Annotated in this window: 53 protein-coding genes and 5 pseudogenes (1 of these 58 only partly in view); 37 read left to right on the forward strand and 21 right to left on the reverse strand. The window is 62.4% G+C overall.

Annotation, left to right across the window (positions count from 1 at the left end; genetic code table 11):
• A pseudogene (locus AC2FNJ_RS05395) lies at window positions 1-85 on the forward strand (integrase); the annotation flags it as partial.
• A gap of 27 nt (window positions 86-112) precedes the next feature.
• Here AC2FNJ_RS05395 and AC2FNJ_RS05400 read toward each other — a convergent pair.
• Window positions 113-265: pseudogene (locus AC2FNJ_RS05400) on the reverse strand (BrxR family helix-turn-helix transcriptional regulator); the annotation flags it as partial.
• Window positions 266-422: 157 nt separating this feature from the next.
• Entirely contained in the window at window positions 423-626 is a 204-nt protein-coding gene (locus AC2FNJ_RS05405) for a helix-turn-helix transcriptional regulator (RefSeq protein WP_496763059.1), read from the reverse strand.
• Between the two features lie 235 nt (window positions 627-861).
• Here AC2FNJ_RS05405 and AC2FNJ_RS05410 point away from each other — a divergent pair, with 235 nt between their 5' ends.
• On the forward strand, window positions 862-1,116 hold the full coding sequence (locus tag AC2FNJ_RS05410; RefSeq protein ID WP_496763060.1) for an addiction module antitoxin: 255 nt from the start codon (window positions 862-864) through the stop codon (window positions 1,114-1,116).
• Between the two features lie 517 nt (window positions 1,117-1,633).
• Here the strand turns inward: AC2FNJ_RS05410 and AC2FNJ_RS05415 are convergent.
• Genes AC2FNJ_RS05415 through AC2FNJ_RS05425 form a run of 3 tightly spaced genes read right to left on the reverse strand, consistent with a single transcriptional unit; the run spans window position 1,634 to window position 5,027 of the window.
• The gene (locus tag AC2FNJ_RS05415; RefSeq protein ID WP_496763061.1) at window positions 1,634-2,551 is read right to left on the reverse strand and encodes a plasmid partitioning protein RepB C-terminal domain-containing protein; all 918 of its coding nucleotides are present in this window, start codon (window positions 2,549-2,551) and stop codon (window positions 1,634-1,636) included.
• Entirely contained in the window at window positions 2,548-3,456 is a 909-nt protein-coding gene (locus AC2FNJ_RS05420) for a plasmid partitioning protein RepB C-terminal domain-containing protein (protein WP_496763062.1), read from the reverse strand. Before AC2FNJ_RS05420 ends, AC2FNJ_RS05415 begins: the two co-directional genes overlap by 4 nt.
• Entirely contained in the window at window positions 3,456-5,027 is a 1,572-nt protein-coding gene (locus AC2FNJ_RS05425; RefSeq protein WP_496763063.1) for a recombinase family protein, read from the reverse strand. The genes AC2FNJ_RS05420 and AC2FNJ_RS05425 overlap by 1 nt, the downstream gene beginning before the upstream one ends.
• Before the next feature lie 246 nt (window positions 5,028-5,273).
• Here AC2FNJ_RS05425 and AC2FNJ_RS05430 point away from each other — a divergent pair, with 246 nt between their 5' ends.
• The 3 genes from AC2FNJ_RS05430 (at window position 5,274) to AC2FNJ_RS05440 (ending at window position 6,239) form a co-directional block, all read left to right on the forward strand.
• Window positions 5,274-5,585: an XRE family transcriptional regulator gene (locus AC2FNJ_RS05430; protein WP_496763064.1), complete on the forward strand. Its 312-nt coding sequence runs from the start codon at window positions 5,274-5,276 to the stop codon at window positions 5,583-5,585.
• A gap of 83 nt (window positions 5,586-5,668) precedes the next feature.
• Window positions 5,669-5,923, forward strand: coding sequence for a ribbon-helix-helix domain-containing protein (locus AC2FNJ_RS05435; protein ID WP_496763065.1), 255 nt, complete (start codon window positions 5,669-5,671; stop codon window positions 5,921-5,923).
• A 4-nt stretch (window positions 5,924-5,927) separates the two neighbouring features.
• On the forward strand, window positions 5,928-6,239 hold the full coding sequence (locus AC2FNJ_RS05440) for a type II toxin-antitoxin system RelE/ParE family toxin (protein WP_496763067.1): 312 nt from the start codon (window positions 5,928-5,930) through the stop codon (window positions 6,237-6,239).
• A 649-nt stretch (window positions 6,240-6,888) separates the two neighbouring features.
• On the opposite strand, the pseudogene AC2FNJ_RS05445 reads toward AC2FNJ_RS05440, so the two are convergent.
• Window positions 6,889-7,374 (reverse strand): annotated as a pseudogene (locus tag AC2FNJ_RS05445) (IS21 family transposase); the annotation flags it as partial.
• A gap of 145 nt (window positions 7,375-7,519) precedes the next feature.
• Between AC2FNJ_RS05445 and AC2FNJ_RS05450 the strand changes: the two are divergent.
• From AC2FNJ_RS05450 to AC2FNJ_RS05475, 6 genes and pseudogenes are all read left to right on the forward strand, one after another.
• Window positions 7,520-8,332, forward strand: coding sequence for a hypothetical protein (locus AC2FNJ_RS05450; RefSeq protein WP_496763068.1), 813 nt, complete (start codon window positions 7,520-7,522; stop codon window positions 8,330-8,332).
• Complete coding sequence (locus AC2FNJ_RS05455) at window positions 8,326-8,781, forward strand: toxin-activating lysine-acyltransferase (RefSeq protein WP_496763069.1); 456 nt, start codon at window positions 8,326-8,328, stop codon at window positions 8,779-8,781. Before AC2FNJ_RS05450 ends, AC2FNJ_RS05455 begins: the two co-directional genes overlap by 7 nt.
• A 91-nt stretch (window positions 8,782-8,872) precedes the next feature.
• Window positions 8,873-9,055 (forward strand): annotated as a pseudogene (locus tag AC2FNJ_RS05460) (cupin-like domain-containing protein); the annotation flags it as partial.
• A gap of 848 nt (window positions 9,056-9,903) precedes the next feature.
• Window positions 9,904-11,307, forward strand: a complete 1,404-nt coding sequence (locus tag AC2FNJ_RS05465; RefSeq protein ID WP_496763071.1) for a M16 family metallopeptidase — start codon at window positions 9,904-9,906, stop codon at window positions 11,305-11,307.
• The gene (locus AC2FNJ_RS05470) at window positions 11,304-12,665 is read left to right on the forward strand and encodes a M16 family metallopeptidase (RefSeq protein WP_496763072.1); all 1,362 of its coding nucleotides are present in this window, start codon (window positions 11,304-11,306) and stop codon (window positions 12,663-12,665) included. The genes AC2FNJ_RS05465 and AC2FNJ_RS05470 overlap by 4 nt, the downstream gene beginning before the upstream one ends.
• Window positions 12,662-13,018 carry a hypothetical protein gene (locus AC2FNJ_RS05475; RefSeq protein WP_496763073.1) on the forward strand — a complete coding sequence of 119 codons (357 nt, stop codon included), beginning with the start codon at window positions 12,662-12,664 and terminating at the stop codon, window positions 13,016-13,018. The genes AC2FNJ_RS05470 and AC2FNJ_RS05475 overlap by 4 nt, the downstream gene beginning before the upstream one ends.
• Here AC2FNJ_RS05475 and AC2FNJ_RS05480 read toward each other — a convergent pair.
• The 10 genes and pseudogenes from AC2FNJ_RS05480 to napF form a co-directional block, all read right to left on the reverse strand.
• Window positions 12,975-13,154 (reverse strand): annotated as a pseudogene (locus AC2FNJ_RS05480) (helix-turn-helix domain-containing protein); the annotation flags it as partial. The gene AC2FNJ_RS05475 and the pseudogene AC2FNJ_RS05480 overlap by 44 nt on opposite strands.
• A gap of 109 nt (window positions 13,155-13,263) precedes the next feature.
• The gene (locus tag AC2FNJ_RS05485; RefSeq protein WP_496763074.1) at window positions 13,264-13,512 is read right to left on the reverse strand and encodes a hypothetical protein; all 249 of its coding nucleotides are present in this window, start codon (window positions 13,510-13,512) and stop codon (window positions 13,264-13,266) included.
• 349 nt (window positions 13,513-13,861) lie between these two features.
• Window positions 13,862-14,119 (reverse strand): hypothetical protein, encoded by a 258-nt coding sequence (locus tag AC2FNJ_RS05490; protein WP_496763076.1) that lies wholly within the window; start codon window positions 14,117-14,119, stop codon window positions 13,862-13,864.
• 13 nt (window positions 14,120-14,132) lie between these two features.
• The gene (locus AC2FNJ_RS05495) at window positions 14,133-14,831 is read right to left on the reverse strand and encodes a NapC/NirT family cytochrome c (RefSeq protein WP_496763077.1); all 699 of its coding nucleotides are present in this window, start codon (window positions 14,829-14,831) and stop codon (window positions 14,133-14,135) included.
• A gap of 29 nt (window positions 14,832-14,860) precedes the next feature.
• Window positions 14,861-15,298, reverse strand: coding sequence for a nitrate reductase cytochrome c-type subunit (locus AC2FNJ_RS05500; protein WP_496763078.1), 438 nt, complete (start codon window positions 15,296-15,298; stop codon window positions 14,861-14,863).
• 12 nt (window positions 15,299-15,310) lie between these two features.
• Entirely contained in the window at window positions 15,311-16,225 is a 915-nt protein-coding gene (napH, locus tag AC2FNJ_RS05505) for a quinol dehydrogenase ferredoxin subunit NapH (protein ID WP_496763080.1), read from the reverse strand.
• Entirely contained in the window at window positions 16,222-17,040 is an 819-nt protein-coding gene (gene napG, locus AC2FNJ_RS05510; protein ID WP_496763081.1) for a ferredoxin-type protein NapG, read from the reverse strand. The genes napH and napG overlap by 4 nt, the downstream gene beginning before the upstream one ends.
• Before the next feature lie 28 nt (window positions 17,041-17,068).
• On the reverse strand, window positions 17,069-19,561 hold the full coding sequence (gene napA / locus AC2FNJ_RS05515) for a nitrate reductase catalytic subunit NapA (protein ID WP_496763083.1): 2,493 nt from the start codon (window positions 19,559-19,561) through the stop codon (window positions 17,069-17,071).
• Window positions 19,558-19,851 carry a chaperone NapD gene (locus AC2FNJ_RS05520; RefSeq protein WP_496763085.1) on the reverse strand — a complete coding sequence of 98 codons (294 nt, stop codon included), beginning with the start codon at window positions 19,849-19,851 and terminating at the stop codon, window positions 19,558-19,560. The genes napA and AC2FNJ_RS05520 overlap by 4 nt, the downstream gene beginning before the upstream one ends.
• On the reverse strand, window positions 19,848-20,363 hold the full coding sequence (gene napF, locus AC2FNJ_RS05525) for a ferredoxin-type protein NapF (protein WP_496763087.1): 516 nt from the start codon (window positions 20,361-20,363) through the stop codon (window positions 19,848-19,850). The genes AC2FNJ_RS05520 and napF overlap by 4 nt, the downstream gene beginning before the upstream one ends.
• 448 nt (window positions 20,364-20,811) lie before the next feature.
• On the opposite strand from napF, the gene AC2FNJ_RS05530 reads away from it, so the two are divergent.
• From AC2FNJ_RS05530 to AC2FNJ_RS05550, 5 genes are all read left to right on the forward strand, one after another.
• Window positions 20,812-22,884 (forward strand): hypothetical protein, encoded by a 2,073-nt coding sequence (locus AC2FNJ_RS05530; protein WP_496763089.1) that lies wholly within the window; start codon window positions 20,812-20,814, stop codon window positions 22,882-22,884.
• Window positions 22,885-22,967: 83 nt separating this feature from the next.
• A complete protein-coding gene (locus tag AC2FNJ_RS05535) occupies window positions 22,968-23,291 on the forward strand; it encodes a hypothetical protein (RefSeq protein WP_496763090.1) in 324 nt (107 codons plus the stop codon).
• A 5-nt stretch (window positions 23,292-23,296) separates the two neighbouring features.
• Window positions 23,297-24,373 (forward strand): hypothetical protein, encoded by a 1,077-nt coding sequence (locus AC2FNJ_RS05540; protein ID WP_496763092.1) that lies wholly within the window; start codon window positions 23,297-23,299, stop codon window positions 24,371-24,373.
• 1 nt (window position 24,374) lies between these two features.
• Entirely contained in the window at window positions 24,375-26,438 is a 2,064-nt protein-coding gene (locus tag AC2FNJ_RS05545; protein WP_496763093.1) for a glycosyltransferase, read from the forward strand.
• Complete coding sequence (locus tag AC2FNJ_RS05550) at window positions 26,438-26,866, forward strand: hypothetical protein (protein ID WP_496763094.1); 429 nt, start codon at window positions 26,438-26,440, stop codon at window positions 26,864-26,866. The genes AC2FNJ_RS05545 and AC2FNJ_RS05550 overlap by 1 nt, the downstream gene beginning before the upstream one ends.
• 50 nt (window positions 26,867-26,916) lie before the next feature.
• On the opposite strand, the gene AC2FNJ_RS05555 is transcribed toward AC2FNJ_RS05550, so the two are convergent.
• On the reverse strand, window positions 26,917-27,615 hold the full coding sequence (locus AC2FNJ_RS05555; RefSeq protein ID WP_496763096.1) for a TetR family transcriptional regulator C-terminal domain-containing protein: 699 nt from the start codon (window positions 27,613-27,615) through the stop codon (window positions 26,917-26,919).
• A gap of 128 nt (window positions 27,616-27,743) precedes the next feature.
• Between AC2FNJ_RS05555 and AC2FNJ_RS05560 the strand changes: the two genes are divergently transcribed.
• The 7 genes from AC2FNJ_RS05560 to AC2FNJ_RS05590 all read left to right on the forward strand — a co-directional run bounded on the left by AC2FNJ_RS05560 (window position 27,744) and on the right by AC2FNJ_RS05590 (window position 36,587).
• Window positions 27,744-28,607 (forward strand): ABC transporter permease, encoded by an 864-nt coding sequence (locus AC2FNJ_RS05560; protein WP_496763097.1) that lies wholly within the window; start codon window positions 27,744-27,746, stop codon window positions 28,605-28,607.
• Window positions 28,604-29,398: an ABC transporter permease gene (locus AC2FNJ_RS05565; protein ID WP_496763098.1), complete on the forward strand. Its 795-nt coding sequence runs from the start codon at window positions 28,604-28,606 to the stop codon at window positions 29,396-29,398. The genes AC2FNJ_RS05560 and AC2FNJ_RS05565 overlap by 4 nt, the downstream gene beginning before the upstream one ends.
• Window positions 29,399-29,417: 19 nt before the next feature.
• The gene (locus AC2FNJ_RS05570) at window positions 29,418-30,518 is read left to right on the forward strand and encodes an ABC transporter ATP-binding protein (protein WP_496763217.1); all 1,101 of its coding nucleotides are present in this window, start codon (window positions 29,418-29,420) and stop codon (window positions 30,516-30,518) included.
• A 16-nt stretch (window positions 30,519-30,534) separates the two neighbouring features.
• Window positions 30,535-31,593, forward strand: coding sequence for an extracellular solute-binding protein (locus AC2FNJ_RS05575; protein WP_496763100.1), 1,059 nt, complete (start codon window positions 30,535-30,537; stop codon window positions 31,591-31,593).
• Window positions 31,594-31,678: 85 nt separating this feature from the next.
• Complete coding sequence (locus AC2FNJ_RS05580) at window positions 31,679-33,745, forward strand: oxidoreductase (RefSeq protein ID WP_496763101.1); 2,067 nt, start codon at window positions 31,679-31,681, stop codon at window positions 33,743-33,745.
• An 8-nt stretch (window positions 33,746-33,753) separates the two neighbouring features.
• The gene (locus AC2FNJ_RS05585) at window positions 33,754-34,962 is read left to right on the forward strand and encodes an aromatic ring-hydroxylating oxygenase subunit alpha (protein WP_496763102.1); all 1,209 of its coding nucleotides are present in this window, start codon (window positions 33,754-33,756) and stop codon (window positions 34,960-34,962) included.
• Window positions 34,963-35,018: 56 nt separating this feature from the next.
• Complete coding sequence (locus AC2FNJ_RS05590; RefSeq protein ID WP_496763103.1) at window positions 35,019-36,587, forward strand: trimethylamine methyltransferase family protein; 1,569 nt, start codon at window positions 35,019-35,021, stop codon at window positions 36,585-36,587.
• 18 nt (window positions 36,588-36,605) lie between these two features.
• On the opposite strand, the gene AC2FNJ_RS05595 is transcribed toward AC2FNJ_RS05590, so the two are convergent.
• The gene (locus AC2FNJ_RS05595; RefSeq protein ID WP_496763105.1) at window positions 36,606-38,000 is read right to left on the reverse strand and encodes an aminotransferase; all 1,395 of its coding nucleotides are present in this window, start codon (window positions 37,998-38,000) and stop codon (window positions 36,606-36,608) included.
• Window positions 38,001-38,136: 136 nt separating this feature from the next.
• Between AC2FNJ_RS05595 and AC2FNJ_RS05600 the strand changes: the two genes are divergently transcribed.
• A complete protein-coding gene (locus tag AC2FNJ_RS05600; RefSeq protein ID WP_496763106.1) occupies window positions 38,137-38,784 on the forward strand; it encodes a TetR family transcriptional regulator C-terminal domain-containing protein in 648 nt (215 codons plus the stop codon).
• Between the two features lie 66 nt (window positions 38,785-38,850).
• Here the strand turns inward: AC2FNJ_RS05600 and AC2FNJ_RS05605 are convergent, their stop codons facing one another.
• A complete protein-coding gene (locus AC2FNJ_RS05605; protein WP_496763108.1) occupies window positions 38,851-40,326 on the reverse strand; it encodes an NAD-dependent succinate-semialdehyde dehydrogenase in 1,476 nt (491 codons plus the stop codon).
• A gap of 264 nt (window positions 40,327-40,590) precedes the next feature.
• Between AC2FNJ_RS05605 and AC2FNJ_RS05610 the strand changes: the two genes are divergently transcribed.
• The 8 genes from AC2FNJ_RS05610 to AC2FNJ_RS05645 all read left to right on the forward strand — a co-directional run bounded on the left by AC2FNJ_RS05610 (window position 40,591) and on the right by AC2FNJ_RS05645 (window position 48,789).
• Window positions 40,591-41,799, forward strand: coding sequence for a M24 family metallopeptidase (locus AC2FNJ_RS05610; protein ID WP_496763109.1), 1,209 nt, complete (start codon window positions 40,591-40,593; stop codon window positions 41,797-41,799).
• Between the two features lie 245 nt (window positions 41,800-42,044).
• The gene (locus AC2FNJ_RS05615) at window positions 42,045-43,124 is read left to right on the forward strand and encodes a hypothetical protein (protein ID WP_496763111.1); all 1,080 of its coding nucleotides are present in this window, start codon (window positions 42,045-42,047) and stop codon (window positions 43,122-43,124) included.
• A 2-nt stretch (window positions 43,125-43,126) separates the two neighbouring features.
• Window positions 43,127-44,245, forward strand: a complete 1,119-nt coding sequence (locus AC2FNJ_RS05620; protein WP_496763112.1) for a hypothetical protein — start codon at window positions 43,127-43,129, stop codon at window positions 44,243-44,245.
• A gap of 21 nt (window positions 44,246-44,266) precedes the next feature.
• Window positions 44,267-46,195, forward strand: a complete 1,929-nt coding sequence (locus AC2FNJ_RS05625) for an AAA family ATPase (RefSeq protein ID WP_496763114.1) — start codon at window positions 44,267-44,269, stop codon at window positions 46,193-46,195.
• A gap of 1 nt (window position 46,196) precedes the next feature.
• Window positions 46,197-46,532, forward strand: a complete 336-nt coding sequence (locus tag AC2FNJ_RS05630) for a hypothetical protein (RefSeq protein WP_496763115.1) — start codon at window positions 46,197-46,199, stop codon at window positions 46,530-46,532.
• Window positions 46,529-47,866, forward strand: coding sequence for a DUF6638 family protein (locus AC2FNJ_RS05635; protein WP_496763117.1), 1,338 nt, complete (start codon window positions 46,529-46,531; stop codon window positions 47,864-47,866). The genes AC2FNJ_RS05630 and AC2FNJ_RS05635 overlap by 4 nt, the downstream gene beginning before the upstream one ends.
• Window position 47,867: 1 nt before the next feature.
• Entirely contained in the window at window positions 47,868-48,134 is a 267-nt protein-coding gene (locus AC2FNJ_RS05640; RefSeq protein WP_496763118.1) for a hypothetical protein, read from the forward strand.
• 10 nt (window positions 48,135-48,144) lie between these two features.
• Window positions 48,145-48,789, forward strand: a complete 645-nt coding sequence (locus AC2FNJ_RS05645; protein ID WP_496763119.1) for a DUF1523 family protein — start codon at window positions 48,145-48,147, stop codon at window positions 48,787-48,789.
• A 20-nt stretch (window positions 48,790-48,809) separates the two neighbouring features.
• Here AC2FNJ_RS05645 and AC2FNJ_RS05650 read toward each other — a convergent pair whose 3' ends face one another.
• On the reverse strand, window positions 48,810-50,387 hold the full coding sequence (locus AC2FNJ_RS05650; protein WP_496763121.1) for a DUF5928 domain-containing protein: 1,578 nt from the start codon (window positions 50,385-50,387) through the stop codon (window positions 48,810-48,812).
• 144 nt (window positions 50,388-50,531) lie between these two features.
• Here AC2FNJ_RS05650 and AC2FNJ_RS05655 point away from each other — a divergent pair, with 144 nt between their 5' ends.
• Window positions 50,532-51,350 (forward strand): sulfotransferase family protein, encoded by an 819-nt coding sequence (locus tag AC2FNJ_RS05655; protein WP_496763218.1) that lies wholly within the window; start codon window positions 50,532-50,534, stop codon window positions 51,348-51,350.
• A 102-nt stretch (window positions 51,351-51,452) separates the two neighbouring features.
• On the opposite strand, the gene ilvD is transcribed toward AC2FNJ_RS05655, so the two are convergent.
• The gene (gene ilvD, locus AC2FNJ_RS05660) at window positions 51,453-53,282 is read right to left on the reverse strand and encodes a dihydroxy-acid dehydratase (protein WP_496763122.1); all 1,830 of its coding nucleotides are present in this window, start codon (window positions 53,280-53,282) and stop codon (window positions 51,453-51,455) included.
• 179 nt (window positions 53,283-53,461) lie between these two features.
• On the opposite strand from ilvD, the gene AC2FNJ_RS05665 reads away from it, so the two are divergent.
• The 4 genes from AC2FNJ_RS05665 to AC2FNJ_RS05680 all read left to right on the forward strand — a co-directional run.
• On the forward strand, window positions 53,462-53,725 hold the full coding sequence (locus AC2FNJ_RS05665) for a CBU_0592 family membrane protein (protein WP_496763123.1): 264 nt from the start codon (window positions 53,462-53,464) through the stop codon (window positions 53,723-53,725).
• Window positions 53,726-53,801: 76 nt separating this feature from the next.
• Window positions 53,802-54,278 (forward strand): SsrA-binding protein SmpB, encoded by a 477-nt coding sequence (smpB, locus tag AC2FNJ_RS05670; protein WP_496763124.1) that lies wholly within the window; start codon window positions 53,802-53,804, stop codon window positions 54,276-54,278.
• A gap of 365 nt (window positions 54,279-54,643) precedes the next feature.
• A complete protein-coding gene (locus AC2FNJ_RS05675) occupies window positions 54,644-55,756 on the forward strand; it encodes a FecR family protein (protein ID WP_496763126.1) in 1,113 nt (370 codons plus the stop codon).
• A 27-nt stretch (window positions 55,757-55,783) separates the two neighbouring features.
• Window positions 55,784-55,839: the 5' end (the start) of a CHASE2 domain-containing protein gene (locus AC2FNJ_RS05680; protein ID WP_496763128.1), read on the forward strand. It continues 2,176 nt past the right edge of the window; 56 of the gene's 2,232 nt are visible here — the first part of the coding sequence; it begins with the start codon at window positions 55,784-55,786; its stop codon lies beyond the right edge, outside the window.

A 55,839-nucleotide genomic window follows, 5' to 3' on the forward strand; every position in this document is an offset into this window, starting at 1 on the left:
CCTTGGGTGGAAGACGCCGGCGGAGGTCTTCCGCGAGAAGATGATGGAAGAGATGGGCCAACGCCCCTACCCTCAGAAGGAATAGGAGTCGCAGTTCAAGTATCGCTCACAAGCGGTTCAGGTCGGTGGACGCCTGGTTCACCGAAACCCCGAACTGGTCCATCAGGTCGCTGCGGTTCACATGTCCCTCCCAGAACAGGCGGAACTCTATGAACTCGAGGCGCTGCTCGACGCCCCAGCGAAGTTCCGACCTGTCGTTGTCCATCACGCTCTCCCGGTTCGGGCGATGCGCACGATAACTATGCGCGCCCATTTACTGGGCCTGAGCCGAGGCTAGCCGAGCCGGGAAGGTGGCGCAATCGAAAAGCGTCGCAAATCAGAGCCTTGGAGCGACGCCGCACGTCGGGAGGACGAGGTCTGCGTCACCGGGCCGGGAGGCTCTGATCGAACGTGGCGTTCAATACGTCGCGTTCGAAGGCCTCGATATCGGCGATACGATAGACGACTCGGCCTCCGATCTTCATGTATGCAGGGCCCTCGCCAGCCCAGCGCCAGCGTTCCAAGGTTCGGTGCGAAATGGTCCAGCGTTCCGCCAGTTCTTTCTGGTTCAAGCAGGTCGGTTTCATCATCGTCTCCTTTCTCGCAACTCACAGCGGTTGCAGAGAGACGAAGGCGTGAAAGAAAAAGAGAGGCAAGTCAGTGTCTTGAGGCGCCCTGCGCATATAACACAAGATTGGTGAGGGCTGGCAAAGCCACACGGCGCTCAGGGACGGGCTCGTGGCAAACTCGTCGGTCTCGCGCCGCGCTTGCTCCGGGAGCGATTTTTGTCATCCTGAGCATGGATCAGTAGGGGAGAGTGCCATGCCTCGCGAAATCACGGTTGCCGTTCGCGTCAGCGACGATCTCAGCGAATTCGTTATGAGCATGGTTGGCCCAGATGGGGCCTACGATAACGCCAGCGAGTACATCCACGACCTTATCCGCCGCGACATGGAACGGGCCAGCCGTCAAGCCTCGGAGGGCTTGGGGGCCGAGCTCAAACGCGTCTTCGCTGCGCCGGAGGAGAGTTACACGCGGTTGACGGCAGCCGAAGTGATCGAGCGGAACCAGACCTGATGCGTTGGTGATCTGTACCACTTCGACGTAGACGTGCGAACTGGCAAGTGTAAGACAAGATCTCACTGAATTCGATTTCGCCGGGGCGCGAACGCAGGGCGACTCTGAGCGGAGTTTTTGCGTATCGCCTTCCCTCCGATTTCGCGGGACTACGATAGGATTCACAGCAATAACCGATGACTACGATTCCCTTTAGAATCATGCGTTTGAAAGTCTCGGCCGGACACTTTGCTCCTGCTTTGTATTTGCTTTGATCGTGTTCTGTTCAGCCGCAACCGAGTAGTAGCGAGAAGACATGGCGGGTGGGCGTGCCGAAGTTGCCCGGCCTCCGGCACGCCCCGTTGGAACGCAGCCACGAACGCGGCTGCGCGGCCGGCGAAAACTCAAGCCGGCCTGGTGGGCCCCGAGCGGGTTCGCCGCCATCTCCACCGCCGCGCTCGATCCGGCCCACAGTCCGGCGTCTCCCGCGGTCCCCGCGCTTATCGGGGCCGGGTCCCCATCAACTCTGCCGCGCCGGCTATTCCGCCTCGGCCGGCATGACGGAGTCCATCTCGGCAATCGTCTGAAACTCGGACAGGAATTCGGGGCGCGTCTGCATGAGGTAGCGAACGACCCTGGCGTTGCCGAGCAGCTTGCTGACGTAGGCCTTGATGACGGTCAGATGCAGGTGATCCTGGCCGTAGGTGTCCTGAATCGAGGCGATGCCCTCCTGCAGGCGGGCGAGTTCCTGCTCCATGCGCGCCATCGCCTCCGGCGTGATGCCTTTGACCTTCTTCGGCTTGGACGACTCGACCAGCTGGGCCTGCGGCGTCCCCGCGATGATCGCGTTCACGTAGGCGACGGAATAGTTGTTCGCGTTGACCAGCAGTTCGGCCGCCTCGATTTGGCGCATGGTCGTCATCTTGCGCAGCGCGTCGAACACCGCGCCGGTCGCGGGCTTGTCTTTCAGGATCCCAACCGCTTCCTCGCAGATGCCGTCCAGAAGGCGCACCTTGCGCCGGATGCTGCTCATGTTGAGATCGAGCGCGAGCGCGATCTTCTCCTCGGGCACGCCGCGCTCGATCGCCTTTCGGATCATCTTGTGTTCCTGGATCGGCGCAAGGCGGCTGACCTGGCGGTTGTAGGTGAAGGCCTCATCGTCGGTGGAGACCAGACACTCCACTTCCTGTTCGCCGGCATCCTTCAGCGCCTCGATCCGAAGATGGCCGTCGAGCAGCAACCAGGTGGCGGACTTGTCAGGGTTCCGAACCACGACGGGCGGCTCGACGATCCCGATCTGGGCGATGGAAGCCACGATCTGCCGATACTTCCGGCTGGATTTTGCGGACTTCCCGAGGGCGCGGAGCGGCAGGATCGCATCGATTGGGAGCGTGACGCAGTCGTCCTCGAACCCGAGCGTGACGCTCTTCGGGGTGTCGCGTGCTTCGCGCTTCATGCCGGAGCCCCGTCGGTCACGGGCCGCGCAAGGTCGGCGGGCATTGTCTCGAGCCCCTCGGCCCTGAGCAGGGTCATGAAATGCTCGTCCGCGCAGAGCTTCCGGAACGCCTCGCGCACGAACATCAGCCGACTCTGGGTTAGCTCGGCCTTTTTGATAAGCAGCTTCTGGCGCGTCGCCTCCTGCTGATACGCCCGCACAAGGCCCTCGCTCGTGAGCGCCCGTTTCGGAGGCTTGCGTCCGAGTTGGTTGCTGTGGATCTGCGGGCCGCGCAGTTCGCGTTGCTGGATCAGGCGGCGCACGAGCGCCAACTTCCGGCCGCGCAGCTTGTTCTGGGTGTAGGCGTCCATGAGCGCCTTCTGCGCGCCCTTAGCATCGGTCTTGGAAATCTGGATGGCGAGGTTCAGCGGAAGAGTTCCGGTTTCCACGGCCGAGACCAGGCGCTCCTCGCCTTTCTCCAGCAGTCCGGCGATCATGTTCACGTACTCGTAGGACACCCCGATCTTTTCGCCGATCTGGCGGTCGTTGTAGCCGCGTTGGCGAAGCGAGCCGATCTCGCGCATCAGATCGATCGGGTTGTGCTGCCGCCTGGCGCAGTTCTCCACGAGGCTCATGACGAGGCAATCGCTCTCGTCGGCTTCGATTACGATGGCCGGGATATTGTCCTGCTTGAGTTCGATGAAGGCCTCGAGGCGGCCCTGACCGCAGACGAGGTCATACTCCTGAGGATCAGTCGCGGCGCGGGGTGCCACGGTGATCGGGCGCTTCAGGCCGATGCGTGCGATGTTTTCCACCATCGCCTCGAAGGTGCGACGGTTGCGGACGCGGGGGTTGAGGATCCTGATCCGGTCACAAGGGATGAGGGTCACCTGTTTCTGGCTGGTCAGCTCCGTGTCGTCGGGCATCACGCCACCTCCGCGATCCTCGCCCGCGAGGCGAGCGCGTAGAAGAAATCGAGCGTGTCGAACCGGTACGCATCGAGCGCGAGCCCGTTCTGCTCGGCGAATTTCAGTTTCCCTAAGGTCATGTCGATGCTGGGCAGCACGTAGTAGTCGCGCGGCGCCTCGTTCACCTCGTCCATGCGCACGGCGATGGTGATGTCCGGTACAAGGCCAGTGTCGAGGCGGATGCGCCAGCGCACCGACCCGGCTGCCGTGGCGCTGCATCGGGCCAGCACGATGGACACGGTGAACTCGTCGTTGACGCGAACCAGATCGGTGTCGGGGTCTTGCACGGCCGACCCGCCGTGCCGTGTGACCCCGGCGATGATTTCGGCCACGACCTGCGGATGCGCCTGCCGCAGCGCCCGGTTCACCTCGATGTAGCTGTAGTCGCGGTCCGGCTCGTAGCCGATCAGCTGGTAGGCGCGCAGCAGGCTGCCGAAGCGGCTGCGATAGGCGCTGGAGGACGGCAGGTCATCCTCCTCGTCGATGATCAGGCCCGACAGCACGCCTTGCCGCTTGAGGATCGCGCGCAAGGCATCGAGCAGTTCCTCGTCGGAGAAATGGCGGCTGCGGGCGTCGACGATTTCTCGAGCCCGCAGGAAAAGGGCCTTATCGACGATAGCCGGGAATGCGCCCTCCGCCCGGATCCACATATCCCGAGGGTTCACGACACGGCGCTGCTTCAGCTTGAACGACACCTTGTTGAAGACGTTGTTCCCAATGTACTTCTCGTTGGTCAGCACCTGATGGACGGTCGCCCGGGTCCACGGCCGGTCGAGATCGGTCCGGTGACCTTCGGCGTTCAGCACCTCCGCGATCTCGCGCTCGGGACGCCCCTCGTTCACGAACATCTCGTACATGCGCTGAACGACCCGCTGCTCCTCCTCGGGGCCGGGGACCAGGATCACGCGGTCGGTCTGGAGGCTCTTCTGCTCGCCGCGAGACAGCTCGCCCTTGGGGTTGCCGTGCTCGTCGATCAGCACGCGCCGCAGCCCGTATCCGGCGGCGCCGCCCTGACGATAACCGAGCTCCACGAGGCGGCACTGCCCGGCGAAGACCTTTACCGACAGCTCGCGGCTGTACTCGCCGGCCATCACGCGCTTCACGGTCTTCAGGAGGTTCGAGCCGATGCTGCCGTCGTTCTCGAACTGCTCGCCGCAGTAATGGACCCGGATGCCGGCGCGGGAGCAGACGTGCTCATGATAGGCGCCCTCGTCGGCGTCCTGAAATCGACCCCAGCGGCTGACGTCATAGACGAGAATGGCCTTGAAGTCGGCCTGGCCGGATTGAACCTCGGCCATCAGGCTCTGCAACGCCTCCCGGCCATCGAGCCGCAAGCCGGATCGCCCGGAGTCCTCGAACGTCCGCAGGATCGTGAGGCCACGGGCTTCGGCATACTTGCGAATGACGTCCAGCTGGTTCTCGGTCGAGTACTTCTGGTGGTCTGTCGACATCCGAACGTAGGCGACAGCGGGTACGTCTTGTTCGGCCGCCGTGCTACCCGTTCCGGTGTTGACGCTTTGACCTGCCATTCACCGTGCCCCTGTTCACTGCGCAAAGCCCCGGCAAGCCCGTTGCGGGTGCCGAGCTGTGCCTCGGCGGGTGGCGAGGCACAGCGGCCCTCTCATGCGTCCATGCGCCGGCGTTTCGGTTCTGCCGTTCATTTTCCTCACCTTCGGAAGTGCGGATGCCCGCCGCAGCTTTCCGGACCGGCCCGTCACGGGCACAGACGGATTCTGCGGTTTTCATGTCTCTCCAAACATTTAGCGGAGAAACACATGAAGATGCGGGTGAAGATGGGCACAGTTGTGCCGAAGATGGGCACATTTGTGCACCCAGAGGAGGTTCCGGCCGACTACCGCGCCGCCGTGGCCATGGCATTGCACGCGGAGCTCGGATCGACCCACCGGGCGATCAAGTACGCCATGAGGTGGACGGGGGCCAGCGAGCGGACGGTGAAATACTGGTTCGCGGGCGAGCGTGGGCCGAACGGCGAGCACCTGGTTTCGCTCGCGCGGCATTCGGACGTTGTGCTGGTTCTGCTGCTGACGATGGCAGATCGCCTGGTTTTCGAGGATGGAGAAGGGTAGGCAGAACCGCCGCCTGGCGAGCGGGCCCTTGTTTCGTGTTCAATATTGGTTATCTTAAACACACGCGATCAAGGGAGAGCGCCATGTCTCGGACCACCACCATGACCGTGCGCGTCAGCGGCGCGCTCAGCGAGTTCGTCGCGACCAATGTTGGCGAGGACGGCGACTACGAGAACGTCAGCGAGTACATCCGAGATCTGATCCGCCGCGACAAGGAGCGCGTCGAGCGGGAAGCCTTCGACCGGCTGAAGGCCGAGTTGAACCGCGCGTTCGCGGCCCCCGAGGAGAGCTACAAGCCGCTGACCGCCGCCGAGGTGATCGCCCGGAACCGGACCTGAGCGCATGGCGATCCGGGTCCAGGAGGCGGCGTCCGTCCGGCTCGACGAGATCTACCGATACACCCGTGAGACGTGGGGCGAGGCGCAGGCCGAAACCTACATCACCGGCTTGTTCGCCGCATTCGAGCAGATTGAAACGCGCGGTGTGCATTCGCGGGCCGTGCCGGCCGAATTCGGAGTGGAGGGGTATTTCTTCCAGTACGAGCGGCATTTTGTGTATTGGAGGCACCTCTCGAACGGCGATATCGGCATTGTCACGATCCTCCACGAGCGGATGCACCAGATTGATCGTTTCAAGGAGGACTTCTTCGGATAACGTTTCTCGCAGACCAGTCTCCAAGGCCTTGAACCGGCAACGGCGGACAAAATGCTCTTGGTTTGTATCCGTTTTGATCATGCTTTGTTTTTCCAGCAGCGTAAGCAAGCGCAGGCACGGGTGTTGAACAGAACCTCCTTGGATTCGCCGATTTCAGAATAGATCCCGGTCGCTACTTCCAGCAGAGTTTTCAGGCGTTCCGTCCCCTCCGCCACTTGCCCTCGCGAAAGCGTTCTCCCGATCCGGCTCTGGCCGGATTTTTCCGTTGTATTCGAAGGTTATGCGGGAGGGGCTGAGCACCTGTCCCAGTGCCAAGAGGCCAGCAATCGGTCTCTCCGGGCCGATATTCTCCGGACCTAATGACTGCGCCGATTTGGTGATCAGGTTGCAAGCGGCTGATTTCGAATGATTTTTTCAGATTCGTAGCTGAACACTTCGATGCCGGTGGCGTTCGTAAGAACGGACCGAAATCCAACGAGGCAATGACTGGAAAAGCGCTCTAGACTAGACCTCGGTCGCCTCTTGGCCTGTTGCGCCGCCTGCTTGTCTCTCCTTCTGCCATTCGTCAGCATCGAGCTCTCTTACCCGGTTGAGGAACGCTCTGTGCAAATCGTTCACCTTGGCGGCCAACCACTCGTGCTGCCGCGGCCATCCGGCTGTGGCACAGGCGGACATGGGCAACCTTCACGGTCGTGGTCACGCCATCGAGGATCACGATCTCATGGCTCCAGTCGAACTGGTAGGCTTCGCCCGGATCGAAGCTCAGCGGGACATAGGCACTGGCCGTGGCCTCCCGCGTCGCCTTCGACCAACTGGCCGCATATCGGCGCACGGCGTCATAGCTGCCGTCATAGCCGCGGTTGCGCAGCTCCTCGTAGACCCGGATCAGTGTCAGGCGTTCCCGCTTCGGCCGTCGGGCATTCTCGGCCAGCATGTCGTCCAGTTCGGGCCGCCAGGGATCAATCTTCGGACGCGGCTGCGTCGTGCGGTCATAGGTGAACTCGGTCGCGCCAGTTCTGATGACTTTCCGCACCGTGTTCCGCGACAACCGCAACTCGCGGCAGATCTGCTTGATCGACTTGCCCTCGACGAAATGCGCTCGCCTGATCTTCGCGATCGTCTCCACAACCAACATCCCCTGACTGCTCCCTCATGCTTTTGAGGAAGCTTCTGATCAGAATTATCTGGGGGGTCACTTTTGGACGCCGATCACCCCAAGATGGGGGGTCAGTTTTGCATGCCGTTCCACACCCGGGAAAGGGCAGTCGCCGCGCATTGCGATGGCTTGGCAGGGCACGGTCGATGATGTGGTTTGCCTTGCCCATGAGGCGGCCCATGCACTTCAGATCCTCCTGTCCGGGCACGAAACCATGCCGCCTGTCGCTCGTGAAACCTGTGCGTTTCTGGGTGAGCTTGCCGTAATCGGTCATGCGCGTGACCGATTCCCCGATCTTTTTGATCCCCTTTGTGCCGTCTGGAAAAGGGAGAACGAGTCTTATCTCGGCGGTGATCTCGAAGCGCTCTCCGACGCGGCCGCGAACCCTTCGACGCCGTACCATTATCACCAGAACTACCCGCTCGCGCGACTGGCCGCGGTCGAGATGTTCCGCCGCGGTCCCGGCCCTTGGTGGCACAAGCTCTTTTCGGCAGGGCCGGACGCGATGCGGTGCCTGCCGATCAAGGCCTTGGCAAGCCGCAATTGCGACCTGGCCAATCATCTCCCGCCACTACCCGAACCCGATGCCGACAGGCCTGCCATCGAGGCCTATCGCAGCCTCGGGGCCATGGCCCTTCTCGATATCGAACATTGGCACGACGAATCCGAAAAGCGGATTGCAGACTACTGTACAGCGCTACTCTACCACATGCGGGAACGAACGGCCTTCGTCGCGCTCGACGCGGATCGCAGGCCTATCGGATACGCCACTTGGGAACATTCGCCGGGCGCGAATTCCATCACCCTGACACGGCAGGTCGCGCCTTTCGGTGACCAACTTCTATTGCAGAAGACCGTCGAGCGGCGTCTCGGCCAAGATGTCGTGGCGATGGCCCACCACGCCTGCGGTGCAAGGCAGGAGCGGCAGGCGTGGTGACCATAGACCATTACGCCAGTGTCGGCTACGCGCTCGAGTTGCTGGCACAATCCGAGTACCACAAGCAGTTCAAGCTGGGCGACTATTTCCGGGTCGAGATACTGCCGGCACTATGGTTCGGGCAAGCGCGCGTCTATCTCACGAAAGAAGGATTCCCCACGGCGATGGTCACATGGGCGTGGCTGTCGAAGGCAGTCGAGCGCGACGTGCATGCCACCGGCAGGGCCTTGCGCTACGACGAATGGAATTGTGGCGCCCGGCTCTTTTTGAACGACTGGGTTACGCCTTACGGCAGCACTCGCGAGGTCCTGCGCGACATGATGCATAACGTGTTCCCGAACGAAACGGTGGCGACCAGCCTGCGTCGCAACGCCGATGGTTCGGTGCGACGGATCAACCGCTGGACCCGAAATGCGGCCCGGAGCCGTCCGAGGGAGGCGGTGGCATGAACCTTGACTTTTTGCTCGCTCCCTTGCTTCCCAGGAAGCTGCCAAAGCTGGCTTCGTTGATTTTTCAAAGGGGGAAGGCCCGCAACAACGACCATCGCTGCTGGTTTCGCCCCGAGGCCCCGGCTTCGGCATCTACCCGAAGGCACGCGCGGCCAAGGCATTCCCGGTTGTCCTGGCTCCCGGCGGGTTGTCGGTTCAGCCGACGGGTTGGTCTCACCACATCCAAGCCTTGGATAGCCAGACAATTTCGGTGAGCCATTTCTGGCGCCATTGAGCGCCGATGCAGGTTTCGCCCTGGCCACCGAGCTTGGGCGAAAGTGGGTGAGGAAAGGGTTCAGCTTCCCTCACCCGATTGAGCCGCCGGGCAGGAAAACCCGGCAGACAGCTACGCGGCAAGGGTAGCATGCCCGCGCTGCACAAGGAAGGAAGACAGGAAGATGTCTGAAGATCTTGAGAACGCGGTAACCGATCTCTACAGCAACGTCAGCTTCGGTGGCGGTGGCGGAGGGGGCGGTGGCGATGGAGCTGGCTACGGAGCGTGCGTTGCCGCGGCGACGCAAGCAGGCTCGGAAATCGGGAGCCGAGGTGGGGCCAGAGGTCGCGTCGGCGGGGCTGCGGTAGGAGCAGCAGTGGGTGTTGTCGGATGCGGCGCTGTAGGCCGGGCGTTCGACGGTCCGTCCTATGCCGAGATGAGCAATGCCAGAGGCCGCGGTTACGTTGATCGCTCAGCAGAGCCGTTTTCCGGCCCACGGTAACTGACGAGATACATCCAAGAGACTTGGCGGGGCCATCTGCCCCGCCATCCACAGGAGAAGAAATGAAAATCGTTCCGTACCTGATAGATTTTGCAATACTACTGATCGGCTTTCAGGTTCTTTCATGGCTACTTCGGTCAGGGACAGAGCTTTGGTCGGCAAGAAACATCTCATTCGTCCTTTTTGCCATGGGCTACTTTTTCCTGAAGGAAAAGATTCTCAGGAAGTAACTGGCTGGAGCAGGAATGGGTCCTGACCTCAACGCGCGGCGTATCGGTCTGGTCGCAATGGACGATCTCTGTACTCCTACGATCCTTCGCGAAGACAGGGTCGAGGAGATGCTGTATTTGCCGAAGGGTCTCATTCAATGTGGACTGTCAGGAATTGGCTGTCGTTTGAGAGAATTGGCCTAAGTCTTGCAAAAGTCTACAATTTTATTGGTGTTGAATTGAGATTTAGCGCATTCGTCCGCAAGTTCGCCGCGGTTCTTTTCGTATTGGCCTGCGCCTTCGCTCTTGTCGGCAACGTCATCCCGTTACGTGATGAAACGACTTCAGCGATTACTCCCTGGCTCGTGGATGCGCCAACACCAGAGCGTGTGGAAATTCATGTCGTCTTTCCTCAGGGCGACCGCGCCAACCCGCTCAGCTTTCACTACCTTGAACACCTGGTTTGGCTGAACGCCGTGGGTACGGGTGAGCGCACCGCGGCCCGCCATTCCAACGCCTGGACGAAACGCATATCGCTTGGCTACTGGCTGTCTGGCCAGTCGGAGGATTTGGCCGAAATTCTGGATACGCTCTCCGGCGTCTTCAACCCCATCACCCTCTCGGGCGACTTCGCCAGGGAGGAGCGGGACATCGTTCTGCGCGAATACGAGATGCGCGTGGCGGGCAATCCGGACGTCCAGGCCGGTGTCAAGATGGATGCGTTCCTTTACCAAGGCAATCGCGATGCGCTGTCGCCGCTGGGCACGCCTAAGAAGATTGAGAGGCTGGACTATGATAGCGCCCGCGCGCTGCACGATGAAACACACCGGCCCGAGCTTGCCCGTTTGGTCGTCATCGGTGACGTGACCTCGCGGCAGGTCCGGCGTGCGATGCGCGCGGCGGGGTGGCCCGAGTCGGAAGGCGATCGATCCGAGTTCGCACCCCCGCCTTTCAATCTCGCCGCGCCCGCCTCGACCACATTTCATTTCCCGGACCTCGATGCCACCCCGCGCCTGATCTGGCGGCGGGTGGTGACGCTGGCCGAACCCGTGCAATTCGACCTGCTCGAAGCGCAGGTGGCCCTCTTGAGGGATATTCTGGATACCAACCTGCCGGGCGGGCTGGCCGGGCCGTTGCGCTTTGACGCCAGCATCGCTCGCAGTTTCGACGTACAGATTTGGCCCATCGACGAGGACAACGTCGAGATCAGCTTTGCCGCCGAGCCGGATCGCGGCGTGTCGCTGGACGAGTTGCGCAGGGCCTTCGAGACCTCGCTTGCCGGGGTAGCAGCAACGGGAGTTCCCGATACAACATATTCGCGCGTCCTCAAGCGTTTCGAGGGTTTCTGGCCCGATTGGTCGGACGCCGATGAAACCGCGCGCTGGACGGCAAGCTATGTTTTGCGCCGGGTATCTGCCCTGCGCGATCCGCTGTCTCAAGACGCGCTTGTGCATCTGCGAGACCAACTGTCGCGCGAAATCAACAACACAATTCTTCGTCAACTCGCGGGCGAGGGCCGCACGGCCGTCGCCATGATCGGACCAGAGGAGCATTTCGAATGACACGCATGCTGATTGCCCTGTCTCTTGCCTTGGCGCTGGCGGCCTGCAACCCGGGAACCACCGCCAGCCGAGAGACCAGCCCCGGCGGGATTGAATACACCCTGCTGCATCTGCCGGAGAACAACTACGTTTCGATCCAGGCAGCCTGGCCCAGTGACTGGGGCTATCGCGCCGGTGTCAACCAAGCCGCGCCTTATGTGGGGGCGCAACTGATCCTCGCTGGCGGGGCCGACGACTATCCGGCCGGTGAAGTCGTGGAAACCTTCGCCGATCTGGAGGCGCAGGGGCAGCTTTTCATCGCGGCGGTCGATCACGTGATCGGCGAACTCACGGCGAAAAAGGAGAACATCGCCCAAGTCGTTGAGATCGCGGGCGCTCACCTGCGCGCTCCGACTCTGGAAGAGGCCTGGTTCACGCGTATCCGCGATCAGATCGACCAGCGCATGACCGAGGCGCGATCGCAGCCCGCGCATGTGAGTTTTGATGCCGTCCGCTGGGCTATTTTTGGGGATCAGCCCTTGCGCAATGCTCTGTCGCTCGATCAGCCCGGACTATTCACGCGGCTGACGCGCGATGACGTGGTCGCCTGGCACCGCGAGACATTCACACGTGCGCCCGACGCAGTCGTCGTCTCCGGCGACCTGACGGCGGAGAAGGCCGGCGAGCTTGTCGATGGCTTGTTCGACGGACTGCCTGAGGCGAACGGGACGATCAACCGTGACGCGCAAGCCGATTTCGCGCCCAGGCGCATCCTGCTGCACATGCCCGATGCCAACGTGGCGTTCCTTGCCTTCATCGGCCCGCTTCCACCGACCAGCAAGGGTCAGGAGATGGAAGATCTGCTGCTCTTTGATGCGCTCGGTGGCGGGGAAAACAGCATGCTGTTCGACGCCGTCCGCACGAAGCTTCGGGCAAGTTATGGGTTCGGAGCATCCTTCGCCAACTATACACGTGACTTGCGCATCCTCTTCATGCTGGGCGAGGTCGAGGCCGCCAGACTTGTCGATGTCGAGCGGGTGGTACGCAACGCCTATGCCGAATTCCGCGACAAGGGACCCGAGGACAGGCTTGAGGACCGCACGGCCGACCTGCGCTCCCGTTTTGCGGAGATGTCGAACTATGCGGTCGACATTGCGCGTTCGGAACTGCAAAGCGCACTCGATGGCTTCGCGCCCGGCCGCGCGCTCACGATCGCGGACGAACTCGACACGGTCAACGGTAACAGCCTGCGCAAGCGGCTTTCCACAGCCTTTCCCGTGGCAGACGGTTTGATTGCCATCGCGGTGTCGCCTGACGCGGATGCGTTGCCTGGTGCCTGCGTCATCGCAGCGCCCGAGCAGGCCGTCGATTGCCGATGAAAATACGAAAGGCCGAAGGCGCGGGCGAGATACCGCTCTCCTGGTTCGGGCGAACTCTCTGGAAGTTCACGCCGCTATATGTGGAACTGGTTTTCCTGGCGATCTGCCTGCGTTTACTCGGGCTGGTCGAGCCTTTTATCTTTCAGGTCATCATTGACCGCATCCTGCCATTCCAGCGCGAGGCGTCGCTGGTCGTCGTGGTGGCGATTTTCGCGGCTGTCAGCCTTTTTCAACTCGGGTTCAGTGTGTTGTCCCAGCTTCTGGGGATGCTGACGGCGAACAGTGTCACGCGTGAGTTCGGCGCGCGCAGGGATCAATCTTCGGATGCGGCTGCGTCGTGCGGTCATAGGTGAACTCGGTCGCGCCAGTTCTGATGACTTTCCGCACCGTGTTCCGCGACAACCGCAACTCGCGGCAGATCTGCTTGATCGACTTGCCCTCGACGAAATGCGCTCGCCTGATCTTCGCGATCGTCTCCACAACCAACATCCCCTGACTGCTCCCTCATGCTTTTGAGGAAGCTTCTGATCACAATCGTCAGGGGGGTCACTTTTGGACGCCGATCACCCCAAGATAGGGGTCAGTTTTGCATGCCGTTTCACACCCGCGCCATTCTTGGCCTCAAGGGTGAGGACAGGGTTGCCTTCTGATGACTGCCGAGCAGCCCAAAAACCCGCTGACCGTGACATTCACCTGTTCGGGTCAGGCGACCGGAAAGATGCGCAACGACCTTTAGGTCGTGGACATCGAGCAGGTAAGCTTGGATATCCCGGGCCGCCAGCCCGGCCGCAAAATGCCCCATGATCTTTTTTAGCCATCCGTCGATCCGGGTCTGGCCCTTCTTCACCAGCTCGGTCTCGATGCTGCTGTCGCAGTCGCGGGGCTCCGCCGCCTTACTTTCCGTGTTTCACGGCAACAGCCCGCTCCGGTGAAAGATCGAGGAAGCGCTATTGAGAGTTCTTCTGTCGATGGCGCTGATGATCTCTGGCGTTCCGGTCGCCTGGGCGCGATCCTCCCCCACTGAAAAAGTCTCTTGCTTGGGAAGGCACACATGGGCGTATGTCACGATCTGGCGCGACTGCCCGCCGGAACAGCCTGTTGAAGGGTCGCCACCCGGTGCGGGCCGCATGTCCCGTGGGCATGCGGCAAGGCGCGGACGGTTGCGTAATCCCGGTGCGACCGCACCGGGATTGCGCTCAGGCCGTCGCGCCCTTCAGGCGTATCGCGGTTCCCAGGCTGCCAGCGCAGACGCCGACGATGACCGCGATGACCAGTTCCAGGGTCTCGACACGGGCGAATTGCCACCCGGCGAAAACCAGCGTTTCCAGGATGCCGACGAGTCCGCCCAACAGGGCGCCCAGCCACAATTGGCGGGTCATCATGCCCAGCGCCAGGCCCAGAATTCCCGGCAGGCTGAGCACATTGCCGCCGATGGTCCCAAGTATTTCAAGCATGTCGTGCCCCTTCTCAATCCGTCGATCTGGTCAGGTAGGACCGGATCTGATCGCTGTCTGCCGCTGCCTGCTGATGCGCACCGTCGGAGTCTGCGTTCAGTTCGGCGGTGACGTTCTGGTATTCTTCGAGATAGCCGGGCGGCAGGCGGTGGGCGATGCCCTGATGGCAGTCGATACAGGTCATGCCGTTGTCGATGGCGCGCTGGTGCTCGGATGCGGCGCGGGCTTCCTGGATCGTGAAATCCATGTAGTCGAAATTGTGACAGTTCCGGCATTCGCGGCTGTCCGACGCCTTCATCTTCTTCCACACGGCCGAGGCCATGCTCAGGCGATGCTCTTCGTATTTCTCCGGCGTGCTGATGGTGCCGGCCAGCTCATAGTAGACATCCTTGACGGCCATGATCTTGGCCTTGATCTTGTGGTTCCATTCGTGGGGCACGTGGCAATCCGAACAGATGGCACGCACACCCGAGTGGTTGTTGTAATGGATCGTCTCGCGATACTCGCCGAGGTTGGTTTCCATCGTGTGGCACGAGACGCAGAACTCTTCGGTATTGGTCATTTCCAGCGTCCAGTGAAACCCGCCCCAGAACAGGATGCCGGCCAGGAACCCCGCAAGGATCAGGAACCCTGAGCTGAATGCAACGGCCGGTGACCAGATCCCGTTCCAGAGCCGCCGGATCCAGCCGCGTTTTTCGGGGGAGTCTGCCATGTCGGTGCTCCTTTCAATCTTGCGTTGAATCAGTTGCCAGAGGATGGCTGAAAGACGTTTTCGACCAGCGGCGGCGCGTCGGCCTGCGGCACGTGACACTGATTGCAGAAGTACCGGGTGCCCGCGATCTGATCCAGCTCGTTGCCGTCGCGGTCCAGATAGTGGGTCATCGACAGGGTCGGCGCGTTGCGTTCGCCCGCCTTGGTCCAGTCGTGGCAGGACAGGCACTGGTTGGTGCGCACGTCGATCTGGTACTGCTCGATCGAATGCGGGATCAACGGCGGCTGCTGGCGATAGTTGCGCTGCATGCGCCCCTCGACCGTCTTGTGGATCTGATCGAGCGGGATGGGTTCGTCCACCTCGGCTCCCCGCAAGGTTTCCACCTGGGCTGACTGCGCCAGAGCGAACCCACTCAGGAGCAAAACAGGGATAAGGGCAATTCCGCCTGTCACGATTGATTTGTTCATTTTGGCACTCCCTTAGATAGGTCTGGCGGCGCGCGGCTCGGGCGCGACTGGATCGGAGGGTTGGGCGACGCGGTCGTCGAACCGGTGAGTAAAGGCAAAGACATCGACCGCGCAGACATCGATGCAACGGCCGCAATTCGTGCAGTCGGGCGACAGGATCAGAGGCGTGGTTCCCGGCTTGCCTTTCAGCGCGGGCGAAATCACCTGGTTCTCCGGGCAGACCGCGTAGCAATCCATGCAATCGTCGCAGGCGGCGCGGTTCCGGGCACTGACCCGCAGCAGGCTTTTCGAACCGACCAGCCCGTAGAAGGCGCCGACCGGACACAGGTGGCCGCACCAGCCGTGCCGCGCGACGAACAGGTCAAAGACGAAGATGGCCGCGATCATCGCCCAGACAAAGCCCATGCCAAAGACCAGACCGCGGTGGAGCATGGTGATCGGGTTGATCAGTTCCCAGGCAATCACGCCCGTCAGCCCCGAGACGACCAGGACCGTCGCCAGGATCCACAGGCGCGTGCCGCGTTTGGGCTGCCAGCCCTTGGGCAGGTCCAGCCGGCGATGCAGCCAGTTGGCTGCATCCGTCACCGGATTGATCGGGCATACCCACGAGCAGTAGACCCGCCCGCCGATCAGCGCATAGGCGATCAGCACGATCAGCCCGCCGATCAGCGCGGTCAGTTCGGGCCAATGCCCCGCGACGACGCTCTGCAACAGGATGAACGGATCGGTCAGGGGCAGCACGCCGAGTGTCAGCGACCCGGCCAACGTGCCTTCGACGATCCAGATCCCGAACCATGGACCCAGCAAGAAAAGGGCCAGAAAGAACAGCTGACTTGCGCGACGCAGCAGAAGAAAGCGATGCGCGCCGATCCAGCCTTTGACGTCGCGGGCCTCCTGGCCGACGGGCTTGAGGGTGCGGGCACTCATTGTCCCACCTCCGGCAGATCGTATCCCGGCGCGAACCCGCCGGGCGTGGCCAGATTGTCGGTGCCGGGTCCGGGCAGACGGTCCGGCAGGTCGATGATCCCTTCGACCACCGGCGCGCCCTTTGCGGCCTTCTCTTCCCAGCCCTTTCGGTAATGCTCGGCCGAACTGCCGCGCGCCAGGCGGGCGGGCAACACCTTGATCGCGGCTTCCGGCAGGACACAGCTTTTTTCGCACATGCCGCACCCGGTGCAGCGGTCCGCATGCACGGTCGGGATGAACATCGCGTGATGGCCCGACCGGGTGTTGTGCGCGGTTTCCAGCGTGATCGCCTCGTCGATCACGGGGCAGACGCGATAGCAGACATCACACCGCAGCCCCAGGAAATTCAGGCAGTTTTCCTGATCGACCAGAACCGCGACCCCCATCCTGGCGTCGTCGATGTTGTCCAGCCCGGGGTCCAGCGCCCCGGTCGGGCAGGCGGCGACGCACGGGATGTCGTCGCACATCTCGCAGGGGATGTCGCGGGCCGTGAAATAGGGCGTGCCGGTGGCCGCCGCGTCGGACCCGAGTTCCGCCAGCTTCAAGGTATCGTAGGGACAGTCCCGCACGCACAGCCCGCAGCGGATGCAGGCCGCCAGAAACTCCTTTTCGGGCAATGCGCCGGGCGGGCGCAACGCCTCGGCCGGGAGGGCGCGGGCGTCGCGGGCCAGCCAGGCCAGGGCCGACCCGGCAAGCACGCAGCCGCCCGCCGCCCGTGCCGAATCCTGCAGGAACCGGCGCCGTTGCGGCGAAAGGGGTTTGTCGGCAAGGGACATGCGGTACTACCTTTGCGATCCTTGCCGGTTACGCGCGCTCGACCTTGCAGGCGCATTTCTTGAAGTCGGTCTCTTTCGACAGCGGGCAGGTCGCGTCCAGCGTCAGCTTGTTGGTCAGCTGGTGTTCATCGAACCACGGCATGAAGACCAGACCGCGCGGAACCTTGTTCCGTCCGCGGGTCTCGACCCGGCTGGTGACCTCGCCGCGGCGGGTGGACAGGATGATCTCCTGCCCGCGCCGCAGACCGCGATCCTTGGCGTCCTGCGGGTGCATGTAGACGACCGCCGAAGGATAGGCACGGTGCAGTTCCGGCACCCGCCGGGTCATCGACCCCGAATGCCAGTGTTCCAGCACACGGCCGGTGGACAGCCACAGATCGTATTCCTCGTCCGGAGCTTCCGCGGGCGGCTCGTAGGGCGCAAAGATGATGTTGGCCTTGCCGTCCGGCTTGCCATAGAACTTCACGCCAGCGCCTTCCGGCACGTAGGGGTCATAGCCTTCCCGGAAGCGATACAGGGTCTCCTTGCCGTCCACGACGGGCCAACGCAATCCGCGCGACTGGTGGTAGACTTCGAACGGGGCCAGATCATGGGCATGGCCGCGGCCGAACTGGGCATATTCCTCGAACAGGCCCTTCTGCACGTAATAGCCGAAATGCTCGGATTCGTCGTTGTCGAAGCCTTCCGCCGTCTCGGACAGCGGGAACTTGTCGACGGTGCCGTTGGCAAAGAGCACGTCATACAGGGTCTTGCCGCGATGCTCGGGCATCTTGGCCAGCAGCTCTTCGCCCCAGGCCTCCTCGACGGTGAAGCGCTTCGAGAACTCCATCACCTGCCACAGGTCAGACTTGGCTTCACCCGGCGCTTTCACCTGCTGACGCCAGAACTGGGTGCGGCGCTCGGCGTTGCCATAAGCGCCTTCCTTCTCCACCCACATGGCGGTGGGCAGGATCAGGTCGGCGGACACCGCCGTCACCGTCGGATAGGGATCGGACACCGTGATGAAGTTGTCGGGGTTGCGATAGCCGGGATAGCCTTCTTCGTTGATGTTGGGCGCAGCCTGCATGTTGTTGGTGCACTGTACCCAATAGGCGTTCAACTCCCCATCCTTAAGCTTGCGGTGCTGCAACACGGCGTGGAAACCGGGCTTGGGCGGAATGGTGCCTTCGGGAACGTTCCAGGCCGTTTCGCAGATCTTCCGATGCTCGTCATTGGCCACCACCATGTCAGCCGGCAGGCGGTGGGCGAAGGTGCCGACCTCGCGCGCCGTGCCGCAGGCCGAAGGCTGGCCGGTCAGCGAGAAGGGCGAGTTGCCCGGTTCCGAAATCTTTCCGACCAGCAGATGCACGTTGTACATCAGCGAGTTCACCCAGGATCCGCGGGTGTGCTGGTTGAATCCCATGGTCCAAAGGCTCATCACCTTCCGGTTCGGGTCGGCATATTGCTTGGCCAGCTTTTCGAGCTTGTCGGCGGGAACGCCCGACAGTTCGGACGTGTATTCCAGCGTGTAGGGGGCGACCGACTCGGCGTATTCCTCGAAGCTGATGGTCTCCAGCTTGCCCGAATTCGGGTTCGCGGCTTCCTGCTGCAGCGGATTGTCTTCGCGCAGACCGTAGCCGATATCGGTTTCGGTCTTGGTGATATTGACGTGGTTCTTCACGAACTCTTCGTTCACGGCGCCGGTCTGGATGATGTAGTTGGCGATGTAGTTCAGAATGGCCAGGTCGGTCTGCGGCTCGAAGATGATGCCGTTGTCGGCCAGTTCGAACGAACGGTGTTCGAAGGTCGAAAGCACATGCACCTCGCAGCCCGGTTTGGTCAGACGGGTGTCGGTCAGGCGCGACCACAGGATCGGGTGCATCTCGGCCATGTTCGAGCCCCAGAGCACGAAGGTGTCCGCATGCTCCAGGTCGTCGTAACAGCCCATCGGTTCGTCGATGCCGAAGGTGCGGATGAAGCCCACCACGGCCGAGGCCATGCAGTGCCGCGCGTTGGGGTCGATGTTGTTGGACCGGAACCCGGCCTTCATCAGCTTGGACGCGGCATAGCCTTCCCAGACCGTCCACTGGCCGGACCCGAACATGCCGACGCTGGTCGGCCCCTTCTTGGCCAGCGCCTCTTTCCACTTCTGGGCCATGACATCGAAGGCTTCGTCCCAACTCACCGGCTCGAACTCGCCATTCTTGTCGTAGACGCCGTTCGACTTGCGCAAGAGCGGCGTGGTCAGGCGGTCCTTGCCATACATGATCTTGGACAGGAAATAGCCCTTGATGCAGTTCAGGCCCCGGTTCACCGGCGCGTCCGGGTCGCCCTGGGTGGCGACCACGCGGCCGTCCTTGGTGCCCACCAGAACCGAACAGCCCGTGCCGCAGAACCGGCAGGCGGCCTTGTCCCAGCGGATGTCCGGACCGGCCACCTGCGCATTGGCCTGACCGCCAGCCAGCGGTATGCCCGCGGCCGAAGCGGTTGCGGCAGCCGCAGTTGCCTTGAGGAAAGTACGGCGGGATTCAGAAACAGTCATTGTACGGGCCTCCTGCTGGTCGGTTGGCTGGGAGAATCGGGCCGCGGGCGCGTCTCCGCGAGATCTTCGAAATGGTGATAGGTCAGGGACAGCGAAATCACGCCGGGGATCTGATGCAGATCCATGATGGTCTCGGACGCCAGACGGTCGTCGGTGTCCTCGACGACGACGACAAATCGGCCATCCTCGGCCTCGGCGTGTACCTCGACGCCCCGGGTTTCGGTCATGGCCTTCCGCGCCGAGTCGGCACGGTCGGGCGCGACGTGAACAAGGCAGCCGCAGATGTTCATGCAAGGGCCTCCTGTCGAGGCTTGGCGTGGCGCTCGAACGCGACGGCGTTGACCGGGCACGAGGCCGCACAGGCTCCGCAGCCAATGCAGCTGTCCACGTCCAGCTCGGGTTTCGCGCGGCCGCCAAGCTGCAGCTTGAAGCGAATCGCGCCCTGGTCGCAGGCGTCCTGGCAGGTTCGGCAGCTGGTGCCGGTCATAGACAGGCAGGACTCCGGCTTGACCGACGCGCGCCAGGGCCAGTCCGGCACACGCTCGACCAGCAAAGCATCCGTTTCGCAGGTTTCGGCGCAGATGCCGCAGAAGGTGCAGGCCCCGGCATTCAGATGGACGATGGGAAGGCTGTCCGCATCCAGTGCAAGGATCCCCTCGGGGCAGGCCTGAACACAATCCCCGCACCCGGTGCACAGGTCGGAGAAACCGGTCTCGGCAAAACCCGGCGGCCGCACCGCATCCACGGTCCGGCGCAGCATCCGGGCGCGGAGAAACGCGCGTCTTGTGGTGTGCTGGTTCATTCCCTTGCGACTCGATCTTCAGATGTCACGATCACCGTTTTCCGGGTTCCTAGCAGCTTTTTTGCGACCGGAATTTGATCGAGATCATTCCGGGTCACGTCCATCCCCTTGCAACAAGCCGCCAAAGGCACCACCGCCAGACCCGGGCCGCGGAAATCGCGGCCGGACGCCGGCGCGTACCGACGTTTGGGGTTTCGATGCCGCCTGGCCGCCGCAATCGCAGGTTTCGACGGTCGGCCGGGGCGCCATCCATCGGTGGCATGGTGAAATTGGCCCGGACGGTGCTTTGCAAGCGAAATCGCCCGCCGAGCCGACGCTCCCGGCTCTTTGCTTGTTTTGGCACCGTTTGCTTCGTATAATCGTGGGGTACGAGCGAGCGGAGCCGTACCAGAGTTGCCTGCGGTTCCAGCTAGTCAGTGTGTACCCAGCGGCCCAACGGGGGAAGGGCATGAGCAAGGCGACAAGCGCAGATACCCCGTCCGGTTCGGACGATGTTGACAGTGCGGAAGCACTGGACATCTATGATTTTTTTCGTTCCGACGATTGGCAGAAAAAACTGGAGAAGGCCCGCGAACAGCGTGCGCGGATTCTGTCCGAGCGCGCGGAATCGACTGATACGGACGCGGAGCCAACGGCAAGCGCGCCTCCGCCGGACCCTGCTGCCGAGGACGAGCCGAATATCGGCGGCAAAAGCTGGCAGGAACAGTTGGAATGGGCGCGCCGGCAACGAAAGAAGGTTCTGGCCGCGCGCGGTGCTGACACCGCCGGTCAAGACGGTGCGCAGGCCGGTGGGCCGGGTTTTCGTAAAGAAATGAGAGATTTGCCGCGCGAGTTGCGTGGCTTGCAAAAAGTGCATGGCCGTGATTCCGACGCGGTGGGGAAAGACGGCGATGCGGGGACTGACCGGCAACCGGAACCGGCCGTCAGTCTTTCCCTGGCCATGGAGCATAGTGTCGCCTGGGGCGATCCCACGCCGAATCGCGCGACGGACACTCCGGCAAGCCGGGACACGCCGGACCGGCCCGATACGGTTGCCGGAGATGACCCTGCGCTCCGGCCGGCCGTTCCCCCCGTGCCTGAACCGTTCGTGCACCGGACGGTTCCAAAGGAAGGCTGGTTCAAAAAGAACGTCCGAGCGGTGGCCATTGGGTTTGCGGCCGGACTGGCCATCTCGGCGCCGATGGTCCTGGTGCTGAATTGGAGCGACTGGCGCAGCCCGGAGGTCGCTCAGCCCCCGACGCCGACGGCGGATGCGGCAGTTGCAGATGCGCCTCTGCCGAACCGGCAGACCCTCGTCGCAATGCAAGCGCCGGAGTTGAGTACGGTTGTCCCGCGGCTGAATCCTCCCGATGATGACGCAGTGACTGTGGCGCGTAGCTTGGCGGTCGAGAAATTCGACCCGCCGCCGTTGTGGCGTTGGCCGGAGACGCTGCAGACGGTTGCCCACGAGCGGCCGGAGCCGAGCCTGTTGGCGTCCAAGGCCACGGTGTTGCCGACGCCCGTGGCACAGACTCCCGCGCCCGAGACTCCGCACCTGCCCCGTGTTGCGATTGCCCAGGTCCAGCTGTTCGCGCCGCAATTGGAGCCTCGGACGGCTTGGTCCGACACGGCGGGTGTAACCGTAGGGAATTGGGACCGGCCGAGCGGTTCCGAGCGCCCGGCGATGGCCGCATCCCGCGCGCCGTCGGATAGCGCGGCCAAGGACTTGGCTGCCGCGATTGATCGCTCGGAACCTCCGGCCGTTGCCGATACCGCTGCCTTGCCCCCGCCGGCGGTTTCGACGGACTTGGCGGCGCTGATAGCCGGGCAGGATCTTTCCTATTCGGCCCGACCCGGTATCGAATCCCCATCGGTTTCAGTTTGGGCCGGGTCCGCGCCCGATTCCGACCGTCCGGTTCCGGTCAAGGTCGCCGTGCTGTCCGACACCCACGGCAGCGAGGTTGCCTTTACCGTTGGACAAGCATGGACCAGGCCGGCTCCGGTGGTGCCGGAAGCAAGCCCGGAAACGGGCGATGCGATCCTGTCCGCGGTCATCCCGCCGAACCGGCCCGGCAACGAGGGTTTGCAGCCGTCGGATAAACCCGAACCCGCCAGAGCCGTGGCAGAGCCCGACGGCGGCGAAACGGCAAGGTTCCGGCTGTTCGCGCCCGGCAGCCTGTCGGACGCGGCCGTCAATGCCGTCGCGGCGGAACTCGTCCAGACCGGGCACGACTTGGCGGACAGCGCGCGCGTCGGGTTCGGGATAAGCCGGTCCAACGTCCGTTATTATCACCAACAAGACGCAGAGCAGGCGGCGGCCCTGGCCCGAGACGCCAATGCCGATCTGCGCGATTTCACGGGATCCGGCAACAAGACCCCGCCGGGGATCGTGGAATTGTGGCTGGCCGGCGAGAGTTCCAGTTCCGGCGTGGCGGTGTCCAAACCGAAGCCGGTCAAACGCCGGGCAAGCGCACCGCCCAGGGATGTCGCCAAGGAACTCCGCAACCAGGTCATTCAGAAGTTGAGGAGTGCGAGCAATTAGAGACGATTTCCAGCCGCAGATCCGTGATCGCCCGCAACCGGGCGTGATTTGCGGCGCCCACACAAAACGATTGCGTCAAGACCATGCCTGACAAGAGACTCGTTGCCGTCGTGACGGCCATGCTTTTACTGACAACCTCCCACGGAGCCCGTTCGGAAGTGACGCTTGAACAGTTGCTGACGATTGATCGCCTTTTGAACGAAAACGACACCAAGGCGCTTTGGACCTATATCGAGCAGAACCCGGAACTGATGACGGGCGATGACGAACTGGCGCGGGAGTTGCGGAACTTCCACGACACCGCCTCGTTCGGCCGGTTGCGCTTCGACTACCTGCCGCTGTCCACGCGCGAGGCGCTTGACGGTGATACCGGCGAACTCGGGTTCACCGGCGCGGTTCTCTATTGAAGCCGATGGCGTTTGACAGGATCTCGACAGGCATCGACGGTCCCAGGCTGGCATATGTCATCGAACCGAGATTTCCCGGAGGCACCTCCGCCGCCGTCGCGGCCGAGCTTCGAGTGGCCGCCGAACATGCATCGATCGTGGTGCATGCGCGGAGGTCCAGAATGTTCGGCGACGGCCAGCATGTCGCCCCTGTGTTGCGCAGCGTCCTCGATACGTTCGGCATTCCGTTGATCTGGGATGCGCCCGAAATCGCTGCGGATGTGGTCGTCTTCCACAACCCAGCGTTTCTCAAGTTTCAGCACGAATTCAACGCAAGGATCGTGGCGCGGTCCCTGATCGTCGTGACCCACGAGAACTTTCTGCGTCCTGGAGGTGGAGAAGGGTTCGACGTGGCGGCGTGTCTCGGCCAGATCGGCGGTTCGACGCTGGCGCTCAGAAAGATCCTGGCGCCGATCTCGCCGCACAACCGCGCGACGGTGAGGGACTGGCTGGCGGCTTCGCCATTTGCACGGTATTGGGATGTCCTTGGGGATGACTGGTTCAACATATGCGAAACGGATGTCGAGGTCTCGCATCGCGAACCGCGGGACCGGCGCGGGCGGCTTTCGCGACCGGGTTTTGAAAAGTTTCCACCGCTGACCGATCTGGATGCCTGTTTCCCGGAACACGCTGAATACAATGCGATTCTCGGCGCGGATTCACTGTTGGAAGCCGGGGTCATGCGGGCGCATTGGCAGATGCTCCCCTTCGGGTCCATGGATGTGGATGTCTTTTTGGATTCGATCGATTTCTTCGTGTATTTCACGGCGCCAACCTGGCGCGAGAGTTTCGGGCGTGTCATTGCCGAGGCGCTTGCGGCCGGCAAGGTGGTTCTGACGGACCCCGATACCGGACAGGCGTTCGGCGATGCCGTCATCCCCTGCCGCCCGCAGGACGTGGATGCAATCGTGGCCGAGTGCGTCACCCAACCCGGCCGGTACCACGACCAGGTTTCCAGGATCGAACCGGTGCTGGCGCAGTATTCCGCCGCGAATTTCGCGCGGATGCTGACCGGAACGCTGGCTGGCGAAGTCGGGGTTTGACATGATCTTTGTCGAAGCCGGCACGCGGAACATCCGATCCTTCGACGCCCAGCTGATGTTCGCGGCGCAATTGTCGGCGCGTGGCTTCTCGGTCGGCATCGATGCCGACTATCTCCCCGAGGATGCCGGCCGCGGCAGAACCTACGAGGCGTCGCGCTTTCTCGTGGATCGGGAAGACATGGCGATCAGCGCGATCATCGTGCTGGGCGCTGAGGATATCGACGACATCCTGCTGGGCTCGCTGCGGGACAAGCAGCCCGGCCCGGAGGTGGCAGTGATCGCCGTCGGCCGGTTCCCCGATCACCAAAGCCATGTCGGCGCGCGGGCAAGGCTGGCCTATGCCCTGGGACGGGAAGCTGAAGTCATCGACCTGTCGGACACGCAATCCAATCCGGTTCTGCCAAACGCCATCGGCCCGCTTTTGGCCGAAATCCGAACCGGTGCAAGGTCGAGGTCCGACCGGCCCCGGCTTACGATCGTACTCGGTTCGATGGAATTGGACGATCCGGCCCTGTTGCCGTGTCTTTCCCAGATGAGCCACAACGGCGCATATCGCCTCAAGATCATCGTGAGCGGTACCCAGAACGACGAGATCAAGTCATCGTCCTTCTACGACCTGCCTACTTTTCAGTATACCGACCTGTCGCCGCTGACGCTGGCGGCGGAAACGGACATCCTTGCGGTATTCGGGCAGGGCGTGGCAGGCGAACGCGTGGCGGCGATGGCCGTGGTCCTGATGGCCGCCGGCGGTGTCGTGATCGACTGCACCGAGGACGAGGCGATAGTTTCGTCCAAAGCTCCCAGCCTGCTCGGCCCCAAATCCGTGCTGGCGCTGGACGGCTATCTGACGGGCAGGATTCTCGGCAACATGGCGCAGATCGGGGAGCAGGTGCTCAAGTCGCCGCGGTTGCGGACCGTGGATATTGCCCGGTTCGAGTCCATCGCCAAGCTTGCGCCGCCCACCTCCGGTTCGGATCCGACACCGCCGCGCATCGTGTTCATGCCGACCAACGGCGTAGGTCTGGGACACGCGCAGCGCTGCGGCATCGTAGCCCAAGCCATGCAAGAGCGGGTCAAGCCGGTCTTCGCCGTGTTCCCGAGCTGCGTGCCGCTGGTCCGGCGCCGCGGGTTCGACTGCGTTCCGCTGGTTCCGCGCGCCGACGCGCAGGAGCACCCGAATGCAAACGACATCCTGTCCTATCGCCGCCTCAGCGGACTGCTGCGGGACGGTGAAAAACTGGTCTTCGACGGCGGATACGTCTTCGACTCCATCCTGCGCGTGATCCTGGAAAAGCAGTTGAAATCGATCTGGATTCGGCGGGGGCTGATGCCGGGCGGGCGCGAGAACCGCGCCGCGCTGGCCCGCGAAACCGTCTTTGACCGCGTCATCGTACCGACTGAGGCCTTTTCGGAACTCAACGAACCCTACAGCTATGGCGAACACGTCCACTATGTCGGCCCGATCCTTCAGCAGACGGTTCAATCCGCGAACGACCCAGCCGAGCTCCGATCGCGTCTGGCCGAGCGGTTCGGAACGGAGTTCCGGCACCTGGTGGTGAGCATGTTGGGCGGCGGCGTCGCATCGGACAGGACGGCCCAGTTGAAGACGATTGCGGGCAAGCTGGCCGAGCGTCCGGATTGCCTGCACCTGATCGTCACCTGGCCGGGCAGCACCATCGATCCGTCGCTGTTCACCTGGAAAAACACCCGCGTCGTGCACACGTTCGAGGCGCTGTCACTGTGCCTTGCCGCAGATCTGGTCGTTTCGGCGGCAGGGTACAATTCGGTCCACGAGATCCTCTATCACAAGATCCCGGCGATCCTGATCCCGCAATTCGCGCCCTACCTCGATGATCAGACCCGCCGCGCAAGGGCTCTGTTCGAGCGCGGGCTTTGCGCCATGGTCGCGGATACCGAGTTGATGGCGCTTGACCGCCTGCTTGACGAGTGTCTCGACAACGGCGCGACGGAGCCAATTCGGGCGGCCCTGTCCCAAATCGACCTGCCCGACACCGGCGCCGAGGCCGCCGCGCGCCTGATTGCGGAAGACTGGGAGCGACGCTGATGCAGAACGTTTGGATGGATGTCCTGGGCAGGATTTCGCAACAAAGACCCGTCAACCTGGATCAAGACATCCTGGCCATGCCCGGGTCGGGTCAAGAGGGCAAGCTGTTGATGCCCATGGCGACACCGCCTTCGGGCGCATTGTGGCGCCGCGTGATGGAAGACTGGACGTGCATCGGCATCAGGATCTTCGAAGTTCCGCAAGCGCCGGCCACCGTCGCGCGAAAACTGGCCGCGGCCGCCATCGAACGGAACGTATTCCCGATCATCCTGAGCCGGGTCGATCTGAGCGGGTTCGAGCAATTCGGCTTTCGCGTCGAACGGATTCCGGAAGACGGCACCGCCGCCAAGGCTGCCGAGGCGGAATTGCGAAAATTCTGGGATCTCGCCATCATCATCGACGGCGCGGATGTCGGGTTGTTGAAATAGGCCGATCCTGGGCTGCCTGGCGCCATTGTTGTTTTCGGAACGCCGTAATCCTACCGGTTCGTCAATGCGCCGCGTGCGTTGAAATGGGTCGGGAACATCGCAGCGAGAAAGCGGAATACGATCCGCATGGCCTCATTCCGGTCGAAGCTGTCCGGGTGAAGCAGGTAGTCGGTCCACATCCCTTCCAGCATCGCCAGCAATCCGTGTGTGGCGTCGCGGGCCACCAAAGCGGGATCTTCGACCCTCGCTTCCCCGGCGATCCTGAGGAACGCGTTGTGGATCATGTTCCTCAGCTTTGCATCGCGCGTATTCGAAAAGGCCGCAACCGCGGCGCGATTGCGGGCTTCGCCGCGGAACGCGTACCAGATCGAGACGTTCTTTCGGTTGAGTACCGACTCACCTAGGTCGGCGCGCACGATCATCTCGATGCGTTCCTGACCGGATTGACCAGCCGTGTTCAGAAGCGCATAAATCTCCTTGTAATACTGGTCCGACGAGAAACGGGCGGCCTCATCCACCAAGTTTTCCTTGCCCCCGAAATGCAGGTGAATCATCCCGCGGGACAGACCCGCGCGCTGAACGATCTCGCTGACGGACGTTTCCGAGATACCCTTCTCCGCAACCGAATCCAGCACCGCCTTTATCAAGGCCAGCCGGTTTTGCTCACGGATCTGCTGGCGCCGCCCGCCGGGTGGCCTTGGGGAATCGGGTGTCAATTCAGCATCTTGAGCTGTTCTGTCCGGTGGCATCAGCTGCGCTTGTCCATCTGTCATCCAAAATAAGTGTTGACACAGCTTGCCGGATAATTCCAGATTTAAATGGACGATTGTCCATTTTTTGGTCGACGCGTTATCGTCGCGACAGTTGGGCCCAGACCATGGCAGGCATGATCAGAAGTGAGGCAGGCAAGGGCATCGCGTTGAGCGCGCCGGCGACGCTGTATGTCGGCCTTCTGGTCGCAGTGCCTCTGTGCATCCTGGTCGCCTACAGCTTCTGGACGCAAACCTATGTCGAGGTCAGCCGCAAACTGACGTTGGCCAACTACATCGAAGCCTTCACCGATCCGCTGGTGCGCCATCTGATGATCAGATCGGTGGCCATCGCCGGGGCCGTCACCCTGGCGACTGTCGTGTTGGCCTATCCGATCGCCTACTTTATCGCCTTCCGTGCGCAGAAAAAGACGCTCTGGCTGCTGTTGATCACCATCCCGTTCTGGAGCAGCTACCTGCTGCGGGTGTTCAGCTGGAAACTCATCCTGGGCTTCAATGGCGTGATGAACTCGGCCCTCCTGTCGCTCGGGCTGATCGACGAACCGCTCACGTTCCTGCTCTACAACGAGTTTGCCGTGGTCCTGACCCTGGCGCATGCCTGGGCGCCGTTCGCCATCCTGCCCATTTACGTTTCTCTGCAAAAGATCGATCGCAGCCTGCTCGAAGCCGCAACCGACCTGGGGTGCAACAGGCTCGAACGCTTTCTTCGCGTGACCCTGCCGCTGACCGTGCCGGGGATCATCGCGGCCTGTCTGATCATCTTCATCCCGACCGTCGGAGATTACGTCACGCCCGCCCTGGTGGGCGGGTCCGAAGGCAAGATGGTGGCCAACCTGATCCAGGTCCAGTTCGGCGCCGCCAACAACTGGCCCTTCGGGGCGACGCTGTCCTTGCTGGCGATGGCGTCGGTGGGCTGCGTGGCGCTTCTGTTCGTGTGGGTCGCAACGACGCTGGGGCGGAGGATCAGATGACCCGAACACCGCGCCTGCCCTGGTTGATGATCTACGCGATCCTGTATCTGGTCTTTCTCTATCTGCCGGTTCTGCTGCTGCCCCTGTTCTCGTTCAACGACGGAACAATCGTCGCCTTCCCGCTCAAGGGCTTCACGTTCAAATGGTACGCCCAGTTGGGCGCGCAGGAAACGCTGCTGCAGGCCATGGTCAATTCGCTGATCGTCGGTTCGGTGACGGCGCTGATGGCGACGTCGCTGGGCCTTTTTGCGGCGCGCGCCTATGTGCGCTACCGGTTCACGGGGCGTGAGGTGTCCGAGGGGCTCGTGATGCTGCCATTGGTGATTCCCGGCATCATCGTCGCGAGTTCCATGCTGGTTCTCTTCATCAGCATCGGCTTGAAACCGTCCCTGACGACGGTGATCCTGGGCCACGTATTCGTCGCGCTGCCATTCGCGGTGTCGATCATGAAATCGGCCTTTGATGATTTTGACCAGTCGCTGGAAGAGGCGGCGTTCGATCTGGGCGAGAGCGTCGTCGGCACGTTCCGCCGCGTGACCTTGCCGATCGTCGCTCCCGGAATTGTCGCAAGCCTGCTCGTCACCTTCACCGTGTCCTTCGACGAGTTCGTGCTGGCGTTCTTCCTGTCCGGAAACAGCCCGACATTGCCCGTGTACATCTGGAGCCAGATCCGGTTCCCGGCCAAGCTGCCCAACACGCTGGCCCTCGGATCGCTGCTGCTGATGGCGTCGGTCCTGCTGCTGTTGGTCGCCGAATTCTTCCGCCGCCGTTCGGTCAAGTCCGCGGTCTGATTGAGAGGGGCCCATGGGGATGAACCAGAACACCATCATCGAGATTACCGGGGTCGAAAAACGTTTTGGCACGTTCGTGGCGGTTTCCGACCTGAACCTCTCGTTGAAAGAGGGCGAGTTCTTCTCGCTGCTCGGGCCGTCAGGTTGCGGCAAGACCACGGCGCTGCGCATGATCGCGGGGTTTCAGGATCACGAAAAGGGTGAAATCCGCATCGGCGGCCAGTTGATGGGCGACGTTCCCGCAAACAAGCGCCCGACCAACATGGTGTTCCAAAGCTATGCGATCTTTCCGCACCTGAATGTCGGCTACAATGTCGGCTTTGGCCTGCGCAAGTCCGGTCTCTCCCGCAACGAAATCGATGAGCGCGTCGCCGAGGCGCTGGACATGGTCGAACTCGGCGGACTGCAGAGCCGAAAGGCCAATGAGCTATCGGGCGGGCAACGCCAGCGGGTGGCGCTGGCCCGGGCGTTGGTGATGCGTCCCAAGGTTCTGCTGCTGGACGAACCTCTGTCGGCGCTGGACAAGAACCTTCGCCAGGCGATGCAACTGGAAATGCGGCGCTTGCAGCAGAAACTCGGAATCACCTTCGTTATGGTCACGCATGACCAATACGAGGCGATGACTATGTCGGATCGCATCGGCGTGATGTTTGCGGGCAAGCTGAAACAGGTCGACCGGCCCGAGGTGATCTATGCCCAGCCCTGCGACCGCGAAGTTGCCGCCTTTATCGGGGGCATGAACTTTCTGAACGCGCAGGTTGTCGAGGAAAGGGGCGACAAGCTCGAAGTCGACATTCAGGGATTTGGTCGGATGACCATTGGCGTGAACTCGAACGTCGCGGCCCATGATCGGAATCTGCTGGTCGGCATCCGCCCCGAACAGCTGGACATCGGCGCGCAGAAACCCGAGGGATACGATGCCTATGTCCAGGGCGTGGTGTCGGACGTGGCCTTCTATGGCGAGAGCGTCCACTACTACGTGCAGGGCGAGGATCTGCCCGAACCCGTGTCGGTTGCGGTCCCCAACTATTTCCACACGGTCGATCATCAGCGCGGCGACAGGGTATGGCTCGGCGTTCAAAACGCGTCGGTCATCGATCTGGGCAGACGCGAAGAATAAATCAGGGAGGAGAAGAATGACTATCAGAACCAAGACATTCGCCGGTGCGGCCGTTGCCGCCGTGATCGCAGGCGGCGCCTGGGCCGGTGCGCAAGACCTCGTGGTATTCGACTGGTCCGGTTACGAAGATCCCGGCTTTTTCGGGGAGTATGTCGAAAAATACGGCGGCCCTCCGAGTTACACGTATTTCGGCAGCCAGGAGGAAGCGTTCACCAAGCTTCAATCGGGTTTCGAGGCCGATCTCGCCCATCCGTGCACGGACGCGTTGCGCAAATGGGTTGCGGCCGACCTGTTGAAGCCCATCGACACCAGCAAACTGTCGAACTGGGACAAGCTGCTGCCGAAGATCAAGGAGGTCGACGGCATCACCATCGACGGCCAGACCTACATGGTGCCGTTCGAATGGGGCAACACCGGTTTGATCTACCGGACCGACATGATCTCGGCGGACGACATTTCGCTGCAGTTGATGGCGGATCCGGCCCATCAGGGCAAGGTCGCGATTCCGGATGCGGCCTCCAGCGCCTATGCCCTTGCCGCGCTGGCCACCGGCGCGTCCAGCTACACCGACATGAGCGACGAGGAATTCCAGAAGGCTTCGGACTTTCTGCGATCCGTTCACCCGAACGTGCGGTTCTACTGGTCGGATGCGGGGCAGCTCGACCAGGCGATCGCCAGTGGCGAGGTCACGATGGGCTGGGGCTGGAACCAGTCGGAATTGAACCTGATCTGGAACGAAACGCCGGCCGTGATGATGCGTGACGTGGACAAAGGCATCGCCACCTGGGTCTGCGGCTATGTGCACCTGAAATCGGCCAAGCAATCGGATGAGCAGGTTTATGACATGCTGAATGCGCTGAGTTCGGCCGCCAGCGGAAAATACATCATCGAAAGCTGGGGCTACGCCCATGCCAATGCCGACGCCTTTGCCGAAGCCGACCCGGAACTTGTCAAGACCTACGGGTTCTCGGACGTGGACAGCTTCTTCGAAGGCAGTCTGTTCTTCGATGCCGTGAAGCCGGAACTCGAAGCCCGGATGCTGAAGGAATTCGAACGCATCAAGGCCGGGTTCTGAAGCGACACACCCTGACTGCGGGAAAGGGCAATCACTGTCCTTTCCCGACATGGCCCCTTTCAAGCGAGACGGAGGTTGCGCTGCGATGTCAGGCGCCGACGCTTATTCTGTTCTGTTCGAAACGGTGAAGATCGGTCCCGTAACCGCCCGGAACCGGTTCTACCAGGTGCCCCATTGCAACGGCATGGGGCATCTGCGCCCGCGCGCCGAGGCCGCGATGCGGGCGATCAAGGCCGAAGGCGGCTGGGCCGTCGTATCCAATCAGGAGACCGAAATTCACCCCACGTCGGATCTGTCGCCCTTCGCCGAAAACCGGCTCTGGGACGAAAGGGACATTCCCGCGTTGCGGCTGATGACGGATGCCGTCCACGACAGGGGCGCGCTGGCGGCCATCGAACTGGTGCACAACGGCCACCACGCGCAGAACCATCTGACGCGGGCCCCGCTGCTGGCACCGTCGGAACTGGCGCTGCAGACCGCGTATCCCAAACAGGCACGCGCCATGGACAAGACGGACATCCGGGCACTCCGGCACTGGCATCGCGCTGCGGCTCGCCGGTCGCGCGAGGCGGGATTCGACATCGTCTATGTCTATGCAGGCCACCACATGACGCTGCCGCACCACTTCCTTCTGCCACAGTTCAACGACCGGACGGACGAATATGGCGGGTCATTGGAAAACCGTCTGCGCCTGACACGCGAACTGCTGGAAGACACTCTGGAGGAGGTCGGCGACACTTGCGCCGTGGCGCTGCGCTTCGCGGTGGACGAAATGTCGGGTACCGACGGGATGCAGGCGCAGGAAGAGGGGCGCGCGGTCGTCGAGATGCTGGCGGAGCTGCCCGACCTTTGGGATGTCAATGTTGCGGGTTGGAGCAACGACTCCGCCACCACTCGGTTTGAACCTCGGGACGGGTTTCAGACGCCCTATGTCGATTTCGTCAAGCAGGTCACTTCGAAACCGGTGGTGGGTGTCGGACGATTCACGTCGCCCGACATGATGGCGTCCCTGGTCAGGAAGGGCGTTCTGGATTTCATCGGCGCCGCACGCCCTTCGATTGCCGACCCGTTCTTGCCCAAGAAGATCCAGGAAGGGAGGATCGAGGAAATCCGCGAATGCATCGGCTGCAACATCTGTGTTTCGTCGGACACGCTGGGCGTCCCGATCCGGTGCACCCAGAACCCGACGATGGGCGAAGAGTGGCGGCGCGGGTGGCACCCCGAGGTGATCGAAGGCCGAGGGCGGGAGGAAACCGCACTGGTGATCGGCGGCGGTCCGGCGGGTCTGGAGTGCGCGATGCAGCTTGCGCGCCGCGGATACGAGGTGACACTGGCCGAAGCCGGGGCGGCGCTGGGTGGGCGGGTCTTGCGCGAATCCGGCCTGAGTGGCCTCGCCGCCTGGAAACGGGTCGCCGATCACAGGATTCATGACCTCCAGCAACGGGCCAATGTACAGCTCTTCACCGAAAGCCGGCTTGTGGGGGAACAGGTGGTGGAACTGGGTATTCCCAACGTGTTCGTGGCAACCGGCGCCGTTTGGCGCCGGGACGGGCGCGGCAAATCCGCGTTGGCCGGTGTCGCCGTGGCGCCGGAGACACTGGTCCTGACTCCCGACGACATCATGGCCGGAATACAGCCGGCAAGCGGCCCGCTCGTGATCTATGACGACGATCAAGGCTATCTCGCGGGCGTGCTGGCGGAACACCTGGCGCTGGCTGGGCACGAGATCACGCTCGTCACGCCCGCCGCGATCGTGTCCCCGTTCACGGAGCTGACGCTGGAACAGGTCCGGGTGCAACGCAGCCTGCTCGAGAAAGGCGTTCGCCTGATCACCTCGCACACGCTCGAAAGCACGGTGGCAGGAGAGGCTGTGTTGAAGTGCGCCTTTACGGGGCGGAAACGGGCCGAGGCTTGCGGCACGGTCCTGATGGTCACGCAACGTGCGCGAGAAACGGCGCTTTTCGACGAGCTGCGCTGCTTGCCGCCGGGCAGCCTGAGCAAGCTGGAATTGATCGGCGATGCGGCAAATCCCGGCCTGATCGCCGACGCCGTCTATTCCGGCCACATGGCCGCGCGAAACTTTGAACGGGATCCGGCGGATGTGGAGCGAGAACTGTTCCGCCGCGAATTGATCGACCTTGAAGCCAGATGAGGTGCGCCATGCCCAAGGATGACCTGCAGGAGATGCGCGATTTGATGGACGGCTACCGCGAAGGGTATGCGCTGCCGCGCCATTTCTACACGTCGCAAACGGTATACGAGAACGACATCCGCGCTTTCTGGAACCGAAACTGGATCTGGGCCGGGCATGTCAGCCAGATCCCCGAACCGGGTGACTACTTTCTGCTCGACTACGGACCCGAGTCGGTGATCGTCGTGCGCGACAGCGGAAACGCCGTCCGGGCGCACCTGAATGTCTGCAGGCATCGGGGTTCGCGGGTCTGTCTGGAACGAAAGGGAACCGCCAGGGCCTTTGTCTGCCCCTACCACGCCTGGACCTTTGACCTGAACGGCCAGCTCAGAAACGGGCGCGCGATGGGGAGTGAATTCGATCCAGGCGCATACGGCCTGCTTCCGGTGCAGGTGACAGTGTTCCAGGGTTTGATCTTCGTGTGCGCCGCACAGGATGCACCGCCGCTCGCCCCGGCCCTGGAGCGACTGGAACCGTTGTCTCGACCCTTTGAATTCGAGAATCTCAAACTCGCGCACGAAGCGTCCTATCCGGTTCCGGCCAACTGGAAACTGGCGCTTGAGAACTACCTGGAGTGCTATCACTGCGCACCGTCGCACAAGGACTATTCCCGCAGCCATTCGCTCAAGGATCCAGAGCAGGTGCGCGCGTTCAGCGGCGCGTTGCACGAACGCATGGCCGAAAACGGCATACCGATCGGCGACCTCGATCTGACCGGACGAAACGCCGTCGCGCCGGGCGCGGACGTCTACTGGCGCCGATACCCCCTGTTTCCCGGGTATCTGACGGGCAGCCGGACCGGCGAAGCCCTTGCGCCTCCGCTGGGGACGCTCCGGGGGCATGACGGCGGGGCGACGGACCTGGGGATCGGGACGCTGAACTACTTTCTCGTCTACGCGGATCACGTGGTTGGGTATCGTTTCATTCCGCGCGGCCTGCAGCAGACCGACATTCAGATCGTCTGGCTCGTCAGAGGCGATGCCGAGGAAGGAACGGATTACGACAAGAGCGCGCTGACCTGGCTCTGGCATGTCACTTCGCTCGATGACGAACGGATCATCCGGCACAATCAGGAGGGTGTGAACTCCCACCTGTTCGTTCCCGGACCGCTGTCAGAGATGGAATGGAGCCTGCCCGGATTCTACAGAAGCTATTTCAGCATGATCTCAAAAGTTTGACCGAAGTGCGGCCAATCCTGCCGGCATGTCCGGTGCAAGACTCGCGGAGTGCGACCATGTCAGAAACCATTCAACGCAGAACCCGGCGGCGCGGCGGCGGTCGCGAAGCGCGGGCGGCCATACGAACCGGCAACGCCGCCTCGCAGGCGATCTGGCCCGGCATTTCGGGAGGGCGTTACACGCCGCTTTCGGAGGCCGACATGGGCCGGATACACGGGGCCGCGCTTGCCATTCTGGAACGCACTGGTATTGGCGACCCGACGCAAGAAGTGCTCGAGCTGGTTCTGCCGAAGGGCGCAACGGTGAACGAACATGGCCGGCTTTGCTTTCCGAAAGCGCTGATGGAGGACATTCTGTCCAAGGCGGCCAACGAGTTCTATGTGCACGCGCGCGGATCCCGCGCCGGCAAGGACGACATGCATTGCACCAAAGACAAGGTCTATTACGCGAATTCGGGCACCGCGGTGACGACTTTTGACGCCGAAACGCGCAGTTACCGCCCATCGACGCTCAAGGACATCTATGACTTCACCCGCCTCGTCGACCGGCTGGACAATATCCACATGACCGGCGACACGGTGCTCGCCACGGACGTTCCGCAGGATTACGAGCATGACATGAGCATGCTCTATGCAATCCTTGCCGGCAGCGAGAAACCGGCCTGCCTGACCTTCCGAACCCGCGAACATATCACGGATGCGATCCGGATGTTCGACATGGTGTCGGGTGGCGAAGGCAAGTTTCTGGAACGCCCGTCCGTCATTTTCGGAGGATGTCCGATCGTTTCGCCATTGCGGTTCGGTCGCGAGAACCTGGAGATCCTGATCGACACGGCAAAGCTCGGACTGGTCTGCGACCTTGCGGTGCCGCCGCAGGCAGGGGCGACCTCGCCCGCACCCCTGGCCGGAACCCTGGCGCAGGCGGTCGCGGAAACCCTGTCCTGCGTCGCCATCGCCAACCTGATCAATCCCGGCACCCCGGTGGTCTTTGCCGCCTGGCCCTTCATCACCGACCTGCGCACGGGATCCTTCACCGGCGGCAGCGGCGAACAGGCGCTGATCTCGGCCGCCGCGATCCAGATGGGAAATTTCTACGACCTGCCGACCAGTGTCGGTTGCGGCATGACGGATTCCAAGCTTCCGGACGCGCAATACGGATTTGAAAAGGCGCTCACCTTTGCGCTGGCGGCCCATGCCGGGGCCAACCGGCTTTGCGAATTCGGCGGCATGGTCGGCAGCCTGATGGGGTGTAGTTTCGAATCCATGGTGATCGACAACGAAGCCGCCGGCATGATCTCTCGCACGTTGCGGGGAATCGAGGTGAACGACGACACGCTGTCGGTCGATGTGATCCATGATTGCGCGGTCGATCCCGGGCATTTCCTCGGAAACCCGCAGACCCTGCGCTACATGGAAACCGAATATGTCTATCCGTCGCTCATGGATCGGGAGCTGACGGGCACGTGGGAAAAGGAGGGGAGGCGGGACATGTTCGAACGCAGCCGGGAGGTGGTGCAGGACATCCTGTCGAACCACTATCCGAACTATTTTGGCCGCAAGCTCGACGACGTGGTTCGCGACAGGTTTCCGATCAGGCTGCCGCGCGAGGCGATGCGGCCCGGATGATCGCAAGCCATGGAGCGTTCAGCCCGTCGGGACGCCCTGCCTGGACAGGTCTTCGGCGGTCAGACGGATTCCCTTTTCCAGAATGTCGAACATCCGGTTCAGTTCGCTTTCGGTGATGATCAAGGGTGGAGAGAACACACACATGTTTATGATCGGGCGGAGGATCAGGCCATGGTCCTGACAATGCCGATCGATCAGCGCGCCCACGGATCTGTCGCGCTCCAAGGCGTCTTCGGCGCCCGACCCGGTCACGCATTCGACGCAACCCACCAGACCCATGCCGCGGGCGTCACCGACCAGCGGCAAGTCCGCCAAGGCCTGAAGTCGCTCTTCGAACAATGGTGTGATCGAACGCACGTGGTCCAGAACGCCGTCGCGCTCCATGATTTCGATCGTCTTCAACCCGGCCGCCGCGCTGACCGGATGGCCGGAATAGGTAAAGCCGTTTGAAAACGTCGCGCCCTGGGCGTGTTCGCCGCTGACATCCTCGGTCAACCGGTCCGAAAGGATGCAGGCCCCCATCGGAACATACCCCGAGGTCATGCCCTTGGCGCAGGTGATGATGTCGGGCCGAATGCCGAATACCTCTTCGGAGGCGAACCAGTGGCCCAAACGGCCGAAGCCGGTCACGACCTCGTCCGAGATGTACAGGACGTCGTGTCTCCGGCACACCTCGAGGCAGCGCGCATGATACCCGTCCGGCGGGACGATGACGCCGCCCGAGCACAGGATCGGTTCGGCGATGAACGCTGCCACCCGGTCCGCACCGATCTTGAGGATGGCGGATTCCAGATCGGCCACCTTTTCGTCGAGAAACGCCGCGACCGACTGGCCCGGTTTGCGGATGTAGGGGTTCACGTTGGGCAGGAAATGCACGAGTTCGGTCGCCTGATCCAGCCACCCCTTGTCCCGTTCCTTGCCCGAGACCGAGGCCGCAAGATAGGTCGAACCGTGATAGGCTTTCTGCCGTGAAATCACGACCTTCTTTTCCGGCATTCCCAAAAGGTTGTTGCGGAAATGGACGAACCGCAATGCGCTGTCGACCGCGGTGGATCCGCCGGTCGTGAAAAAGACGTGGTTGAGGTCGCCGGGCGTGCGCTTGGCGATTTCCCTGGCAAGCCGAGCAGGGGCGGAATTGGCATTGGTGAACGGCGAGAAATACGCCATCTCCATGGCCTGTTTCGACATGGCTTGCGCGATCTCGGCGTTGCCATACCCTAGTTGCACGCACCACATCCCTGCCGGCCCGTCGATTAGCCGTTCGCCGCTGTCGGTGGTGACATAGATCCCCTGGCCGCTTTCAACGAAGGTGCGATCGTTTTCACCGAGGCTCTCCATTCCTTCCCAGGGATGCAGGAAGTGCGTGTTGTCCCAGTCTCGAACGGACTGGAACTCTGTCGTCACAAGGGTCATGGCGCCGCTTTCTGTAATAATTATCACAAAATGTACGATCATTCACGAAAAGTCAAGCCTTGCGCTGTCGGCCGGGCCAGTGAGACAAGAGACCAGATGCCGTTTTGAGTTGCAACGACCGAAGGATCCGCGATCAATGAAGCGTGCTCAGTCGAACGCGCGGGAGCTGAGCAAGTCTCAAAATCGTCGCCAACTGATCGAAGCCGCTGCAGATTCGATCTTCAAGTACGGGATCCGTGGCACCACATCGGCAAGCATTCAGGAATTGTCGGGTCTGTCGCGCGGCATGGTGAATCTGCATTTTCGCTCCAAGGAGAACCTGCTTCTCGCGGTGGTTCAGGAACTGTCCGACAAGTATTCGGCGCAATGGCGGTCCGTTGCCGAGGACCAGGCGCTGTCCGTCGCGGAGCGATTGCGCCGGATCATCGAGGCCGATTTCTCACCAACGGTTCTGAATGCGCGGGACGCGGCCATCTGGTTTGCGTTTCGCGCCGAGGCGTTTTCCAACCCGGACGTCTACCGCTTCATCGACTCGCGCGATCAGGGGTTCCGCTCGGCCATCATCGGGCTTTGCGCGGAGTTGAAACAGGAAGGCGGGTATGAAAGCGCGGATCCGAACCTGGCGGCGGATGCGCTGATCGCGCTGCTGGAAGGCTTGTGGACGGATTTCCACCTGCACTCCGACTCGTTTGACCGAGCCAGAGCGATTGAGGTGTGCATGTATGTGGCGCGGTCGTTTTTCCCCGGTCATTTCGGTGAGGACGACAGGGCGGAAGGACCGTAGAGCTGGCGTTTGCCGGCCAGGAAACGACCCGCCCGAAGGCGGGCCGTTGCGGCCTTCCGCCTGTGCTCAGACCGACATGCAGATGTATTTCATCTCCAGATAGTCCTCCATACCGTGATGGCTGCCCTCGCGTCCCAGGCCGGACTGCTTGACGCCGCCGAACGGTCCAAGCTCGCTTGAGATGATGCCGGTATTGATCCCGACGATACCGTATTCCAACGCCTCGGCCACCTTCCAGACCCGGCTCAGATCCTTGGCGTAGAAATACGAGGCCAGGCCGAAGATCGTATCGTTCGCCATGGCGATCACTTCGTCTTCGTCCTCGAACTTGAAGAGCGGGGCGAGCGGGCCGAAGGTTTCTTCCTGCGCCACCTTCATGTCCTGGGTCACGCCGGTAACGACGGTCGGCTGGAAGAACGTGCCGCCCAGATCATGCGGCAGGCCGCCGGTCAGGATCGCGCCGCCCTTGGCGGTGACGTCGGCAAGATGCTCCTGCACCTTGGCGACGGCGTCGGCATTGATCAGCGGGCCGGTGGTGGTGCCGTCGGCCAGGCCGTCGCCGACCTTTAGCTTTTCGACCGCCGCCTTCAGCTTGGCGGCGAAGGCGTCATAGACGCCGGCCTGCACGTAGATGCGGTTGGCGCAGACGCAGGTCTGGCCGTTGTTGCGGAACTTGCAGAGCATGGCGCCTTCGACGGCGGCGTCCAGATCGGCATCGTCGAAGACGATGAAGGGCGCGTTGCCGCCCAGTTCCATCGAGCATTTCATCACCTGGTCGGCGGCCTGGCGCAGCAGGATCCGGCCCACCTCGGTCGAACCGGTGAAGGTCAGCTTGCGCACGCCGGGGTTCTCGCAGAATTCCTTGCCGATTTCGCTGGCGCGCGACGACGGGACAACGTTGAACACACCGGCCGGAATGCCTGCCTGCTCGGCCAGAACCGCCAGCACCAGCGCCGACAGGGGCGTTTCGGCGGCGGGGCGGGCGACAAAGGCGCAGCCCGCAGCCAGGGCCGGACCGGCCTTGCGGGTGATCATCGCGTTGGGGAAGTTCCAGGGCGTGATCGAAGCGGCGACGCCGATGGGCTGTTTCAGGACCATGATCCGCTTGTCGCGTTGATGGCCGGGGATGGTTTCGCCGTAGATGCGCTTGGCCTCCTCGCCGAAGAACTCGATGAACGAGGCGCCATAGGCGATCTCGCCGATGGCTTCGGCCAGCGGCTTGCCTTGTTCGGCGGTCAGGATCTTGCCCAGATCCTCGGCGTTTTCCATCATCAGCTCGTACCAGCGGCGCAGGATCGCGGCGCGCTCCTTGCCGGTGTGTTTTGCCCATTCCTTCTGGGCGGCCTCGGCCTGGGCGATGGCGCCGGCCACCTGGGCACGGCTGACATCGGCGACTTCGGCCACCACGTCGCCGCGGGCGGGATTGGTCACGGCAAAGGTGCCGTGCTCGCCCTCGACCCATTGGCCGCCGATATAGGCCCGTGTCACGAGCAGTTCCGGTTTCTTCAACAGGGATTTGAGATCGGTCATGGTGTCCAGCATGGGTCGGCCTCCGGCTCGAAATGGGGTACAGGCACACAATCAGGTGGCTCAGCCCTTGTCTATGTCCACACGCTATCATGAATCAATCCGAATTTGATCAAATGGGTGAGTGCAGGTCATTCCGGCAAAGTCGCGCTTGATCGACTCTGCGACTTCGTACATTGTGCGCGCGGGCTCTGGCGATGGCGTCGCCTCATGCCGCTTGCAGGCATGCGCCCAATCCCCCGTCCTGAACGCCGGGACCTTTCTGCAAAGGAGGGTCTGATGACCGCACGTCCGGAATTCTATCGCTATCACAACGGCCAGCAGGCCAGACTGCCCTTCGAGGAGGCCGAATACGAGGCGCGCCTCGGAGAATTGCGCCGCCGCATGGACGAACTCGGTGTATCCGCCGCCGTGTTCACCTCGATGCACAACATCGCCTACTACTCGGGGTTCCTGTATTGCGCCTTCGGGCGTCCCTATGGCCTTGTCGTGACCGAAGCCGAGGCGGTCACGATCAGTGCTGGCATTGACGCGGGCCAGCCGTGGCGGCGCTGTTACGGCGACAACATCACCTATACCGATTGGCAGCGCGACAACTATTGGCGTGCGATCCGGTCTGTCACCGGCGAAGGTCGGGTGATCGGGTATGAGAGCGATCACCTGACACTTCTGCAGCGCGCGAAGATGGAGGATTTCCTGAAACCGGCCGCTTCGGTCGATCTGTTCGAGACCACCATGCGCCAGCGGATGATGAAGTCACCCGCCGAAATCGCGCTGATCCGTCAGGGTGCGCAGGTCGCCGATGTCGGCGGCTACGCCATCCGCGAGGCGGTCAAGCCCGGTGTCCGCGAAATCGATGTCGCCATGGCCGGGCGGGATGCGATGGAGCTGGAGATCGCCAAGCGGTTTCCCGATGCGGAATACCGCGACACCTGGGTGTGGTTCCAGTCCGGCGTCAACACTGACGGCGCGCACAACCCGGTGACGGGCCGCATTCTGGAACGGGGCGACATCCTGTCGCTGAACACGTTTCCGATGATCTCGGGCTATTACACGGCGCTGGAACGAACCATGTTCGTGCAGGAGGTCGATGCCGCCAGCCTGAAGATCTGGGAAGCGAACGTGGCCGCGCATGAATACGGGATGTCCCTGTTGAAACCGGGTGCGTCCTGCGCCGACGTGACACACAAGATCAACGCCTTCCTTGCCGAACGCGACCTGCTGCAATACCGGACCTTCGGCTATGGCCATTCTTTCGGCGTGTTGTCGCATTACTACGGCCGCGAAGCGGGGCTGGAGTTGCGCGAAGACATCGACACGGTGCTGGAGCCTGGCATGGTGATCTCGATGGAGCCGATGCTGACCATTGCGGATGGTCAGCCCGGCGCCGGCGGCTATCGGGAGCATGACATTCTGGTCATCACCGAGGACGGCAACGAGAATATCACCGGCTATCCCTATGGGCCGGAGTTCAACGTGGTCGGCTAGGGGCAAATCCACCGGACCTTGCCCAATTGACAAGTCAGAGCCGCTGTCTTGCGGCCCTGACCGTTTTGGCACGGGCGTCCGCATCGACCGGCCCGGCCGCGGCGAAGCACCGATTTCACCCCTCGGTGTCTTTCAATTTCCCGCGCGCGGTGCCACAGTTTCTTCCGAAAGACAGGTTCGGGGATGTAAATGCTCGTAACATTCCCTATCTGTCATGGTGGCACACGAAAAACGGACCCAGTGGCATGTCGAACCCCCAATTCGAAGCGATGATCGAAGAAACCCAGCGCAAGGTGAAGGAAAGCCAGGCGCAGATCGAAAGCCTGACCGGCCGGATCGAAGCGGCGCGGGCCAAGATCGGGACGGCCGAGGCGGATATCGACATCGAGAATGCCACACTCGAGGACGTGCATGCCCATACCGAGGTGATGAACGCCAACATCGCCGAGCTGATCATGGGACTCGACGATGTGACCAGCGCATTCTCCAAGGATTTCGACGAGATGCGCTCGAAAACCGGGTGGGAGAGTTTCGTGGGCATTTTTTCCAAGGGCAAGTCCGAAGCGATGCGGCAGGAACGGATGCGCACCGCCAACATCGACGACAAGCTGCAGGATCTGATCGCCAAGTCGGACGTAATCGTGAAGCTGCTGCAAGGTCAGCTGTCGGTTCTGGAAGAGCAGCGCGAAAAGGTCGAAACCAATCTGACCGCGACCCTGGACGACCGTGAGGCGACCGTGGCAGAGCTCGAAGCCTTGCGTGCCGAGATTCTGGCAATGGATCCAAGGATCATCGAACTGGAAAACAAGATCTCGGTCGAACAGGACGCCGCCGCGCGCACCAAGCTGGAAACCGAACTGGCCGAGCTGAACAAGCAATACAATGCCAAGGTTCAGGATGAGCAGGTCAAACTGGCCAAGTCGCAGACGCTGGAGCGGTACATCGAAAAGGGCAAGTCCTGGGTCGATAGCCTGCAGAACCAGGCGGCGACGCAGATGGTGCTGATCAACAAGCTGCAGACGGACACGCAACAGCGCGTGGTGCTGTATGACGCCCTGACCAAATCGCTGAAAACCGCTCAGCAGCAGGACGTGGCCCACCGCATCAACGAGATCGGCGTGCAGACGGACCAGGAGGCGCAGACGGCGATGGCCGCCATCGGCACCGCGACCAACCAGAAGATGGCCGACATGCTGGAGGCGCATGAGGATCACATGGTGTTTGCCCGCGACGTGCTGGAGAAAAAGGCCAAGGCGGACGAACGCTTTGCCCGCCGGTTTGCGGCGATTGTCGAGAAGCACGACAAGAACCTCTACGGAGGATAAGGGTGGCGGACCCCGCACAAGACCATGTCGGCCTGACCGACACCTTCGCCTCGCGCCGCTATTTCCGCAAATTCGAGGTGATCACGGTCCACCTCCTGCGCGTGGCCGCGACGATGGAAGCCGAGGGCGCGATCAGCAAACAGGAGGTGCGGATCGTGTCGCGCTATCTCTCGGGGCTGCTCTACACCTTCCGCGCGCTTTCCATGAAATACCTGCTGGTCGGGCGCGACACGGGGCGGTTCTTTGGCAGCCTTGCCATGGACAAGCGCGACAGCGGGTTTCCGGTGGCGGCCGAGTTGCTGACCATGGCCAATGACGCGCAGCAGGCGCAGGTGCATCTGGCGAACATGCCCTCGGAGGAGGAACTGAAATCCGAGATGGTGCGCACCATCATCGGCGACCGCGAGATCCCGACCAAGCTGCAATTCGCGCTGTCGCAGCGCCTATACTACGAAGAACTGCTCAAGGGCCAACTGTTCTGGGCGCGCAACGATCCCGAATGCCACTGGATCGAAAACCAGGACGAGCGGCGGCGGTTTCTGGTGCATTGGGCGGTCTATGACAGCCAGATCAACCTGCCGGTGATCTATCTGATGCAGCTTGAGGATTCTGGCCGCGTGGCGCTGCCCAAGGATCAGCGGCGCTGGCCCGAGGTGCAGGCACACCTGATGGCGCAGTCCTTGGGCGGGCTGAAACTGCTGACGATCGCCAAGGGATTCGACGAGGATTTTGACGACCTGCACCCAAAACACCTGCGGCGCATCCATGTGGGGCCGATGTATTCCTCGGCCTATACCGAGCAATCCGGACCCCTGCGGCAGGTGCTGGAGGATGCGCAGGCGCCCGAGGGCCAGGACTGGGCGCTGGCCTGGACCACCGAGGAACTGGAAAGCGAAAAAGTCGTCGAGGAGCGCGCCGGATGGTTCTCGACCGTCGAGCGCGAGGTATTTGCGCTGGACCCGTTTGGCGGGCAGGGGGCCGAGACCGGGGCGACCCGCACCCAGCGGTCGATCATCCTGCCCCAGCGCCCGTTTCAGGTGCTGGCCGAACGCAACCCGCCGGGCTTTGCCGATGTGCGGAAATTCGTGGTCAGCAATTCCGGGCAGGTTTTGAGGTATTGAAGAGGCAATGGCGGTTTTGAGATGAGCTTGACGTCAGACCAGATGGAATTGCGCGAGACGGACATCCGCAAGCACTATCCGGCGGCAACCGCCTTGTTGAACGGGTTCGAGCATGCGCCACGGATTGCCAAACCCGTCCAAGCGACGGTTGAGCGGTCTCCGGGCGTGGCGACCGGTCGGCGGTTCCGCTCTACCACGCCGGGTCTGGTGACGCGGCGGTCGTCGCGCGCCGACGGGGTGCATCTGGTCGAACGGATCGAGGCGTCGGACGGTGGCGATGCGCTGGTCTCGCCGCCTCAGGCCACCACGCAGCAGGCGATCCGGCGCGCCATCGCCATCGCGCTGGCCGTAGCCGAAGCCTATGCGGACCAAACTCCGCTGGCCGACCTGAAACGCGCCAATCTGGCCGGCGACTTGCCCGCTTCCCGCAAGACCGAGTTTTCGGAGCTGTTGACGGCCGAGGCCTTGATCACCGCCCACACATTCGGCAATGCACTGGCCTATCTGATGTCCTCGCATCTGGGCGAGACCACCGTTGATCTCGGCGAGATCGAAGAAGTTCTGACCGACAACGGCCAGCTTGCCCTGCACGGCGCTTTGTGGGAATTGGACCAGACGCTGGCCAAACATGCCCCAGATGATGCGCATCTGATCGCAGCCACCAGCGCCTATGCCGAGCAACTGATGGAAAAGGCCGCCCTGCGCGCCCAGTCTGCCGGGCATCTGGCCGGTTTCCGGAACGCCGCCTGGCATGTCGAGGCCGACGATCTGACCATCCGGGGGTTCGAGCCCGCCTCCAAGGCCAAATCCACCACGCTGACGATGACGTTCAAGAAACCGAACGAGGTGGTGGGCAACCATATCGCCAAGTATCAGGCGATGAAGCTGGCCAAGATGCTGATGGCCTATGACTTCGACCGCCGCCTGAACCCGTTCGCGGAACTCGGCGGGTTCATCTTCACCTTCATGGGCGACGGCAAGCCGGGCACCGGCAAGACCACCCTGATCCAGATGATGGCCGGGCTGATCCACGAATACTGTCAGAACGCGGGCTACCCGTTCCGCTATCAGAACCTGAGCACCGACAATATCGACAGCTATCAGGGCAAGTCCGGCCAGAACGCCAAGGCCTTTATCAACACCATCATCGACCCCTCGGTGATCGGCTTCGGCACCATCGACGACATCGATCAGCTGGCGGGCAAACGCGGCGACCGGCAGTCCAGTGCCGGGCAGTTGGAAATCACCGCGGTGCTGATGGAGAGCTTTGCCGGCGCCAACACCGTCGTGCGCGGCAACTGCACCTTTGGCATGTTCTCGAACTACCCCGAGAACGTGGACGATGCCCTGCGCCAGCGGGCGGGTGCGCGGTTTCTTGTGGATGGGCCGCAAACGCGCGAGGACTACATCGATATCTTGCATCTGCTGATGGGCCGCAACCACGACATTCCGTTGGGCGAGCACGATCTGTATGCCGCGCAGGAGATCAAGAAGGCGGTCGCCGCCAGTTTCGAAAGCCACTCCCGCCCGCATGAGGACGCTTTGCTGCGCGTCTATGAGAAGGTCGAGGGGCAGATCGGCCAGCTGGACACGATCGCCAAGCTGGGCACCTACCTCAAGGCGATCCAGCAGGCGGACGAACGGTTCACCGGCCGCGCGATCAAGAACATTACCGACGCGGTCAAGGTGCGGGCGATGGATTTCGAACTGCCCGACGAGTGGATGGAAAACCCCGACCTGTTCCTGTTCCGCGACTACGATACCAAGAAAGCGATGATCGAAGACCTGCGCCAGCCGATCACGGTCGAAATGGTGATCCAAGAGATCAACCGTTACGCCGACAGCGAGTTTCGCTATGCCGACAAGAGCGACGAGGTCGCCATCGAAAACGCGGTGCGTGAGATGCAACGGATGGAAGAGGCCAAGCGACGGTATCTGGAGGGGAAATAGCTTGCTCGATCTCACCTATATCGCCGTATGCTCATTGGCAGCCTATGCCGGCATCAGGTTTGTGATTTGGACCATCAACAAATGCTTGCCGGTTCCGTCAGGCGCTTTCATGTGGGTTCGGTTCTTTGTCTGGTGGACGCTCAGCCTCTTGATTTCCGTGGCAGTGTATGCCGGTGCCATTGCAGCACTGGTGTCCGCCAACCCCGCCATTCCGGAGTTGAGACACAAGTTGGACTCTTCGGTTCTGCTCGTTGGCGCCATCATTCTTTCCGCGCCCTATTGGGTCGGAGTCGTGAAAGGCATTGAACTTCAGGCTTCGCACAGGTGGTCCTCATGATCCGCCTCATCGAAAAAGGCCTGATGTTCGGCAATCTCGTCCACACCTCCAGCCCGGCTCTGGTCGAGCGGTACAATCGCGCGCTGCAACATCTGTCGGGCAAGACCACGCGACTTTCGGATTTTCACATCGACATTTCAGGCTATTCGCCCGAGATCGGGATCGAGTTGGAGGACGAACTCTACCTCAATCCCAACGGTGTCAATCGGCAGTTCATCCTGCTGACGACTGAGCAGAAACGCAGCCCGCTGCTGAACGTCAAATTCTCGACCTCGCGCGATATCCTGCGCGAGTTCATCGAGATGAACGAGGCGCAGCTGTTCGCCCTGACCGCCACCGATGCGGTGGCCGGAGAACTGGTGAACTCGGTCGTCAAACTCACCTCGCCGCGCGACCTGCTGAACCTGCGCAAGATCGAGATCGAGGCCGACACGGTCGGCGGCACCTTGCGCAAGGCCGAGCAACTGGCGGGCATGGTCGAACGGTTCAAGACCGAGGAGGACGCCTGGTTCGACGATGTTCTGATCGCTCAGATGATCGAGACCGCGAAACAGACCGGTGACGTGACCCGCAACCCGGTGCATCTGCGCCATACCGTGTTCGAACAGCGCAATTTCTGGACCGCGCATTTCGGCGGGATGTACCTGTTTCCGGACGTGGATCACCCGGCCGCGATCTGCATGGGCGGAAAGCCCGACGACCTGCCGATCAGATATGTTTTCGATCCGTCGCAACGCAACCAGATCGCCAAGTTTCTGGACTACAACGATCTGGTCGAACCGATCGTCAAGGCGCGCGGCGTGGACGGCGCGGCGATCCTGCGGCAAAAGATGGATTTCATCGCCATCGACACCGCCGCGAGCGCCGGGATCGACCTGACCGGGCTGGATCGCGGCGACATGCGGCGGCTGGCGCGCAATCACGCGGACCGGCTGCCCGACGCCTATCACGGCCTTGCGCAGCTTTTGCGCTGGGCCGAGGACGGCGGGCCGTGGCCGCGTATCGCGTCGGACCATCCGGCCTATTTCTATTCGCTGCGCGCGGCGAACACGCGCGACCGCGACCTGGTCAACATGCTGCTGTCGGAACTGGCGCCGCTCGATCCCCGCCAGATGTTCATCTGCCACAAGGAGCTGTTCTATCGCACCTATGCCACATGGTCCCAGTCCAAGCGGGCCTATGTTGCCGACTTCCTGGCGCGGGAATATCAGGTGGACAAGGCCGGGGCGCGCGCCGCACTGTTCGGGCAGGAACCGGACATGAGCGGCGAGGACCGGGTGAGCGAGGACATCCTCCGCCGGGTCGGTCCCTGGGGCGCGGTGAGGAGGATTTGACATGTTTGGCGCGCTGCGGCTGATCCTGATCCTGCTGGTCGTGCAGACGATTGCCTATGTCGGGCTGTCCCTCTATTCCCGCAGGGTGCGGCGCGGCAAGCTCGAGACGTGGTGGGACAAGAAGGGCAAGACCGGCAGCAAGGAAGCGTTTGTGGAGCGCGGGCTGAAGGCCTATGACAACTCGTTCCGCCGCAAGCTTATCCTTGCGGTCTATATTGTGCCATGGGTGGCGATTGCGGCCCTGATCTACGTCGTGAACTACATGTGAGGACCGGGACATGGTCTATGTCAAATGGGCGTTCATTCTGACCTTCTGGATCGCCGTGGGGGCGCTGCTGCAATACTCGTTGCCGCAGCGTGACATCGTGCGCATCGTCAACACCTATGAGGAGCGGCAGGAGCTGAACGACTGGACCCGCATCTTCTGGGCGACTCCGGACGATCAGTCGGCGAATCTCATCAACCGGGACGTGCAGTTCATTCAGGCCGTGCGGCCGAACGGCAAGGCCATCGTCTATCGCAACGAGGATACCGGGTGGGGCTGGCCGCCCTATTTCAAGTTCGACACCGCCAACCTCTATACCGAGGCGAATGACGCCATCTCGACCAAGGACAACCCCGAATGGGTCGCGGTCACGCATTACGGCTGGCGCAACGAGTTCATGTCGATCTTCCCCAACGCCATTTCCATCAAGACGGTCGAAGGGCCTGACGTGCGCCTGATCCCGTGGTTCAACATCATCTTCCTGACGGTTTTCTTCGCGATCCTCTGGGCCATCTGGGTGCGCTGGCGCCGGTTCCGCGCGGCACGGATCGACCCGATGATCGAAAATGTCGAAGACAGCTTCCATGCGGCGGGCGATGCCATTGACGAGCATCGCAGCCGGTTCCGGCGCTGGCTGGACAGTTGGAAGTCCAAGTAGGATTTCACCGGAGCAAGGGCTCAGTCGGCAAACAGATAGTCGATTTCGAGGATTTCCTGCGCTTTGCCGGTGGAGATCAACAGGAACTCGGCAACCTTGTGGGCGTTTTCCTCGCGCGGGCGCGCTTCGCCGATCCGGCCGTATCGGTCGAAACCCGCGTCGCGTATGGCCTCGGACTCGAGCGCGAAGTCGTTGCGGATGGTCGGCAACAGCCGTTCCAGATGCGCCTGGGGCGTGTTCTCACCGGCAAGTCCGACACGCCGTGCATGTCCGGTCAGGTAGTCGTCGGAATAGGTGCATTCGATTTCGAGCAGCCGCGTCACGCAGCGGTCCGCGCAGAAGTCGCGCAGGATGTCCAGGCTGGAAGGATCGACACATATGACCAGCCGGTCCGTCTGCAGGTGATCGAACAGCATCCGCATCAGCGCCCGGCAATGCCGGTTGCGCTTGCCCAGTCCGGTTTCGACGCCGCCCAGATCCGGCAGCGCCGTGTCTTCCTCGTTGAAAAGGTATTCAACCGTGGGAAGCCCCGTATGGCGTGAGATCTGGCCCGCAAGGCGCTTGGCGACGTGCCATTTCTTGCAGATCACGATCATCAGTTCGCGCTCGCGTCCCAATGTGCTTTCGGCTTCCCAGAATCGCTGGGCGAAACGCCGCCCGATCCGGCCGCGCCCGGCGAGATAGTCGTAGAGCTTCCGGCCTTCGTTCGAAATCTGGAACGACACCCCCCGGGCCGAATAGAGCTGCCCCAGGCGCTGTTTCAACTCCCGTGCTTCCGGGCTGATCTTGCGGGCGAACAGGTAGTCCTGGGTCAAGAGAAGATCGTAGTGATCGTTGTAGAACGTGACCGGCATCCCGTAATCGGTGAACATCAGGAACGTCAGCGTCCGGTTCTCGATCTCCCGGTCCGGAATCAGGTGGCGGGTGAGGGTTTGAAAAAAGGTTTCATCCGGAATCCAGGTCGTTCGGAAGAACCGCAGGATGTCGCGCCTGGACCGGAGAAAATCGAGAAGCTGTTCGACCGTGCGGCGGCGCAGGCACCACCATTGGCTGCCGATCATGATCTGAAGATCCTGCGGAACCTCGCGCGTCATCCCAAGACGCTTTTGCAATTCGTAGGATGCGTAAAACCGCCGTCGCTGCGTCCGCTCGTTGAAGACGTGGCGATAGATCAGGCGGTCTTCCTTCAGGCCGGTCTTGATCCAGTCGCTGCCGAAGAAATCGTAGCTTTCGATATAGTCCTTGTCATTGGCGTCCAGAAACCCATGCGCATATTCCGCGGTCTTGATCGCCATGCAGTCGCCGGACAGCATGTAGAAATGCGTGGCATGGGGAAAGGCGTCCACCGCCGCCTCCAAGGCGTTCAGAGTGGCCTGGACCAGGGACCATTCGCCCCAGCCGCACCTGACGCGCTTGCGGGCGAAGGTCACATCGGGATTGTCCGCCAGCGCGGCCTGAATGCGTCGGAAATCCTCGGACGATGCGCTGGCGTCGAAATGGATCGCGACAAAATCCCCGGCGGCGGTCAGCTGTTCGCTCTGCGCGACGATGGCGTCCGGGTTCTTGTGGCACAATAGGATATACGCAATTCTTGCCATGCCTCGGAACGCCGCGCCGTGTTGCTGCTCTTGGCTCACCCTGATAATGCGGAAGCGCGATTGAATAAACTCGGTTTCTTTGTTTTTTTGACATCAAGGGCCTTTGGCTCGATTTGAGATCGAATGGCATTGGAGGTGGGGCAGATGGGGTTTCCGGGCACCTGGATGACGGAAAGTGAAAGCATGGTCTATCGGGTGGTGCCGAAATGCGCGTGCTCGACCATCGGCCAGATCATGTATTACTCGGATCATGGGCGGTTTTTCGACGGGGACATTCACGACGCGCAGGACGGGCTGCACAAATGGGCGATGGACCGAAGCCAGGATCCGATCTCGCGTAACGTCAAGTCGCACCGGTCCTTTGCCTTCACCTGCGTGCGCAACCCCTACACGCGCATATTGAGTTCCTTCTTCGACAAGATCTGCGGCATCCAGCGCAACGGTAAAAGGTACCGTGGCAATCTGGTACCGTCGCTGGTGTACAACTACGGCATCGAGGTCGGCGGCGAGGACGGCAAGCAGGCGTTCGATCAGATCCGGAGCTTTCGCAGGTTCCTGCTGTTTGCCCGCGACACCATCCGCTGGCGGCGGCCCATGGATCCGGACATTCATTGGTCGGCCATGTCCGGCCACGTCTCGACCTTCATCGTCAACGGGGGACGATACGACCGCATCTTCTGGACCGAGAAGTTCGACGAAGGCATGCGGGACGTGCTGAACCACATCGAAACGCCGCATTCTGTGGATCTGGGCGAGATACCCCGGTTCAACGAATCCGAAGGCCACGGACCGAAACGGGCGCATCCGGTCGAAGACTATTTCGACGATCTGTCCATGCACCTCGTCTACGAGATCTACAAACGGGATTTCGAACTGTTCAAGTACGATTTCGAGAATCCGGCCAACAAGATGCCGATCGGAGAGATCGACCTGGACGAGGTTCACGCGAAACTTGGAGACTGACCCCGGGGGCGTGACACTCCCGCCCGTCGTCGATGTCTCTGGCGCGACATCTCCTCCGGTTGGGCCCGGCGCCGCGCGGGGCGCGGCGCCGGCCGGGACATGTCACAGCTGGCGTACCGCGCCTTTCGCCGCGCTGGTGGTCAGCTTGGCATAGGCTTTCAAGGCGGTGGACACCTTGCGCTTGCGCGGCTTCGCCGGGTGCCATCCCTTTTCGTCTTGGGCTTCGCGGCGCGCCGCGAGAACGGCATCGTCCACGGCCAGGTGGATACTGCGATTGGGGATGTCGATCTCGATCAGGTCGCCCTGTTCGACCAGCCCGATCAGGCCGCCCTCGGCTGCCTCCGGCGAGACATGACCGATCGACAATCCGGACGTGCCGCCCGAGAATCGCCCGTCCGTGACCAGCGCGCAGGCTTCGCCGAGCCCCTTGGACTTGAGATAGCTGGTGGGATACAGCATCTCCTGCATGCCCGGCCCGCCCCGCGGTCCCTCATAGCGGATCAGCACCACCTCACCCGCCTTGACCTTGCCGGTCAGGATGCCGGAAACGGCGTCGTCCTGGCTTTCGAAGATATGCGCCGGGCCGGAAAACTTCAGGATCGAGTCGTCTACGCCCGCGGTCTTCACGATGCAGCCCTCTTCGGCCAGATTACCGTAGAGTACCGCCAGGCCACCATCCTGCGAAAACGCATGTTCGGCATCGCGGATGACCCCGGTTTCCCGGTTCAGATCGACGTCTTCATAGCGGCGCTCCTGCGAAAACGCAGTCTGGGTCCGCACGCCGCCCGGAGCGGCGCGGTAGAAATCGTGGACCGACGCGCTGTTGGTGCGCCGAACGTCCCAGCGGTCCAACGCGTCCGCGAGGGTCGGGGAATGCACCGTTGTCACCGACGTGTTCAGCAGTCCGGCTCTGTCCAGTTCGCCGAGAATGCCCATGATGCCGCCGGCACGGTGAACATCTTCCATGTGCACGTCGCTCTTTGCGGGCGCCACCTTGCACAGAACCGGCACCTTGCGCGACAGGCGGTCGATGTCGGACATATGGAAATCGACCTCGCCCTCGATGGCGGCGGCCAGCAGGTGCAGAACGGTGTTGGTGGACCCGCCCATGGCGATGTCCAGAGACATGGCGTTCTCAAACGCGGTCCGGTTCGCAATGTTGCGCGGCAGAACACTGGCGTCGTCCTGTTCGTAGTACCGCTTGCAGAGATCGACGATCAGGTGGCCGGCTTCGATGAACAGACGCTTTCGGTCAGCATGGGTGGCCAGCGTCGACCCGTTGCCGGGCAGGGAAAGGCCGAGGGCTTCGGTCAGGCAGTTCATCGAATTGGCCGTGAACATGCCTGAACAGGAACCGCAGGTCGGACAGGCCGAGCGCTCGATTGCCGCGACCTGTTCGTCGCTGTATTTTTCGTCGGCGGCGGCCACCATGGCGTCCACCAGATCCAGCGCCTTTTCCTGACCCTCCCAGACGACCTTGCCCGCTTCCATGGGGCCACCTGAGACAAAGACCGCGGGGATGTTCAGCCGCATTGCGGCCATCAGCATCCCCGGCGTGATCTTGTCGCAATTCGAGATGCAGACCATCGCGTCGGCGCAGTGGGCATTGACCATGTATTCCACCGAATCCGCGATGATCTCGCGCGAGGGCAGGGAATAGAGCATCCCGTCATGGCCCATGGCGATGCCGTCATCCACCGCGATGGTGTTGAATTCCTTGGCCACGCCCCCGGCGTTTTCGACCTCGCGCGCGACCATCTGGCCCAGATCCTTCAGGTGGACATGGCCGGGCACGAACTGGGTGAACGAATTCACGATGGCGATGATCGGTTTTCCGAAATCTTCGTCCTTCATGCCTGTCGCGCGCCACAGGCCGCGCGCCCCGGCCATGTTGCGTCCGTGGGTGGTGGTTCTGGATCGGTACATCGGCATAGGCTGAATCCCCTGGTTTTTCGCACAGGGACAACATTCGGGCGGCAAAAGCAAGGGACCGGGCGCGATTCCCCGCCTTCGGTCGCCTTCGCGTCATGCCGCCGCCGGATTGTCAGCCGGCGCTTGACGAACTAACACCTGCCACGATCGCAAATCTGGCGCGGAGAATGGATGTGACCATGGCCCTCGAAACCCTGACACTGGCAGATGCCATCGGATCCTTCGGGGCGCTGATCGTGGTCGCCGCCTATTTCGCTACCCAGGTCCGATGGATGAATTCCGAGGATCTGGCCTTTCCGGCCGCCAACCTTCTTGGGTCGGTTCTGATCGTCTATTCGCTGCTGCACAGTTTCAACCTGGCCTCGATGCTGATCGAGGGATTCTGGATCGCGATCAGCGCCATCGGGATCGTGCAGCACCTGCGATCGGACCGTTCAGGGTGACGCCGCGGGAACAAGGCGGTTGCCAGGTGCATCGCCGGCTTGCATGGGCCGACAAGGGCGCATACATCTGCGCGTCATGGCAAAGCAGACAACCGATCCGAACTACAAGGTGATCTCCGAGAACCGGCGTGCCCGCTTCGACTATGCCGTCGAAGAGGACATCGAGTGCGGGATCGTCCTGGAAGGGTCCGAGGTCAAGGCCCTGCGGGCCGGCGGCGCCAACATCGCGGACAGCTACGCCGCGGTCGAGGATGGCGAACTCTGGCTCGTGAACAGCTACATTCCGCCCTATGAGCAAGCCAAGGTCTTCAGGCACGAGGAACGGCGGCGCCGCAAGCTGCTGGTCTCGCGCAAGCAGTTGTCGCAATTGTGGAACGCGACCCAGCGCAAGGGCATGACGCTGGTGCCGCTGGTGCTCTATTTCAACCAAAAGGGCATCGCCAAGATCAAAATCGGCATCGCCAAGGGCAAGAAGACACACGACAAGCGCGAAACCCAGGCCAAACGCGACTGGTCCCGGCAGAAACAGCGGCTGCTCAAGGAACAGGGCTGAAGCCGCCGTCACCGCGCTGACACCGGTGGGCGCGCCGTGTTGGGCGTCGTCCGGCGACCCGCCCGGCTTCCGGTCGGCAAGCGCCTTCTGAACAGCCGGGCCGAAAACCTTGCCAAACTTATGCAAAATAGCGCATAGTTCACTCAAATTTGTGGCAAAAATGATTTTATGCAGGCGCGAAAGGGTCCGATCCGGGCCTGTCTTGACCAATGACCGGGCTGTGTTCTGTACCTTGTGGGGGGGCGGTGGATTTGGCTTGGTTGCGTCTGTTCTTGGTCCTTGTGCTGAGCAGTGGTCTTTGGGTTTCCGCCGGATCTGCAACTGCGGCGATCGGCACGGTGGTCGATGTCAAGCAAGGCGCCAGCGTGACGACCGCAGGAAAGTCGCGCCGCCTTCAGGCCGGCATGTCGATAGACAGCGGTGACACAATAACCACAAACGGCACCGGCATCGTGCAGATCATCTTTGCGGACGAAACGAAGATCGCGATCGGCCCCAACACCAGCATGGTTCTTGACGTGTCGATGATGCGGGGAAACCAGAAGGCCAGGAATTTCGCGGTCAAGGCGCTGGGCGGCAGTTTTCGCTTCATTTCGGGAAAAAGCAGGAAATCCGCCTATGTCGTCGATACGCCGACCGCGACGATGGGCGTGCGCGGTACCGTCTTCGATGTCTGGGTACTGGGCGACCGGCAAAGCACAATGGTCATCCTCGCGGGGTCCGTCCGCATGTGCGGCGCAAGCGGGCGGTGTTCGCTGATCCGGGGGCAGTGCACCATGGTTGCAACGACGCCCCGCGGGCGTGTCGGGCGGCCGATCAACAACCAGCAGGCCCTGCAGGCGCTGAACCGAGGCTTTCCCTTCATCAGATCGCAAAGATCGCTGCGCGCGGCGTTCCAGGCGGATACCGGAGGGTGCAGCGATATCACCGAACCGCCGACACAATCCGAGGCCCGGGCACGGCAACCGGTACCTGCTCCGCAGGCCGTCCCTGCGCCGGCACGCCCCGCGCCGGCACGCCCCGCGCCGAGCGCGCCGCAGATTGCAATTGCTGCGCCTCCTTCGCCAGATCCTGAGCCCGAAACCGCAGCGCCCGCGGGTCTCGGGGGGCGCGCAGGCGGCGACACGGCAGGGCCGGGGGGATCTCCGGGCGGTAGCGGATCCGGAGGCCAGATCGGTGGCGGCGGCGGCGCGGCCCAAGGTGGCCAAGGCGGACAGGGCGGCATCGGCGGACAGGCGGACGACGGGGCGGACACTGGTGGCACGGGCGTTGCAGGCTCAACAGCAGACGGGACCGCCGGCGATGTCGGAACCGGCGTCGGCGGCCAGAGCGCGGCGGATCAGGGCGGGCAGGGCGGTGGCCCGCAGGGCGGCCAGGGCGGCGGCGAATTCGGCGGTGTCGGCGGGGGGCTTCACGGCGGAAGCGGCCAGGGCGGCGGCGGAGGCGGCGGCGGGTCGGTCGGCGGTGAGGGCGGCTGATGCTGGTCTCCGGCCGTCATTCGTGACATGGCGTGGCTGTCCGGAACCGGCCGCCGCGCCTGGACGATCCGCGGTTTTGGCCT

This window comes from Ruegeria sp. BHSB196, assembly GCF_059613135.1.

Bases quoted from the DNA above. Each gene is read 5' to 3' on its own strand.
- AC2FNJ_RS05545 (WP_496763093.1), top strand. From the start codon at position 24,375: ATGATCTTTGTCGAAGCCGGCACGCGGAACATCCGATCCTTCGACGCC.
- AC2FNJ_RS05425 (WP_496763063.1), bottom strand. From the start codon at position 5,027: ATGGCAGGTCAAAGCGTCAACACCGGAACGGGTAGCACGGCGGCCGAA.
- AC2FNJ_RS05405 (WP_496763059.1), bottom strand. From the start codon at position 626: ATGAAACCGACCTGCTTGAACCAGAAAGAACTGGCGGAACGCTGGACC.
- AC2FNJ_RS05420 (WP_496763062.1), bottom strand. From the start codon at position 3,456: ATGCCCGACGACACGGAGCTGACCAGCCAGAAACAGGTGACCCTCATC.
- AC2FNJ_RS05610 (WP_496763109.1), top strand. From the start codon at position 40,591: ATGACCGCACGTCCGGAATTCTATCGCTATCACAACGGCCAGCAGGCC.
- AC2FNJ_RS05415 (WP_496763061.1), bottom strand. From the start codon at position 2,551: ATGAAGCGCGAAGCACGCGACACCCCGAAGAGCGTCACGCTCGGGTTC.
- AC2FNJ_RS05560 (WP_496763097.1), top strand. From the start codon at position 27,744: ATGGCAGGCATGATCAGAAGTGAGGCAGGCAAGGGCATCGCGTTGAGC.
- AC2FNJ_RS05495 (WP_496763077.1), bottom strand. From the start codon at position 14,831: ATGGCAGACTCCCCCGAAAAACGCGGCTGGATCCGGCGGCTCTGGAAC.
- AC2FNJ_RS05500 (WP_496763078.1), bottom strand. From the start codon at position 15,298: ATGAACAAATCAATCGTGACAGGCGGAATTGCCCTTATCCCTGTTTTG.
- AC2FNJ_RS05430 (WP_496763064.1), top strand. From the start codon at position 5,274: ATGAAGATGCGGGTGAAGATGGGCACAGTTGTGCCGAAGATGGGCACA.
- AC2FNJ_RS05625 (WP_496763114.1), top strand. From the start codon at position 44,267: ATGAGCTTGACGTCAGACCAGATGGAATTGCGCGAGACGGACATCCGC.
- AC2FNJ_RS05535 (WP_496763090.1), top strand. From the start codon at position 22,968: ATGCCTGACAAGAGACTCGTTGCCGTCGTGACGGCCATGCTTTTACTG.
- AC2FNJ_RS05575 (WP_496763100.1), top strand. From the start codon at position 30,535: ATGACTATCAGAACCAAGACATTCGCCGGTGCGGCCGTTGCCGCCGTG.
- AC2FNJ_RS05540 (WP_496763092.1), top strand. From the start codon at position 23,297: ATGGCGTTTGACAGGATCTCGACAGGCATCGACGGTCCCAGGCTGGCA.
- AC2FNJ_RS05465 (WP_496763071.1), top strand. From the start codon at position 9,904: ATGTGGACTGTCAGGAATTGGCTGTCGTTTGAGAGAATTGGCCTAAGT.
- AC2FNJ_RS05435 (WP_496763065.1), top strand. From the start codon at position 5,669: ATGTCTCGGACCACCACCATGACCGTGCGCGTCAGCGGCGCGCTCAGC.
- AC2FNJ_RS05615 (WP_496763111.1), top strand. From the start codon at position 42,045: ATGTCGAACCCCCAATTCGAAGCGATGATCGAAGAAACCCAGCGCAAG.
- napA (WP_496763083.1), bottom strand. From the start codon at position 19,561: ATGACTGTTTCTGAATCCCGCCGTACTTTCCTCAAGGCAACTGCGGCT.
- AC2FNJ_RS05570 (WP_496763217.1), top strand. From the start codon at position 29,418: ATGAACCAGAACACCATCATCGAGATTACCGGGGTCGAAAAACGTTTT.
- AC2FNJ_RS05490 (WP_496763076.1), bottom strand. From the start codon at position 14,119: ATGCTTGAAATACTTGGGACCATCGGCGGCAATGTGCTCAGCCTGCCG.
- AC2FNJ_RS05585 (WP_496763102.1), top strand. From the start codon at position 33,754: ATGCCCAAGGATGACCTGCAGGAGATGCGCGATTTGATGGACGGCTAC.
- napG (WP_496763081.1), bottom strand. From the start codon at position 17,040: ATGTCCCTTGCCGACAAACCCCTTTCGCCGCAACGGCGCCGGTTCCTG.
- AC2FNJ_RS05590 (WP_496763103.1), top strand. From the start codon at position 35,019: ATGTCAGAAACCATTCAACGCAGAACCCGGCGGCGCGGCGGCGGTCGC.
- napF (WP_496763087.1), bottom strand. From the start codon at position 20,363: ATGAACCAGCACACCACAAGACGCGCGTTTCTCCGCGCCCGGATGCTG.
- AC2FNJ_RS05645 (WP_496763119.1), top strand. From the start codon at position 48,145: ATGGTCTATGTCAAATGGGCGTTCATTCTGACCTTCTGGATCGCCGTG.
- AC2FNJ_RS05440 (WP_496763067.1), top strand. From the start codon at position 5,928: ATGGCGATCCGGGTCCAGGAGGCGGCGTCCGTCCGGCTCGACGAGATC.
- AC2FNJ_RS05520 (WP_496763085.1), bottom strand. From the start codon at position 19,851: ATGAACATCTGCGGCTGCCTTGTTCACGTCGCGCCCGACCGTGCCGAC.
- AC2FNJ_RS05580 (WP_496763101.1), top strand. From the start codon at position 31,679: ATGTCAGGCGCCGACGCTTATTCTGTTCTGTTCGAAACGGTGAAGATC.
- AC2FNJ_RS05450 (WP_496763068.1), top strand. From the start codon at position 7,520: ATGGCTTGGCAGGGCACGGTCGATGATGTGGTTTGCCTTGCCCATGAG.
- AC2FNJ_RS05600 (WP_496763106.1), top strand. From the start codon at position 38,137: ATGAAGCGTGCTCAGTCGAACGCGCGGGAGCTGAGCAAGTCTCAAAAT.
- smpB (WP_496763124.1), top strand. From the start codon at position 53,802: ATGGCAAAGCAGACAACCGATCCGAACTACAAGGTGATCTCCGAGAAC.
- AC2FNJ_RS05605 (WP_496763108.1), bottom strand. From the start codon at position 40,326: ATGCTGGACACCATGACCGATCTCAAATCCCTGTTGAAGAAACCGGAA.
- AC2FNJ_RS05475 (WP_496763073.1), top strand. From the start codon at position 12,662: ATGAAAATACGAAAGGCCGAAGGCGCGGGCGAGATACCGCTCTCCTGG.
- AC2FNJ_RS05565 (WP_496763098.1), top strand. From the start codon at position 28,604: ATGACCCGAACACCGCGCCTGCCCTGGTTGATGATCTACGCGATCCTG.
- AC2FNJ_RS05595 (WP_496763105.1), bottom strand. From the start codon at position 38,000: ATGACCCTTGTGACGACAGAGTTCCAGTCCGTTCGAGACTGGGACAAC.
- AC2FNJ_RS05530 (WP_496763089.1), top strand. From the start codon at position 20,812: ATGAGCAAGGCGACAAGCGCAGATACCCCGTCCGGTTCGGACGATGTT.
- AC2FNJ_RS05650 (WP_496763121.1), bottom strand. From the start codon at position 50,387: ATGGCAAGAATTGCGTATATCCTATTGTGCCACAAGAACCCGGACGCC.
- AC2FNJ_RS05550 (WP_496763094.1), top strand. From the start codon at position 26,438: ATGCAGAACGTTTGGATGGATGTCCTGGGCAGGATTTCGCAACAAAGA.
- ilvD (WP_496763122.1), bottom strand. From the start codon at position 53,282: ATGCCGATGTACCGATCCAGAACCACCACCCACGGACGCAACATGGCC.
- napH (WP_496763080.1), bottom strand. From the start codon at position 16,225: ATGAGTGCCCGCACCCTCAAGCCCGTCGGCCAGGAGGCCCGCGACGTC.
- AC2FNJ_RS05655 (WP_496763218.1), top strand. From the start codon at position 50,532: ATGGGGTTTCCGGGCACCTGGATGACGGAAAGTGAAAGCATGGTCTAT.
- AC2FNJ_RS05470 (WP_496763072.1), top strand. From the start codon at position 11,304: ATGACACGCATGCTGATTGCCCTGTCTCTTGCCTTGGCGCTGGCGGCC.
- AC2FNJ_RS05635 (WP_496763117.1), top strand. From the start codon at position 46,529: ATGATCCGCCTCATCGAAAAAGGCCTGATGTTCGGCAATCTCGTCCAC.
- AC2FNJ_RS05555 (WP_496763096.1), bottom strand. From the start codon at position 27,615: ATGCCACCGGACAGAACAGCTCAAGATGCTGAATTGACACCCGATTCC.
- AC2FNJ_RS05640 (WP_496763118.1), top strand. From the start codon at position 47,868: ATGTTTGGCGCGCTGCGGCTGATCCTGATCCTGCTGGTCGTGCAGACG.
- AC2FNJ_RS05665 (WP_496763123.1), top strand. From the start codon at position 53,462: ATGGCCCTCGAAACCCTGACACTGGCAGATGCCATCGGATCCTTCGGG.
- AC2FNJ_RS05410 (WP_496763060.1), top strand. From the start codon at position 862: ATGCCTCGCGAAATCACGGTTGCCGTTCGCGTCAGCGACGATCTCAGC.